The following is a 57,671-nucleotide window of genomic DNA, read 5'->3' as shown; positions in this document are numbered from 1 at the left end:
CTTTCGCCTTCATCAGATGCGCTTTAATCTGCGAATCAAGACTTGATTGCAGCAATTTAGCAAAAGTCGTTTTACCGGCCCCTTGCTCCGCCAAAACCGCTATCATGACGTTATTAAATAATACAAGGTGATTAATATAATCAATCTTGGTAAGCCAAGAATTGGGTTTAAAAACTTGCTTGGCAACCGGGTTATCCCGTTCCTTGATACTTGGCTCAATTGCCTCATTTTGCATGTTAATCTCCTTCAATTGCACTCTGCAATGATAAACGCAAACTGTCTTCTGACACATTGTCTTGAATGTGACAACATCCTATTGCTCTCATCAAAATAAAGCGCAAACGCTTATTCTTAATTTTTTTATCTTGTGACATTAATGCGCGTAACTCATTAAGGTCAATATCAGCAGGAATTCTGCGTGGTAATTTAGCCATCATCAACATTTTATCGACAAATTGCAAAGCTTTTTCATCTAATAGCCCTAAGTGATGAGAAAGCAGGGCAGCACAATAAAGTCCAATTGCCACAGCTTCTCCATGCAACCATCGCTCATAATGGGTATAAGCTTCGAGTGCATGAGCAAATGTATGGCCAAGATTTAATAAAGCGCGTTGTCCCGTTTCTCGCTCATCAGCCTGGACAATTTCAGCTTTTATTCGGCAACTCTGGCTAATAATTTCTGGTAATTGGCTTGAATTATTGGAATCTAAACCTGCTTCTAATGCATCGTAAACAAGATTGAAAAACTCACCTCCAGCTAATAAGGCATGCTTAATTATTTCAGCAAGGCCAGCACGGAACTCTCGTAAGGGCAGAGTCTTTAGCGTATTTAAATCAATAATAACCGCGTTTGGTTGGTGAAAACTACCAATCATATTTTTTGCTTGAGGGTGATTTATCGCCGTTTTTCCTCCAACGGATGCATCAACTTGAGCCAATAAAGTGGTAGGTATTTGCAGGAAAGGGACCCCACGTTGGTATGTCGCAGCTGCAAAGCCTGTAATGTCGCCAACTACCCCGCCACCTAGGGCGATTAAAGTTGTATCACGGTGGTGATGATTGGCTATCAATGTGTCATAAATTGCAAATAAACTTTGCTGATTTTTAAATGTCTCACCATCTTCAAGAATGACGATATCACATTGTCTATCTGCAAAAGCCAATTTTAAGAATCCTAAGTAAATTGGTGCAACCGTCGTGTTTGTCACGATTAGCACTTGCTTAGACAAAACATAACGATGAAGCAGATTTTTATCGGTTAAAGCATTATGGCCAATAAGAATAGGATATTCATGTCCTGGCAGGCGAATAATGAGTTCTTGATGTAACTTAAATTTCGCCATAGATATATTTAATAATGTTGTTAGCCACTGCTTTAACAGTTAATTTATCCGTTTCAAAACTAATATCGGCTAATTCATCATAGAATGGTTCTCTCTCGTCACGAAGCATTGCCAACCTACTCTCTAAGTCGTCTGTTTGGAGCAATGGTCGTTTCGTATCGCGTTTTGTTCGCTCGTACTGTTGCTGTATAGAAGTCTTAAGATAGATAACCGTACCGCGACCCGCAAGAGCATTCCTATTTTCAGGGGTCATGACTACACCGCCGCCAGTCGCTAAAACTATATTGGTTTTTTGAGTTAATTCATCAATCACTTTCTGCTCTCGGCGACGAAAGCCTTCTTCTCCTTCAATATCAAAAATCCAAGAAATGTCTGCTCCTGCACGTTCTTCAATCACTTCGTCAGAATCATAGAACTCAAGCTTGAGCTCCTTTGCCAAAGTACGGCCTATTGTACTCTTACCTGCTCCCATCGGCCCAATTAGAAAGATATTTCGTACTTTAACTATGCTCATTTTTAATTACATACCCCTTGACTGTAAACATGGGGGGAAAATCAACCCCAGATTTGATTAACACAGTAAACTTAAGGATCTTCGTAGGTTATTCAAATTTAAAACAGCCCATCCCATATAGAAAACGATCCTACTAGCGGATTTTTGCATAAAATGCGGGGCAAAAAGCTTATCTAAGTGGAGGCTGAGGTTTTCACAAACCGACACGCTGCACTTATCATCGCATTTTGTACGAAACCGCAACTAAATCTGAACGTTTTACATAATGAGTTACCCCAAAGGGGCTATTATACTCAAATAGCTAATGAATCGATCCTACTCGCTTACCAAACTTGCCCAACTTAACACCTCCTGCAATCGCTTGCCTTCGCCCTTCCATCGTTACTGCTGACAAGTTGTTTGTTATTATCCTAGGAGTAATGAAAATGAGCAACTCCTCATTTTTAACCGCAGTCGTTTTGTTTCGAAATAATCGTCCCACGACAGGCAATTCTCCTAGGAAAGGAACACGATTTAGTGCATTGTACTTATCTCTTTTATAAATACCCCCTAAAACAACCGTTTGTCCATCATTAATCAGGACACTTGTCTGAATTTCCTTTGTTAAAATAGAAGGAACTCCATTAAATACCTTCACAGACGGTATATTTTGATTAATCTGCAAATCCATCAAAATCTTACTATCTGGTGTAATTTGTGGTGTCACCTTTAAGCTTAGTACTGCTTTCTTGAATGCGACAGCAGTTGACCCACTCAAAGTCGCTTCTTGGTATGGTATTTCCTCTCCCGACTCAATCACAGCTGTCTGTTGATTGGTTGTTATTAATCTAGGATTAGCAATTATTTCTCCCTTTCCTTCACTTTCAAGTGCAGAAAGCTCTAAATCGAGAAGTATACCATTACCCAATTTCGCTAAAGCAACGCCAACTGATGCCGGCGACGCTGTAATTGGTAGCGCAGCCAGATCAAGATTTAGACGTTCAGCCAAAGGGACCTCTTCTTCCATTCCACTATATGGTACTGACTGCTTAATGCCTTTTAACCGGCCAACTAAATGGTTTGGCCTAGATACACCAAAACGGACACCCAAATCCCTTGCAAAATCTTTTGTCGCATTGACAATGCGTGCCTCGATGAGTACTTGTTTAACAGGGACATCAAGGCGCTTTACAAGCTCCCTTATTTTTTTAACATGAGTCCCAATATCCTGTAACCAAATGGTGTTGGTTCTTGCATCCACATTTACACTACCTCGAGGAGATAATAGTGTAGTTTTTGGGTCTGTTAGTAAATTAGCAATATCAGCTGCTTTTGCATAATTAACTTGTAGTAAGTCTGATCGCAGGGGTGCAAAATTTCTGCGATCATTCTCCATACTAAATTCTTTTTTTTCAAGCTCTATGATTTCATCAACAGGAGCTACAAACATTACATTGCCTATTTTTCGCTTACTCAAAGATCGAGTTGTAAGAATAATATCCAATGCTTGGTCCCAAAGTATGTCATCCAAACGCAAACTTAAGCTACCTGTTACTTTATCACTGACTACTATATTTATTCCAGTAAAATCAGCCAATAATTGCAGGACAGCGCTTACTTTAATCTCCTGAAAATTTAAAGAAATAAACTTGACCATATCCTTATTATTATAGGATTTCTGCTCCATAGGTAGCGTCTGGACTATTTCCTGTTTATTCTCCTGATTAACGCGACTCAATTTAGTCCCATTTACGTTACTATCCATTGCAAACAAACAATCATTTCCTATTATCAATATAAGAATTAGAATAATCCTACTCAAATCTGCTCCTGATATTTCATGCCAATTAAGTTTTAAACGGTCAATTCCTTCTCAGGAAATCCTGGTGTTAAATAAAGTTTAAAGACTTTGCTTTTCCAGTTTCCTGCAACAAAAATCTTTTCTTCTAGGAGAAGAAATTTTTTATTAATTTTAACAACAGCCCACTTAGTATCCTTCAATTGTTCACCTAGCTTAACAGCTGTTATTTTTCCATCGCTATGGCTAATTATTGCCCAGAAGATTGACTCTCTTCTTAACATTCCACTATAGCGTAGGGAATCGATCGTTGTTCTGTGTGAAATATCTCTTCTATTAGACGCTATTTGACCATTTTTTTTATTCTCAATTTTTCCAAAGAATGGATTATATCTAACGTTGTAACTAAAATGAGAAGATTTTGGGATTCTTGTTAACCTAGAAACAGTATTTTTATGCAAATTTGCATCCATTAGATCCCGTTTTAAATTAAGATCAGAAATGTTTTCTCCAGCGTTACTGGCTAATGGGCAAAGTAATAGCATAATTATAACGATCCAATTTTTCATTCATTTTACTTCTTGTTTATATTGATAAAATTTTGTCTTTATTTCCATGCGCAATTTTTCAAAATTGTTTTGATGGTTACTTGTTGAAAATTTTTTAACTTCAAAGGCATCAAAGCCTATGAGATGATTAAGCTGTAGTATTTTACTTATAAATACGGCTAATTGGTGATATTCACCAATGACGACTATGTCAATGATTTCTTCAACTAAAAATTGATGAGTTATTTTGGGCTGTGGACTAAAAAAACCCAAGGTAATTCCGGACTTAATACATATTTCATGAACCTCTGTTAATAAATCATTTCTCCATTCTTTATTAAAGTAAAATTTTATCATTTTTTGATAATTATCATTTAAGTATTTTGCCGACATCTCATCATCATTTTGCTTCATCACTTGCTGCTTATCTTTATACTCAATTTCTAATTTTTCCGCTTGATTAGATAATATTTTATACTGTTCAAAATCTGCCTTCACAATAAGCCAATAATTTATTAGCGTGAAAAATATTGTGAATGCAATTATTGAATGGTAACTCAATGAAATCGGCATTTTGCTAAAATTTACACAGCATGTCTGCTTGAAATTTATCTTTCTCATTTGCTTTAATTCTTTTTAAAATTAGGAATAACGATAATATGAAATAATGATCGATGTGAATTATCGACCTTTTTAATTTCGAGTAAATTTGGATTTTTCATCCATGGATTTTTCTCAATGTTTTTCATTAAAATAGGGATTAAATGATTAAATTCAGACTCTCCATTCAAAGCAATCTTCCTGTTTTTTAACTGTATATTATTCAAATAAATACCATTGGGTATTATTTTGGTAAGCTCATCAAATAGGCGAATGAAGAAATATCCTTCATTCCTTAATTTTTCCACGAATTCCACCATTTTAGTCATTTCTTTCTTTTTTTTCTTCATCTGGTTAATTTCAAGTATTTTTTCGGCAAAAATATCAATATTCTTTTTAATTTCTTGATTGCGTTTTGTCTGCTCATTATTAAGCCTTGCGAAGTGGTAGTGCATAAGCAAACACATAATCATAATCGATGCGGAAACGATTAATGTGCTGGCTAGAAATTTTCTTTGCTGTGTATTGCGCATTATTTGCCGCCAAGGCAATAAATTCACTTCAATTTGCATGGTACCCCCTTAATGCTAAACCGAACGCAACTAAAAACGATGGAGCTAATTGAGAAAATCGTTCTCTCTGTTGATGACTGACAATCTCAATGCAATTTATCGGATTGGCAACAACGGTTGAGGCTCCAAACCCTTCTCCGATGAATTGGGCTAGTTCATTCAGATTAACCCCCTCTCCAGCGACATAAATCAGATCAATCTCCCTATAATGACAATTAGCGAAAAAGAATTGGAAATTCCTTTTCAAATGCATCAAAGCTAAATCACAAATAGGTTTCAATACAGGGATTAATAACTGATCAGCATCGAAAATTTCATCACGAGCATAGACAACTTTGCCGCCGGTTATGATGCATAAGCGCATAGACCAAGGCCTGATATCAATCACCGCAATCACTGCTTCAGAATTACTTTCATTAATGTGATTAACTGCTCGCGCAATAGCATGAGATTCGATATCAACAATGATAACCTCTAATCCTGAACTCTTAAGCGCTTTAACACGTTTATCAATATTTTCACTCTTGGAAACCACCAGTAACACATCCAACATGCCGAATACTTCACTGGCTCCCAGCACAACAAAATCGACGCTAAGCTCTTCTGAGGAAAACGTAAGCAATTTCTTTGCTTCATGAATGGCCAACTCTTCAAGTTCAAGATCATTTAAGTTGTTAACAAGTTGGATTATTTTGCTAATCACCATCGAATCAGGAACAGCAATCGCTACTTGTCTAGAGGCTGGCTTAATTTCGGATAAAAGGGTTTTAATCGTTGAAGTGAGTACGTCAGTATGGATAATACCCTCTGCTTCAACTGTACTGGGTATCAAAGGCTTACAGCCGAAAGCTTCGATACAAGGCTTTTCATTCTGAGTGGAGATTTCAAGAATTCTGACTGATGTTGAACTAATATCAATACCAAGCATAGAACGAGTCTTGGATTTGAATCGTTTAAACACTATGACTCCATTTTTTTGACGAGTTGGACTGGGTTCTGTTCTTATCAGCTCGTATTTCGCGGAATGCATTAAAAACCAGCAAAAATGATCAGCAGAAACCCTCATTATTTAGCTGAACAAACTTTTCCATTTCTATTCTTCAGCGCGCTTATCATAACTGAGTTATTACAAAAAATAAATTTCTTGTAATCTTAAATTTACTAGAATGAGAGCATGAAAATTGTACTTACTAACCTTCAATAGTCTATCTGTCCAAGGGTTGCGCTTATCGGTTTAATTCAATATAGTGAATGTCGAGGATGTCCAGTTTGTACCAGTTCACAATTACAAGGGAGTTTTCTATGTCTGATCTAAAACGATTAATGCGCTCATTTGCTGCAGCAATCATCTACTATAACGAAACGCAAACTGAAAAAAGTCAATCAGCTGAAGTTTTGCTTGAGAAGCCTTACGTAGAATTGGTAGAAGATTTGAAGCAACTTATTAAAGAAGCCACAACCAACTATGAAACAAGAATTCCAGTCTTGAATTATCTTCTCCACTTAATCACGAAATTTAGACCGTTAATTGATCAGCCTACACCATTAGAAGACTCTGTTTATAAAGACATAGAAGATAATTTGGTTGAGTTCATACTGAATATGCAAAAATTGATGCTGATTTCCCATAGGGCAAAAGCTGAAATTCAATATAATGGAATGACCGTGGAGATGTATGGCTTTATACGCGGGGTTATACAATCTTCGCCATGCGTTTCTGCGCAAGCTATCGAAAGAAAAATTCTTATTCCCTTTGAACTTGCATTCAACACTCAGGAATCACAAGTAAGGGCGAGAATTAAAAATATAGTTGATGCACACAAAAAAGACATTAAGGAGACATGTGAATTACGTGCAGAGGTCACTAAACTTAGGGAGCAAGTAAATGACTTGAAAGAAGAAAAGCGCAAACTTTCTGAATCCGCCCAAGAGCATGAAAAGCAATTTAAAGAGCAATTAAAAATTGTACAGCAAGAGAATAAGGAACTAAAAGAAAAACTGCAAGCCGCGGAAAGTCAGGTTCGCACCGAAGAGGTATCAGCTCAGTCCGGCAATTTAGAGGAAAAAGAAGTAGATTTAGTCGACAGCATGGCACAAAGCAATCCTTTACGGAATAGAGGAAGATCAACACTCCCTCCTGGTTTTTATACTAATTACCAGCGTGGCTCGGCACCTTTATTCTTCCCCGGGCTACTTACTCAGTTTTCGTTTTCTCCTAACCCTACTGCAACTACATCGAATGGGGTGGGAACTATCAAGCCCAATAACACTTAATTGCCTCTCACTTTACCCTCTTTGATTTCAAAGAGGGTAATTAAAAATTATGCATAAGTACCTAATTGATAGCGATTAGATCGACCTCTATCCTGATATTTCACTTAATAATTCGCAAAATACTACTAAATAGCGCTATAATCAGCACATTCGATTTGATAATTTAAATTACTCCTCTCATGAAAAAAGCAGCATATTTCTGGCGCAAAGGCATTTGGGCATTGGTTAGCCTTTTTTTCCTTTTCATCGTTTGCGCTAGCGTGCTTTATCTTTATCTTGAAAGCCAACTTCCAAGTGTTGAATCACTTAAAACAGTCCATTTGCAAGTTCCTTTACGCATTTACACGCAAGATGGATTACTCATTCAAGAATACGGTGAAAAACGACGGATACCGGTTACTTACGAAGAAATCCCCCCCATGTTGATTCATGCGGTTTTAGCAACGGAAGATCAGCGCTTCTTTGAACATCCAGGAGTAGATATTTTTGGCTTAGGACGAGCGACTGTGCGGATGATAAAAACAGGCACAAAGTCTCAAGGCGGTAGTACTATTACCATGCAAGTAGCACGAAATTTCTTTTTAACACGTAAAAAGACCTTCCTACGTAAATTTAATGAAATCTTGCTGGCTATTAAAATTGATCGAGAATTAAGCAAAGAAAAGATTCTTGAGCTTTATCTGAATAAAATCTACCTAGGGAACCGTGCTTATGGTGTGGGCGCTGCGGCAATGGTCTATTATGGTAAAAGCTTAAAAGAACTAAATTTAGCTGAAATAGCGATGATTGCAGGTTTACCACAAGCACCTTCAACTCAAAACCCGATTACTAACCCACTAGCAGCTAAAAAGCGTCGCGACCATGTCCTTGAACGCTTGCTTGAGGAAAAATACATAACCGAAAAAGAATATCAAGAAGCTATACACCAACCTATCACAGCTCAGTACCATAGCACGAACGTACAAGTTAATGCGCCTTATGTCGCTGAAATGATTCGTCAATCCATGTTTGAACATTTTGGGCCTAAGGCCTATACGAAAGGCTATAAAGTATACACAACCATTAAAGGTCCACTTCAAATCGCAGCTAATCAAGTGGTTACCAATAATCTCCTCGCCTACGATCGCCGCCATGGTTATCGAGGCCCCGTTGCAAACATCAGCGGGATGGAAAATCAGTCAGCGGATTCGCTGCACAAAATCCTTGCTCAATATCCCGTGATCAATGATCTTGAACCGGCTGTTATTTTAACTGTGGGTGAAAAAGAAGCCACTGCAGCCACGCGACATGGCCTGAAATTTACTATTCCTTGGGAAGGGTTATCGTGGGCAAGACCCGCGCTGAAAAACGGATGGATGGGCAAAAGCCCTTCTAAAGCAAGCCAAGTGGTTGCCGTAGGTGACATTGTCTACGTCCGTAATCAAAATGATCAATGGCAACTCACGCAGATTCCTCAGGTTGAAGCAGCCTTAGTCGCCCTTAACCCTAATAATGGCGCACTGGAGGCCTTAGTTGGTGGATTTAATTTCCAAAAAAGTAAGTTTAATCGTGCAACTCAATCAGAAAGACAGCCCGGGTCAAGTTTTAAACCTTTCATTTACGCTGCTGCTTTAAATAAAGGCTATACACTTGCTACGCTTGTCAATGATGCGCCAGTGGTCGTTGATGACCCCAGCCAAGCCAACTTATGGCGTCCGCACAACGATAACCTTAAATTTAACGGCCCAACTCGGCTTAAAGAAGCTTTAGTGCGCTCACGTAATTTGGTTTCCATTCGTGTCTTAGATGATATCGGTTTTGATTACGCCATTGACTTTATTAGTCATTTCGGTTTCCGCAAATCAAGCCTTCCAAGAGCCCTTTCTTTAGCCTTAGGCAGCCTTTCAGTAAGTCCATTGGATCTAACAACTGCCTATGCGGTTTTTGCAAATGGCGGCTATAAAGTTGAACCCTTTTTAATTGATCATATTACCGACAACGATGGCAAAATTCTCTTGCAAGCAAAACCAACAGTTGTTTGTAAAAACAATTGTGATCCCTCCAAAATGGATCCTTCTACTTTAGCACCAAGAGTAATTCCAGAGGATGTTGCCTTTTTGATGAATACCGCTTTAAAAGACGTGATCCAACATGGTACAGCACGTGCTGCAAAAGTTTTAAACCGTCAAGACATTGCAGGAAAAACGGGAACAACCAATGACCAAGTGGATGCATGGTTCGCTGGCTTTAATTCAGAAATTGTTGTCACTGCTTGGGTTGGTTTTGATACGCCACAGTCTTTACATGAGTATGCTGCCAATTTAGCCCTGCCTTTATGGATAGATTTCATGAAAGTGGCTTTAGCAAATACCTCAGAAGAAGAACTGACTCAACCCCACAATGTCGTTGCCATGCGCATTGATCCAACCACGGGACTACTCGCCAAAAATAACCAATCCAATGCCATTATTGAGTATTTCCGCGAGCAAGACATTCCAGGTACTGAAGAATCGTCATCATCAACCTCAGTTTACAGTGATCCAAGGATGACCACCGAAAATCCAACAACTCAAGCAGCCGCAGATCCGCAAGAACAAGAAAATTTATTCTGACCGAGCGAAGTCTAAATATGGCAATTGGTTTTTTACCAATTGCCCATATAGCTCCGTTTTTGAATCCGATCCGTGAACGAGGGGATAACACAACCCGCTCTTTTATGCGCTCGATTACTTGAGCGGCTCAGATTGTACAGCCGAACACTTGCACTTCATCCTTGAAACTCAAAGAACCGTCAATTTATCGCTAACCATAATTAATACGATATTTTGGTTACTAATTTGACAAATTCAATTGACATCAATATAATTTGCTGTTTTTTTGATCAAATCAGGGACTGTCCCATGCCCAACACTCCAACTGATTTTTTTTCTCAATTACCTCAAGAAATTTTAGTACGCATCTATTCCAATCTTGGCCTTAAAGAACTTTTAAATGCTTGGTACACTGGTAGAAAAACACAGCAAAGAGCTGTAGAGCAGGTTTTATTTGCAAAAGATGCTCTCGAATTTTACCCAAGTCAAATCAAGATATTGACAATACTCTCCAGGGCGCGTTCGATTTTCAATGGCGATAATGACTACCTAAATGGGTTAGAAAAAAAATTTTCTACGAAGATGAGAAACCCGCAATTAAGCTTCTCCGATCGATTGCGAGGGTTTAAATTGATTAGCAGTATTCGGCTCGTTCCGTTAGACATCACTCTGATAATATCCAAACTTAATGAACAAGATCCGGTCACTTGCAAAGCAGCATTAATTTGTATAACTACCATGGTACCTGCTTTAGAGACAAATGCGCTATCAGCTCTTATTGACCCTGTTATCAATAAACTTCAAGATCCAAGTGTGTTTGTTCGCGAAGCAGCATTAAACTGCCTAACTGCCATGGCACCTGCTTTAGGGAAAAAGACGCTAGCTGCTTTTGTTGAACCTGTTAAATATAAACTCGATGACCAAGATAGGGACGTTCGTCAAGCAGCGTTAGTGTGTTTAGCCACTATGGTACCTGGTTTAGAGAAAGAGACGCTAATTACTCTTGTCGAACCCATTAGAAACAAACTCAATGACCTTTGGGGAGTATGCCAAGCATTAAATTGCTTAACCGCGATGGCACCTGCTTTAGAAAAAGAAACGGTTGCAACTCATATTGAAGCTGTTAAAAACAAACTTGATCACTTTGGATGGGAGGTGCGCAAAACAGCATTAAATTGCTTAGCCACTATGGCGCCTACTCTAGAGAAAGAAACTCTAGCAACTCTTGTTGAACTGATTAAGAATAAACTCAATGACCAGGATTGGAGAGTATGCCAAGCAGCATTACATTGCTTAATCGTCATAACACCCGCTTTAGGGAAAGAGACGCTAACTGCTTTTGTTGAATCTGTTAAGCATAAACTCGATGACCAAGATTGGGATGTTCGTCAAGCAGCATTAGATTGCTTAACCGCCATAACCCCCGCTTTAGACAAAGAGACGCTAGCAGCTTTTGTTGAACCTGTTAAAGATAAACTCGATGACCAAGATAGGGACGTTCGTCAGGCAGCATTAGAGTGCTTAGCCGCTATGGCACCTACTCTAAAGAAAGAAACTTTAGCAACGGTTGTTGAGCCTATTATAAATAAACTGAATGACGAATATGATTCTGTTTACCAAACAGCATTACATTGCTTAGCCGTCATAACACCTGCTTTAGAGAAAGAAACTCTAGCTGCTTTTGTTGAATCTTTAAAAGATAAGCTCGATGACCAAGATTGGGCTGTTGCGGCATTATATTGCTTAGCTACTATGGCACCTGCTTTAGCGAAAGAGACTCTTGCAACGCTTGTTGAACCTATTACACATAAACTCAATGACCAAAATTTTTATGTTCGACTAGCCGCATTACATTGCTTAGCTGCTATGGCACCTGCTTTAGCGAAAGAAACTCTGGAACCTCTTGTCGCGTCTGTTCAAAATAACCTCAAACCACATCTGAATGTTTCCGACGCTGCACTACATTGCTTAGCCACTATGGCAGCAACTTTAGAAAAAGAAACGCTAACAACGCTTGTTGAACCTGTTAAAAGCAAGCTCAATGACTCCAGTTCGCTGGTTCGCGAAACAGCATTACATTGCTTGGCAACCATGATACCTACTTTAGAGAAAAAAACGCTTGCAACGCTTATTGAACCTGTTATCAACAAACTCAATGACAATGTGCGGGATGTTCGCCAAGCAGCATGTCATTTTCTTGCCTTTTTACTAGCTGATACTGAGAGCGCTCCGAAAATAGAGATAGATAGTGCTTCTTTGAATACCAGCGAAGCATTGCTTATTTATGTTGTTTCTGACTGGATTAAACAAATTAACAACGTTTCAATTCAAGCGGAAGCTACGCCGCAATTAGAGCAAGCGAATCTTCACATGTTTTGAGATGTTAGGCTGTGAATGAAAATGTATTATAAAATCCCTTCCTCCCCGCGCTTAGCATGGGAGATGGTCAGCGGGATGGAGAAAACTCCCCCTCTCCCTAGCCCTCTCAGCGGGAGAGGGAATTTTAGAATCAGAACCTGCACTCGCGATAGATTTGATCATCCATTTTAATTGAGTTTAAAGAGGTACTGTTTTGTGGCAAACACTCCAACTGATTTTTTTTCTCCATTACCAATGGAACTTTTGGTATACATTTACTCCAATCTCAGCCCTAAAGCACTTTTAAACGCGTGGGGCGCTCGCAATAAAATACACCAAAGAGCGATAGAGCATGTTTTATTTGCAAAAAATGAGATCGAATTTTATTCAAGCCAAATCAAAGTGCTTACAGCGCTATCCAATTCGCGCACAATAATCAATAATGATGCCGAGTATTTGAAGCAGTTAACCATCAAATTTTCTACTAAGGTAAAAAACCCTAAATTAAGCTTGTCCGATCAATTACGAGGGATGAAACTGCTTAGCACTATTTGGCAAGTTTCGTTAGACACTACTCTAATCACTTCTAAACTAAATAATCCCGACACCTGTCGAAGAACATTAGATTGCTTAGGCGCTTTATCCCCTGCTTTAGGGAAAAAAACTTTAGCAGCTTTTGTTGAATCAGTTATAAGTAAACTCAATGACCCGGATTGGCTTATTCGTAAAGACGTATTGCATTGTTTAACCGCGATGGCATCTACTTTAGATAAAGAAATTCTTGCAACGCTTGTTAAGCCTGTTAATAACAAACTTTATGATGAGGATTTGGATGTTCGCCGAGCAGCAATGAATTGCTTAGCGGCAATTGTACCCGCTTTAGAAAAGGAAGCTCTAACCTCTCTTGTTGAATCTTTTAGGGATAAACTCAATGACCAAAATTTAACTGTTCGCCAAGCAGCATTAAATTGCTTAGCTGCCATGACTCCTACTTTAGAGCAAGAAAAGCTCGCAGCTCTTGTTGAACCTGTTACAAAAAAAATTTACGACCATGAGTGGGATATTCGCCAAGCAGCATTAAATTGTTTGGCAGCGATGGTACCTGCATTAGAGAAAAAAAACCTAGAAACCCTTATTGAGCCTGTTATAAATAAACTCAATGACTTAAGTTCAACCCAAGCAGCATCGAATTGCTTAGCAGCAATAAACTCTGCTTTAGAGAAAAACTCACGTGCAAAAATTGCTGAACTCCTTAAAAATCAACTGGATCACTCAAGTCAAACGGTCCGCCAAGCAGCATTAAACTGTTTAACAACCATTGTACCTACTTTGGAGAAAGAAACGCTCGCAACACTTGTTGAACCTGTTCTAAATAAACTCAATGACCAAAAGCCTGATATTGGACGAGCAGCATTAAATTGCTTAACAGCGATGGTGCCTTCTTTAGAGAATGAAACGCTCACAATGCTTGTTGAAACTGTTACAAGTAACCTTAATGATGAAGATCTAGATGTTCGCCAAGCAGCATTGCATTGCCTAAGAACAATTGCACCAGTATTAGAAGAAGCAACATCAGTCAATCTTGAGGCAATTAAATACAATCTAAACGACCAAGATTGGATGATTCGTCAAGCAGCATTAATTTGCTTAGAGGCGATTACACCTGGTTTAGAGAAAGAGGCGCTGGTTACTCTTGTTGAATCCGTTAAAAACAAACTCAATGACCCAAATCCGCTTATTTGCCAAACCGCATTATATTGTTTGACGGCGATGGTTCCTGATTTAGAAAAAGAAACTCTGATGACTCTTGTTGAATGTGTTGTAAACAAGCTCAATAACCGAGATTCAGAAATAATCAAAGCAGCATTAAATTGCTTAAAAACAATGGTACCGGCTTTAGAGCAAGAAACCCTAGCAACCCTTATTGGACCTGTGATAAATAAATTAAAAAACTTAAGTTGGTCTGTTTGCCAAGTATCATTAAATTGCTTAGAAACAATGACACCCTTTTTAGAGAGGGAAGCGCTAGCAACGCTTGTTGAACTTATTACGAATAACCTCCATGCCTCAAGTCTACTTATTCGCCAAGAAACATGTCATTTCCTCGTTTTTGTATTAGCAAATGCTGATCACGATGTAAAAATAATGATAAACAGTTCTTCACCGAATACAGGCGAAGCATTACTTATACAGACTGTCTCTGACTGGATTAAACAAATATATAATGTTCCGAATCAAGCAGAAGTTACATCACTATCAGAGAAAGAGGCTCTCCAAATGATTATGTTTTGAGATTTTGGGTGTGTGTTGAAATGCAGGTTTTTATAAAATCTCCTCTCCGTGCGACAGCACGGCTTAAGCTTAAAAGCGCCCTCTCCCTAGCCCTCTCCCGCAAGCGGGAGAGGGAATTTTATATGACCGGAACATAAAATCCCCTCTCCTTGCACGGCAGTCTTAAGCTTAAAAAGAACCCTCTCCCTAGCCCTCTCCCGCAAGCGGGAGAGGGAATTTTATATGACCGGAACATAAAATCCCCTCTCCTTGCACGGCAGTCTTAAGCTTAAAAAGAACCCTCTCCCTGGCCCTCTCCCGCAAGCGGGAGAGGGAATTTTATATGACCGGAACATAAAATCCCCTCTCCTTGCACGGCAGTCTTAAGCTTAAAAAGAACCCTCTCCCTGGCCCTCTCCCGCAAGCGGGAGAGGGAGTTTTATATGACCGGAACATCGGTAATAAAAGTAGCCAGTCACAAGAAAACGCACCTTTGAATGACAAAAATAAAACCTATTTCGGCGTAATTAGGTTACTGGATTTAACACTAGCTTGCCAAAGCATCAGTAGCCGCGACGTATTCATAACCAAGCTCGCGAGCCACTGCTTCGTAGGTGATCATACCTTTATGGACGTTGAGACCGTTAAGCAAATGGCCATCGCTCAATAAAGCCAATTTCACACCTTTAGTAACTAAACTCATTACAAATGGCAAAGTTGCATTATTAAGGGCAAACGTTGATGTGCGGGGAACAGCGCCAGGCATGTTCGCGACACAATAATGCACCACATTATCTATTACATAAGTCGGATCTTGGTGAGTAGTTGGCTTACTGGTTTCGAAACAACCGCCTTGATCAATCGCGACATCAACAACCACTGAACCAGGGCGCATGGTTTTTAACATTGACCGAGAGACCAGTTTAGGTGCTGCGGCTCCGGGCACGAGGACTGCTCCGATTACTAAATCAGCCTCTGCTACATATTTCTCCAAAGCTTCAACAGTCGCATATATGGTATTGAGTTTTGAGCCAAACTGAAAATCAAGTTCTCGTAACCGGGATAATGATTTATCCAGTACAATAACCCTTGCTTCCATGCCCATGGCCATACGCACAGCATTAGTACCCACTACGCCACCGCCTATAACAACCACATTAGCTGGAGCAACACCGGGTACACCACCTAGCAAAACACCTGATCCTCCTTGTGCCATCTCAAGACAATGGGCTCCAGCTTGTATCGACATTCGACCCGCCACTTGCGACATTGGCGTTAATAAAGGTAGACCACCGTCATTTTGCGTCACTGTTTCATAAGCAATCGCAGTAGCCCCAGACTCCTTCAGCAGACGGGTTTGTTGAGGATCTGGAGCCAAGTGTAAATAGGTAAACAACGTTTGTCCTTCACGTAAGCGGCGGCATTCAATAGGCTGAGGTTCTTTGACTTTAACAATAAGCTCAGAACGCTCAAAAATCTCATCTGCTGTAGCCACAATTTCTGCTCCGGCAGCACTGTATTCCGCATCGCTAATTCCGATGCCTAACCCTGCACCTTTTTCAACTAGAACAGTGCTTCCAACTCGCACAATCTCTCTTACACTTGCAGGGACAAGGCCCACACGATTCTCTTGTGATTTAATTTCTTTTGGAACACCAACCAACATAATTTATTCCTTCTATAATGTTATAAATTAGCCTTAACTTGCCTGTAATTGCCTAATCATTTGAGGAACCAATTCGAAAAGATCACCAACCAAACCATAATCAGCAATTTGAAAGATAGGCGCTTCTGCATCCTTGTTAATAGCAACAATGACTTTCGAATCCTTCATACCCGCCAAATGTTGTATTGCTCCTGAGATCCCTACAGCGATATATAAATTAGGGGCAACCACTTTTCCTGTTTGGCCAACTTGAAAGTCATTCGGTACAAACCCAGCATCGACCGCAGCTCTTGAAGCCCCTACTGCAGCACCCAGAGCGTCAGCAAGTTCTTCAATTAGTTTAAATTTTTCTGCGCTTTGTAAGCCACGACCACCGGAAACCACAATTTTAGCACTACTTAGATCCGGACGCTCTGAACGACTTAACTCTTGTTTAATGAATCGGGTGTTTTTTTCCTCAAACGATTTATCAATATGCTCGATAGAGCAAGGGCTTTGTTCATCGAGGATACAATCGAAAGCCGTTGTGCGAATAGTCAAGACTTTAATTTTATCTAAAACACGCACTGTCTCAATCGCATTACCTGCGTAAACGGGGTGTTCGAACGTATTTTCATCAATGATTTTACTCACGTCCGAGACTTGGGCGACATCTAATTTAGCCGCTATACGGGGTAATAAATTTTTTCCAAAAGTTGAAGCTGGGGCAAGAATTGCAGAAAAGGAAGCAGCCATTGATACGACTAGCTCACTCATATTTTCTGCCAGCTGATGAGCGAAACTGGGATTATCCACTAACCAAACTGAATGCGCACCGGCCATTTTTGCTGCTTGTTCTGCTACTGTTTTACAGTCATGGCCTGCAACAAGTAAAATTGGGTTGCTGTCCAATTGTAGAGCCGCAGCAAAAGTATTTCGTGTAGCAAGGTGCATTTGTTTGTTATCATGTTCAACGATGACTAAAGTGCTCATGATTTTCTCCCTTGATTAAAGCACTTTGGCTTCATATTTTAATTTTTTAAGTAGTTCCTCAACAGAATCTACTTTTATACCTCCAGTGCGAACGGGCGGCGCCTTCACATCAAGTATTTCAATATGATTTTTAAGGGTTAAGCCCAGCGTTTCTAATTCAATGACAGACAGCGGCTTCGATTTAGCCTTCATAATATTAGGCAAACTAGCATACCGTGGTTCGTTTAATCGAAGATCCACACTCAGCACTGCTGGTAACGTCATACCCAGTGTTTGTAAACCACCATCAATTTCTCGAGTAATTTCTATAAAGCGATCATTTACTTTAAGTTCAGAGATGAAAGTGCCTTGAGGCCAATTCAATAATGCTGCGAGCATTTGTGGGGTTTGATTATTATCGCCATCAATTGCTTGTTTTCCCATTAAGATTAATTCGGCTTGTTCATCGATAGCGATTTTCTGCAAAATTTTTGCAATGTTAAGACTACAGTAATTCGTTTCGGTCTTGATTAGAATTGCACGATTGGCACCCAATGCTAAAGCATTTCTAAGTGTTTCTTGGGTAGCCTCAGGTCCTATGGATACTGCTATGACTTCTGTTGCAACCTTTTGCTCAAGCAATCGAACGGCCTGTTCCATAGCAATTTCATCAAAAGGATTCATGGACATTTTGACGTTTTGTTTTTCCACACCTTTGCCATCCGCCCGAACCCGGACTTTGACATAAGGGTCTATCACCCGCTTCACTGCAACTAGAATTTTCATAGTTCCTCACTGGAAATACTAAGTCAGTCCAGCATATTGCCAGAGGTAATGGCTTGAATTCAATACTTGAGTCAGGGTCTAACAGCCTATTTTTAAAGTTTGTAAATACTCACTAAAAGGCTGACCTACCTCAGCATGGGACATACCGAACTCAACCGTTGCCTGCAAATAGCCTAGCTTCGATCCGCAATCATAACGCTTCCCAAGAAATTGAAAAGCTTGGACAGATTGTTCTTGTAATAACTGTCGAATACCATCAGTTAATTGAATTTCACCTCGCTGATCCGCAACAGTCCCTTTAAGACAGTCAAAAATATCCGGGGTAAAAATATAACGCCCCACAGCCGCAAGGTTAGAAGGTGCTAACTCTCTCTGTGGTTTTTCGACCATATCGATTATCCTGAAATAATTTTCAGCAGTATCAGCCGCTTGCACGACGCCGTAGTGGCTGACATCAAGCCAAGGAACAGGCTGGACAGCCACGATGGAATATCCATCGTTTTTGAAATGTTCAGCCATTAATGAAAGACAGGGTAACCTTGAATCATCAATTAAATCATCCGCTAGCAAAACAGCAAAAGGGTCTCGACCCACCACATGTTCGGCACAAAGAATTGCATGCCCTAAACCCAAAGGCTGATGCTGCCTCACGTAAGAAAAATGAATTCCGGGAGGGGAAACACCTCTGACCACTTCAAGCAACTCTTCTTTACCTTGCTCTTGTAACCGAGCTTCTAATTCAAAGTGATTATCAAAATGATCTTCTATGGCACGCTTGCTTGAACTGGTAATAAAAATCATATGAGTAATACCAGCACGAACTGCTTCTTCTACGGCATATTGGATCAATGGCTTATCAACAATTGGCAGCATCTCCTTCGGATTAGCTTTTGTTACGGGTAAAAAACGTGAACCCAACCCAGCAACTGGAAATACAGCTTTCTTCACTTGCATAATCAATACGCTCCTTCGATCAAGATGCGATGCACGTTTCTGTAGAGACACTCACAATGGGTGGGCGCCCTACCGAATAATAACCAGCTAATTTTGCGTTTTTCACTGCCGATAATTGATAACAATTACGACCATCAAATAGCGGTGCATCACCTAACTTAACTTTTAGTAAATCAAGAGGATAATTTTTAAATTGTGGCCATTCAGTAGCAATGACTAAGGCATCTAAATTTTTAGCAAAAACCGCTTCAGCTGACTCACACCAAATAATCGCGAAACTATCTCCTAGCAATCGTTGGGCTGCGGGCATTGCAACTGGATCAAAAACGCGGAGCTTAGCACCTGCCTGCAATAAGGCTTCAATAGCAACTAAACTGCTTGCTTCCCGCAAATCATCGGTTCCAGGTTTAAAAGATAAACCCCAAAAACCAATCGTTAATCCTTTTAAGTCCTGCTTAAAATGCTTAGCCAGCCGATCAAAAATCCAGTTTTTTTGTAGAGAGTTGATTGATTCAATCGCATCTAATAAATTGGTATCCACATCTACTCTTTTGGCTGTCTGAATCAATGCGCGGACATCTTTCGGAAAGCATGATCCGCCATAACCGATTCCTGCGTTAAGAAAATGAGGGCCAATGCGATAGTCCAGTCCAATTCCTTGCCGGATGTCATCAATGTTTGCTCCCAGTTCATCGGCGAGTCGGCTGATTTGATTAATAAAGCTGATTCGACAGGCCAGCATGGCATTGGCCGAATATTTAGTCAATTCTGCAGAACGCCGGCTCATACATAGAATAGACACCCCTTGCTCCGCCAGGGGTAGATACATCTGCTTTAAGACCGACAGTGGTTGCTCTTTCCCCCCTAATATCACACGATCCGCACATAAAAAATCCTGAACTGCAGTGCCCTCTCGCAAAAACTCAGGGTTGGAAACAACCTCTATTTTAATAGTCCTGTTACAACGCGCTAACTGCTCATTGATATGATTTTGAATTTCATCACCCGTTCCTACAGGTACGGTTGATTTAATCACTAAAATACAGTCCTCTTGGGCTTCTTGGGCTATTCTTGATGAAACAGAAAATACTTGCGATAAATCAGCGTTCCCGTCAGCAAGGCTCGGTGTGCCTGTTGCAATAATATGCACTTGTGCGTGCATTATTGCAGTGGATAAATCAACCGTAAATGCAAGCCGACCATGGGCAAGTTGCTCTTTCAATAGTTCTGGAAGCTGCTCTTCATAAATTGGGCATTGCCCTTGAGCAAGCATATTCACTCTCGATTCATTGATATCGGCACAAACCACATCATGACCCAATTTTGCTAGGCAAACAGAAGACACTAAACCGACGTACCCAGCTCCGTAAACTGCGATAATCATAGGGATCTCAAAAATAAAATATGCACTGTGGCAAATAGATGAAAGTAACAATTGTTGCCAATAATAGTTATTTTGTCGAGCTTTTGTATTGTATACTGACATCCCGACTTATTCACGGGAGCAATTATATCCCGCCAAATAAATATGTTTGACAATAATTCAATTGAACAACAGCCATGGCTCCATAAACCAGCACTCGTTTTATTCTTGTTTACCTCTCTTGTGTTTTTTATTCGTCTTTTTTTGCGAGGTTCAATTTTAGAGATTGACGAAGCGGAGCAAATTGTCATGGCTCAACACCTTCTACCTGGTTATCCCGATCAGCCCCCACTCTATTCTTGGCTTCAATATCTTTTTTTTAAGCTGCTAGGCCGAAATCTCATGAGTCTTGCTTTGTTAAAATCAATATTGCTCTTCGGATGCTTTTATAGTTTTCACCATATTTGTCGCCTCTATTGCCAATCCGCTTCATTAGCTTGGTGCGCGACAATGAGTTGGGTGTTCATTCCTGCGATTAGCCTTGATTTAATAAAGGACAATACGCATTCTGTCTTAGCTTTATTCGCTGCATCTGTCACTTGGTATTGGTTCGTTGCTCCCTCTAACTTAGCCAAAGCGGTGTGGTATGCCATTTTAGGATTCATTATTGGTATTGGGTTCTTATCTAAATTTAATTACGTTATTTTTCTCATATTGCTTATATCTAGCGCAATTTCGTTGTCAGATTATCGAAAAAAAATAGTCGATTGGCATATCATTATCACTTTACTCCTTGCTGGGTTGATTGCTAGCCCCTATTTTTTATTTGTAATTGACTCTCCCAATCTTGCCTTTCGAAGCGCATACAAATTAACTAGCGATAGAAACCTGCTGTTAGGCTTTATTCATTTGATAAGAGCATGTCTGATTTTCCTTGCACCAATGATCCTCATTACTTATCTATTTTTTCCGATAAAGAAATTTTCATCATCACCCTCCCCCTTACATTCCTTACTTGTTCGTTATCATGTTCTTTGCTTGCTGCTTTTAATTTCGCTGATTTTTTTCAGTGGTATGGGTAATTTTGCAACTCGCTGGTTAATACCTATCCTTTTTTTAGGCCCACTTTTGCTCTTTAGACAAGTTAAACTAACAGATGAATTAAAACCAAGAGTGAGGTATTTTTTGATTTTGGCTTTATCTATTCAATTGATTTTTCTTATGTTGTTAATACAGCGAGGCCACAACGAGCATAAAATGCAAGATGAATTTCTCATTAGAGAAATGAGGCATGCTATTAGCACAGAGCATCATCAAACAGAATACGTAGTCGCTGATTCCCTATGGCTGTTGGGAAATTTTATGTTACAGCTACCTCATCATAAAGGATGGCTACTGCATCCTGCTACTTATCCAAAATTGCCTCGTGGTAATTCATTACTGATTTGGCAAACTTCTGTACGACCAATCTGGATCGATTTTTTTACGGTGATGCAACCGGAAATCAGTGGCATAACCCAAATAGAAAACCCCAATAACCATCGTGTCATTGGAGGGTATGCGTATTCTGCGGTTAAATAAATTGCTGCCAATAGCGCTTCACGTACATGAGCCCACAATCAAATTAGCTGGGGATTTTACTCTCTTTTTGGGACAACCCAGATTGCCTTACTCTAAAACGAGTTGCCTGCTCACGATGGATCAAATATAAATTACGCGCATAAATAAAGACACCGGTGGATTGTCCTAGGATAAAGACTGGGTCTCGTTTGTAAATTGAATACAGCAAGAGCGTAATACCGCCAAATAAGCTGAGGTACCAAAAAGCAACCGGAATAACACTTTTTTTCACTTTTTCGCTGACCAGCCACTGGACGATAAAACGTGCGGAAAATATCCCCTGCCCAATAAAGCCTATGGCGAGCCAAAGATAATTACTGTTCATTTGTGGTCACCTCCGGTGCACAAGGACGTTTTAGCAACCAGCGAACACCCATTAAATCGTGTATACCAACAAATAAGCGATTCATTACCCCGTACTTGGATACGCCATGTCTGCGCGGCCGATGGTTCACAGGTAAATTTATTAACTTAAATCCTGCTCTTTTAAATAAAGCAGGCAAAAATCGGTGTAAATGATTGAAATGCGGGAGCGCTAAAAACGCGTCGCGTGGAAATAATTTTAAACTGCATCCTGTATCAGGACATTCATCATTCAATAGCCGGCGCCTAACACTATTACCAATCAGTGAAGAAAGTTTGCGTAAACTATTATCATCTCTTTTTTTACGATTACCTAAAACAACAGTATTTGAGTCTTGCAATTGTTCAAACAGGCGAGGGATATCAGCCGGATCATTCTGGCCATCACCATCTAAAGTAACGAGCATCGAATAGCGTGCGGCCCGGGCACCACTTAGTAAGGCAGCACTTTGACCATAATTACGCTTATGGTATACAACGTGCAAATTGATGTGTCTCTGTGATAACATTTTTAATTGTGCGATCGTGCCATCTGTGCTTCCATCGTCAACAAAAATCACTTCATAAACAAAACGGTCTGCGGGTAATGCTGCTACAATTTCCTGATACAATGCTTCAACGTTATCAACCTCATTGTAAACAGGAATAATGATAGACACTTCTCTTAGTTGATTTGAAGACATTTAACTTACCTAGGGTAGCAAAGTTTAAGCATTATACTCAAGTTGCCACGCCGGAGCTAGCCACGACTTGCGTTGCAAAATATTACGCAAAATCCCTACTTCGATCAAAGCTAGGTATGCAGCAAATAACACATCACTCAGATAATGGTGGCTTAGAAAAACCCTTGATAAAGCCACTGTTACACCCAACAAGACAAACCAATAAAAATATCGCGGAAACAAAATACATAAACCAAAGATAACGCTCATAATAGTCGTTGTGTGGCCTGAGGGAAGTGACCAAAAATTGGCGTTCCATTTGAGCCCATAGAAGCCATACAATTGGCTATCTAAAAACAACCGGGGGCGGGCACGCCCTAAAACCAGTTTAAGCAATATGCAGATTAATCCTGTGATGATTACACAGATCAATAAAAACCAAGCACGCGCTTCTCTCATCGGATTTTTCAAAATAAAACGAAAGCATAACGCTAAAACCAAAAACGTAGGGACATATACCCCTCCTAATCCCAAACGGGTTAGAAAATTTAAAATCGGGATATGATTCCTTAAATCAATGACATAGAAATAATAGGCGATAGGTTTATCGAGATAAAAAAACAACACCGCAATTAACCCAAAATACAGAGCCATAACCAGAGGCTTAGTCATGATTGTGTAGAGACGATCAAAGGGTGTCATAAGCAACTCCAGGGCTTTTGCTACTAACCAAAAAAAGCTCAACCCAACGTCCTTTACTGTAATTAAATCCTTTGTTTCGACCTAAAACAGCTAAATCCATCGGACTATTACTCCAATTGGCAAAAGTAGTTGCATCTATCAAGGCAAGGCGCGAAGGATCAGATTGCAAAATTGGCAAAGCGACTATGCCATTCACAAATTGGACTAATCGGGTGTTTAAATTAAACACCAAACTCGGTTCTTCAAAACCGACTACAAGTAAAGGCTTGTCATCAGAAACTGCTTTTCTATCAATAAGCTGTACAAGATTGCTAGTAAGCCATACTGGTTTGAGCTGAGGAAGAAGCGTAGTAAAAATAAGCGGGTAACTGATAAGGGCCACGAAAAGGATCGTGAGGCATGCCCGCTGATAAATTCCATTCCATGCAAAGAAAACTGCCATAATGCTGAAAGCTATCATTGTTACGCAGAGAATGAGGCTTGCCATCGTAAATTGCTGCATCACCAAATAAGGTAAGCTTGTTAAGCTTATTGCTAAACCTGCTGACAACACTACCCAGAGTACTTGAAGTAGATGTACCCACTTCCCTGGTTTTTTGCCAGCATCTCCCTGAATTGCCAAAGCACAAAGTAAAGCGATCGCAGGGAAGGTCGGAAGGATGTATTGAGGAAGCTTTGTCGGCATGAGCTCAAAAAAAACCCAAGTAGGAACAATCCAAGCCAATAAAAATTTAACTATTTTTTCTCGACGGTGTTTGACGGCATGAACCCCGGCTTGCCATAAAAACAGCGAAGCAGGCCAGAATGTTAACGGCAGAATTAACAGGTGAAAGAGAGGGGGTTTCCCATGGGACTCGTGCCCACCTTTTAACTTAGGAAGCAAATCTCTATGAATCATTTGCAAAAGGTAGTTTGAATTTTCTGCAGCATTGACCATGAGTATCCAGGCAAGGCTAAGCACCCCAAATAACAATAATCCTTTAATCACATGTAAACCGCCCAACCAATTGACTCGCTTTTCAAAAAGGCACAATGTGATTATCGATAAAACACCTATTAAAGGAGTAACCCCTTTCAACACAAGCCCGTAGGCCATTGCGAGCCAAAAACAAAGAGCCCAACCCCAGTGTGCCTGTTTGTTCTCTGTTCCTCTTTGATAAATCACCCAAAGAGCCCCTTGCATCAGCATCACTGAGGACAACAAAGAAGCATCTATCACGGCCATGTGGCTTTCCGCAGCTAACAGCAACGTTGAAGCAAGCATTGCTGCTGCCATTATTGCAACTTTTTGTCCAAGAAAACGACGAGAAAAAAAGTAAGTCAATAGGATTGAAAACAAAGCACCTAGTAATGAAGGGATACGATAAGGCCATATAGTACTTGCATCAGGATTGCTAAATAATTTTACTGAAGCAGCTTGTAACCAATTAATTCCTGGGGGTTTGCGAAAGCGCGTAGTCTCTTGAAAACGAATCTGGAAATAGTTACCTGTTTGTATCATCTGCCTGCTTGCTTGAGCAAAATGGGCTTCGTCCCTGTCTAAAACAGGCATTTTGGCAATACCTGGCAATAGGAGTAACAAGGAAAAGCACACTAGGAGCAAGTAATTATTTAATTTAGGCAATGTCATCGGGTTCGTAGAATGTATGATGTCTAACGAGTTAGCGAGTATATAGTAGCTCTTAATCAAAATAAATTGCTAACGATTAACAATCGCCAACTATTAAGCTATTCTTGACTCATGTTGCACCAAATAATATCAATAATATTTTATGTTAGTTTATTTGTTTTTTATATATTCATATTAGTCAATATGTGCATGAAATATGTCTTCTAATTATATGATTGTAACAAGCGCATTATCTTACCCTATCATATCGGTGAATACTCACAGGTGTTTTGAACTAAAACCAAAACTTGAGCAGAGGAGCAACTATCCGGTAGAATTAGCTTTCTCTTAAACAATGCGCGCCATTCATGCTTGAATTATCAACCGTCCAGCGAATTGTCATTTGGATACTGCCTGTACTTTTCGCAATCACGATCCATGAAGCTGCACACGCTTGGGTAGCCTCTCGTTTTGGTGATACCACAGCCAAAATGCTTGGACGATTGAGCTTTAACCCGTTAAAACATATTGACCTGATTGGCACTATACTCGTTCCAATCATAGTGCTCTTATTAAGCCAGTTCAGTTTCGTATTTGGTTGGGCAAAACCTGTCCCAATTAATGCTTCATTACTTCGTAATCCTCGTCGGGATTTAGCTCTTGCTACGGCGGCTGGTCCCTTATCTAACCTGATAATGGCTTTATTATGGGCTATTTGCCTTAAATTAGGGATAGCCTTGAATCCTCTCACCTCCAGTGCAGCTTTGTTTATGGTGCTAACAGGGCAAGCAGGTGTGATCATTAATTTTGTTTTAGCTTACCTGAATTTAGTTCCTATCCCGCCATTAGATGGAAGCCGCATTGTTGCAAGCCTTTTGCCCTTAAAGCAAGCAATTCAATACCAGAAAATTGAGCCTTATGGTTTCTTTATCCTTCTGGCACTTATTTTCACTGGCGCCCTAGGTTGGTTTATTCTTCCTCTTCTACGCTGGTCAATGGCTGGAATCTACGCATTATTTGGAATATGAAAATTCTCGCAGATGCTAGTTTACCCGAATTAGTTGAGGCATTCCCGAAGCCTTTTGAGCTCAGCACCTATCTGCATGCGAACGAGATCCCCAACCTTCTTAAAGACCAGCAAATTTTGCTTTGCCGTTCAACGCTCCAAGTTAATGAATCTCTTTTGAAAGGTCACTCCCTACGTTATGTTGCCACTGCAAGTTCTGGCACTGATCATATCGATTCGCTTTACCTGATAAATAACGCCATTGAATTAATCGATGCGAAAGGAAGTAATGCTGTAGCCGTGGCTGATTATGTGATTGCTTCACTTGCATTTTTACAAAAATATAAAGGATTTAGTGGATTAAAAGCAGGCGTCATTGGTGTCGGGGAAGTGGGTGAAAAAGTTGTGAAACGTCTGGCAGCTGCAGGGATGGAAGTACATAGCTATGATCCGCTTAGAAGTGAAAACGATCCTCATTTTTTTAGCTGTACCCTGGATACGATCACCCAATGCGATCTCGTTTGTATTCATGCGAATTTACACGATAACCCTCCCTATTCAAGCCGAAACCTTTTTGACAAGCGATTACTTAATCGGCTTAAGCCCAATGCGGTGATTATCAATGCATCACGTGGAGGAATAGTGAATGAGGAGGCATTATTACAGCAAAAAAAACCGATAATTTACTGTACCGATGTTTATTATAATGAACCTGACATCAATCCGGAAATTATTAGACTTGCAACACTTTGTACCCCTCATATTGCAGGACACAGCCTTGAAGCTAAGTGCGAGGCCGTTCGTATGGTAAGCAGGAAACTACATACCCGCCTTCACCTTAGCTCTCCTACCTTTAGCGAGCCTGCCATTGAGGCAACAAATTTATCCAACACATTTAAACACTGGCAAGATATTGCTCTACATCTCTATAATCCGTTTGAAGAAACCAATTTTATGAAATCTGCAAACAATCTTCAGCAAAGCTTTTTAAATTTGCGCAAGGCTCACCAAAAACGCCATGATTTTTGTAGGTACCCGTTGCCATTTATTGATGAGCAGATAAAGGAAATACTCGGCTTGTAATAGATTAGATTCCCTATGTTGAATTTAGCTAAAGGGTCAAATTTGAGCAGGTTGCTTATTCAATCGTCTGATTATCGCTTGATCCGAAAAAGCATGACGTACGTTGCCGATTTGCTGATAATTTTCATGGCCTTTACCCGCCACTAAAATAATATCCTCTTTTTCAGCCAGGTTAATTGCCTTGGCAATGGCTTGCTCGCGATCAGGAATTTTATAAAGATTGGTTTTGGAATCAATGCCCGATTCAATTGATTCGATGATGGCCAGAGGATCTTCGGTACGAGGATTATCGCTAGTGATAATGGTAATATCCGCGTACTGACTTGCGATTCTACCCATGATCGGGCGTTTTGTTTTATCTCGATCGCCACCGCAACCAAAAACTGCGATGATTCGCCCTTTTTTAACATTCTGCAATGTTGCTAATACGTTTTCCAAAGCATCAGGAGAATGCGCATAATCAACAATGGCATAAGGCTCTTTACTTACAATTTCCATCCTTCCTGGAGCAGCTTGTAATTTCGCCATGACCGCAACAACCTTGTCCACCGGATAGCCATAAGCCAATAAACTTGTAAACACTGCAAGTGCATTGTAAATATTAAAAAATCCCAATGCATTGATTATCAGTTCATGTTGCCCCCAAGGCGAAATGAGTTCAAGCTCTGTCCCTTTGAGACTTACATCCCAACTCAAGGCCTTTACCTCAGCATTTTCCCTAACTCCATAACTAATTAGTTGTTTAGCCTTGCTTTGCTGACGCATCAGCTGGCTGTATGGATCATCTTGATTAATTATTGCCCATTTAAGCATAGGCATAGCAAACAACAAGGCTTTTGCTTCAGCATAGGCTTGCATATTTAGATGGTAATCTAAATGCTCATGACTTAGATTGGTGAAAATCGCTTGCTGAAAATCAATCCCATCAACGCGTCCTTGACATAAAGCGTGTGAAGAAACCTCCATGCAAACCTGCTTTATTGCAGCTTGCTCGTACTGATGCATGAGCTCCTGTAGACAAAGGGCATCGGGTGTTGTGTTAATTAAAGGTTTTAATGCGGTGACCTCACCTTGCCCTATTGTTCCGACATAGGCAGCATGTTCACCTAGTAAGTTATGTGCTTGTGCAAGTTGGTAAGCTATTGTGGTTTTACCATTGGTTCCAGTCACTCCGGTGATAGCAAGCTTTTTTGTCGGCTCCCCATAAAATCGGCTAGCGATGGCGCCAAGCTTCGCCGCTAATCCTGGTAGAGGTATAGCTGGAAAATTACTGGATATGTGATCAGCAGGTGACCAATTTTCCGGATCATAAACTAATGCAGCTGCTCCAGCGTGGACTGCTTGTGGAATAAAAAGGCGTCCATCCGTAGCCAAACCAGGGTAGGCAAAAAATAAAAAACCTGGCTTAATTTGCCGGCTATCATTGTGCAACCCCAGAATCTCGCATTCAGGAATATCCCCTCTAACCCAGGGTTGCATCAGCTCAGCAAGTTTCATCATCACCTCATGTTGTCGTTGTTTGATCAGGCGGAACATCAAGAATACGCAAGGTTCCGGACATGACTTGTGCAAAAAGAGGAGCAGCCACTGAGGCAGCATAATAACCATTTTTAGTAGGCTCGTGAATCACCACTACCACAACTAAACGTGGATTAGAAACAGGGGCGATACCAACAAAGCTAGCAATATGGCGATCTTTTTCATAACCATTTTTTCCAGCAATTTGAGCGGTTCCAGTTTTTCCTGCCACACGATACCCAGGTACCCTTGCCGAACGGCCTGTCCCTCCATTCATCACTGCTTCCAACATCGCAAGGACTTGTTTCGCCGTTTTTTTATCTAAAACCTGTTCGCCTGTTGTTTCATTTTGCGTATTTTCCGTATGAAGGAGCGTTACGGGTTTTAGCCGCCCTTCGTTTGCGAAAATAAGATAGGCCTTAGCTAATTGAAGTGCAGTGACAGTCATTCCGTAACCAAAGCTCACAGTCCCGAGTACAAAAGGATTTGCATCTTTAACACTGACAATACCACCATCACTTTCTCCTGGGTAACCGCTCTCAGTACGTTGCCCAAACCCAACCCTCTGCAACAAACCAATTAATTGTTCCGGCGGGCTTGCCAAGACCATTTTTGCCACACCTACGTTACTCGAATGTTGTAGTACACCGGTAACATCCAAAACACCATAATTATGAATATCACGAATCGTGTGCCCATGAACAATCATCCAGCTTGGACGTGTATCGATGATGGTATCTGGTTTAAAAAGCCCGCTTCCTAAAGCACTTGCTATGCTAAATGCTTTGATAACTGACCCAGGTTCAAAAGTATCAGTCAATGCCCTGTTGCGATAACTATCAAGAGTGTATCGACCACGCGCGTTGGGATTAAAAGACGGAGCATTAGCGACTGCTAAAATTTCTCCGTTTCGTGCATCGACTACAACCACTGAACCCGATTTTGCCGCAAATTTGTCCATTGTGTTTTGCAATTCATGATAGGCCAAATACTGGATGCGCCGATCAATGCTTAAAACTAGATCTTGGCCGGGCCTTGGCGTTTTAATAACCCCAAGCTCTTCGATGATTTCTCCCATTCGATCTTTGACCACTCTTTTCTTACCATTAATCCCCATTAACCAATCTTGATAAGCAAGTTCAAGCCCTTCGATCCCAATATCGTCAATGTTAGTAAAACCAAGTAACTGGGCCATAGTCTCCCCTTCAGGGTAATATCGCTTAAACTCTTGCTGGAAATTAACACCGGGGATATTAAGCTCTTCAATTTTTTTAGCTAATGTTGGCGGCAACTGACGATGCAGGTAGAGGAACTCTCGATTGCCTGATTGCCTTAGGCTGCTGCGTAGATACCTGGGAGAGAGGTTTAATAGGCGACATAATTTAGTCAATTGGCTGATGGTTGGCGCAAATGTTTTAGGATTTACCCAGACACTCTGTACTGGCGTGCTTACCGCAAGGGGTATTCCTTGTCGGTCGGTGATCATGCCGCGATGTGCCGGAATATCGACTACGCGCAAACTGCGTGCGTCTCCTTGTCCTTGTAAAAATTGACGATGCAAAACCGTCAAATCCAGCATTCTCCATAAAAGTGCGCCTAATAATAAGAGGAAAAAACAAGATACAACGATTAATCGTGCCTGGTGGCCATTATTTTTCATTCTGTTCGTAATATATAAATTTCTTTATCCAATGGTAACCTCATTTGCAATTTCTCTACTGCCAACTGTTCTACTCGAGCAGGGGTAGCAAGACTAGCTTGCTCCAAGAGTAATTGACCCCACTGTAATTGTAATTGGTTAGCCTCTTGTTCTAAGCTTTGCAATTGACTGAAATAGATACGATGCTCGTTGGTAGTATAAACAATCGCCAATGCAGTGACTAGAACCGCAAGCAATAGGGTCAACAAAAAACAAAGTTGTTTTGAAAGCCGCATATCTGATAATTGTCCAGTAAAAAAATTACTTTGATTAATCGCTCTGGCCGCAGCATTCATGCTATTTTTTCTCCTATACGTAAAACTGCGCTACGGGCTCTGATATTCTGCTTTATTTCAGCATCAGACGCTTTTATAGCCTTACCTATTCTTTTAAAATTGCTTGAGATTTCTTCATTGCGAATGGGAACTCCTGGTGGAAGACGCTGGCCATACTCTTTATCGCGCATGAATTGCTTAACAATGCGATCTTCTAATGAATGGAAACTGATAATCACTAAACGCCCACCTACCGCTAAAGCATCCACAGCAGTGCTTAGGCAAGCCGTTAGATCATTGAGCTCCTGGTTTATATAAATCCGTATCGCTTGAAATACGCGAGTTGCCGGGTGTTTGTGTTTCTCCCACTTTGGATTTGCTTGTTTAATGATTTCAGCTAACTGCTCTGTCGTCTTAATGGGAGCTTGCTCACGCGCTGCAACAATGGCCCGCGCTATACGGCCGGCAAAACGTTCCTCGCCATATTCCCTGAAAATGGTGGCCATTTCTTCAGCTTCTGCTTGATTGATAAAGCCTGCTGCATCCAATTCTTGATTAAAATTCATGCGCATGTCTAAAGGCCCTTGCTGCATAAAACTGAAACCTCGCTCAGGGTTATCCAATTGCGGTGATGAGACACCGAGATCTAATAAAATACCGTCAATATGTCCGTAGACATTCTCTACTTTGGCTAATTCAGCGAGTTCAGCAAAAGAACCATGGTAAATTTGAAACCGTAGGTCGTTTGCAAAATGCTGTCTCGCGTAATCAATAGCTTCAGGATCTTTATCTATCGCAATCAATCGCCCAGTGGCCGATAACCGCTGCAAAATAGCCTTACTATGGCCGCCACGACCAAAGGTTCCATCAATATAGATACCCTCTGGTTTTATGGCTAAGCCATCAATTGCTTCTTGCAACAATACTGATTGATGCGTTGTCATAATTACTTCCGTTACAAAGAAAAAGTTTTCATTTCATCAGGCAGTCCATCTTCTTTAGAGGCTTCTTCGGCTAACCATTGTTCACGTCTGGTTTGCCATAAGCTTTCATCCCATACTTCAAATTTATTACCCTGGCCAATCATCACTACCTTTTTATCTAGCCGCGCATAATCCCTGAGTAGTTGAGGCAGCAGGATACGTCCATTGCTGTCTAACTCCACATCGGTTGCATGACCGATCAACAAACGCTGAATGCGTCGTGCTGCAGCATTAAAACTTGGCAAACTTTGTAATTTATCCTCAATGATTTGCCATTCCGATGCTGGATAAAGCAACAAACAGGTTTCTTCTGTATCAATAGTCACTACCAATGACGCCTTCTCTTGTGCAGACAAGGCATCTCGATAACGGGTTGGCACTGCAAGCCGGCCTTTCCCGTCGATGGTAATGGCATTAATTCCACGAAACATGATTTATCAATTTATGCAGTTAGGTTGAGTTAGCCGCTGTCTGGTTGGATTTATCCAACCAGGCAGTCCGCTTCCCCAACCCTCCCACAATTCTCCACTTTTTTGTTATTTTAAACCACTTTTATACACTATAGAAACACAATTTCCCAAGCGTCAACCCCTTAAGGGAAGATTTTTAAAAAAAGTACATACAAGATGGTTTACTTAATCAAAATTTGGCGATTTAATTTTCATTTTGAAATTTTTATGAACATACAAACGAAAGAAAAAATCTAGCCCTCGAGGTCACTCGCAAAAATTTCAACCAAATTAAAGGGGTACGCTGAATAAAAAACAGAAATACAACTGATTTACCAACTGTTAACTCGACATCTCAATGACGTAATCAGATAGCCCGGGTGCCGATGCAACTCCCAATTCTCCTGAAATGTTTCCCTTAGAGTAATTGCCTAACGATTTAACTCTGCTGCCAAACGAATTCCTTGTAACACTAAATCTGGAACTAAATGATCATAAATTTCTTGCTTATCGAATAAAGAAGCGAAGCCTCCTGTTGCCAGTACCAAAACTTCTTGCTTAAGGAAAACCTCTTCTTTTATGCGGTGAATTAATTCTCGGCAAGCACCCAAAGCCCCGTAGAAAACTCCCGATTGAATGCTTTCTATTGTCGAACGACCAACAACTTGCTCAGGTTTAATGATTTCGACCGCCGGCAATTTCGCCGTTTTTGAGGCCAGTCCATCCACCGACAAACGCACACCTGGAAGAATTGCTCCGCCTAAGTACCCTTTTTGCGCAGTAATGACACAAAAAGTGGTTGCGGTACCAAAATCAATAACCACGATATTTTTCCCAGGGAACAAGGAAGTAGCAGCAATGGCATTGGCGATGCGATCAGCACCAACTTCAACTGGATTGCGATATTTGATATTTAAACCGGTCTTTACGCCTGCCTGCAACAAAAAAGGCTCAACGGAAAAATACTTTAAACAAGCTGCACGCAAAGAATAATCGATTTGCGGTACAACTGAACAAATAGCAATTTGGTTGATTGCCTCCGGAGAGCATTGATTTTCTCGTAATACTGATTTAAGAAAAATACCTAACTCATCCGAAGTGCTGACTTTAGATGTATGGCGGAAGCGAAGACGGATTTCTTCCCCAGCAAAAACTCCCCCGTAAATATGGGAATTACCAACGTCGATACATAGCATCATAGTCAAGTCTCATCGCATTCCTAAATGCGCGATAGTAAGTCGAGTTATGACTAGAATCAAGAGGTACACATCAAGATGAAGTATGCTTAAGCGAAAAAAGTCGGTCGATAAGCCGGGTTCTGTCGTGGACAATCATTCATCTGGGACATGCGTCACCACATGCCTCAAGCAACCTACCCGAATCCCGTACGGGCCATACGCTCTTACTAAAAAGTAAGTGGGATTCCTATTTGGTCTTGCTCCGAGTGGGGTTTTCCCTGCCACGACTGTTACCAATCGCGCGGTGCGCTCTTACCGCACCATTTCACCCTTACCTGTTAAAAATAACAGGCGGTATATTTTCTGTGGCACTTTCCGTAGGCTTACGCCTCCCAGGTGTTACCTGGCACTCTGCCCTGCGGAGCCCGGACTTTCCTCCCTTTGTTTTGCACAAAGAGCGATTGCCTGACCGACTCTGTTACTAATACTAGCAGAGTGCCTAGCGAAAGACCAGGATTATCCTCGAGTACCAATGAACTCATCATCAAAATAGCGCTTTAACTTAGTGCGCAAAGTACCACGGCTGACACCAAGAACACGAGCGGCTTTAGATTGATTATATCGAGTTAACTCCATCACTGTACGAAATAAAGGGGCTTCAACCTCTTCAACAATCAATTGATAAAGGTTCAAATTAACTTCTTTATTGCCAACTGCATTTAGATATCCCTTCACAGCAGCAATAACTTGCTGGCTCAACCCTTCGCTGTGATTTTCAACTCGCTGCATAACTGCTGCACTCATTATCCTCTCCAACAATCAAAAAATAGTTATATAAGTCCATAAATGAACATCATGACGCATATGCTACCAAATGTAGCAAAGTATGTAAACATTGTTTCAATGATATTCATTTATTAAGGGAAGCTTAAGGAAAAATGATCTTTATTTCAAGTAATTTTGCGCGATCTGAAATAATTTAATTCATTTTATGGAAAAATAGCTCTATTATGCTAATAAAATAAACAAAAAGAATTCAATACATCTGCTGATGCAGAATAAATTCAAAAAGATTTATTTAATAACACTTAGATAGAATGGAATGCAAATTGGATCGTTCGCACAACCCAACATGGATTTGAATAAGATCCAAATGCTGGGCCGCGACCAATTGACTAGGTTACTCTACGGTAAAGCTTTCGCCACAGCCGCATTGTCCTGTTTGATTAGGATTATCGAAAATGAATTTATGGTTTAAGCCCTGCTTGACATAATCCACTCTCATACCCTTAAGATAAGGGTAACTCGCTTTATCGATATAAAGTTGGTACCCGCCAGTTAATTCGTGCACAATATCATTATCTTTTGGGGCAACAACATAATCAACCACATAAGACATCCCTGAACACCCAGTTTTTTTAACTGAAAAACGTACCCCTTTACTGTCTTTTTGTTTTTCAAGATAAGCGACAATGTGACGAATAGCTGATTCGCTCAAACTAACACCAAATCCTGTGCCGCTCGTATGATGCATCACTTCGCTCATGATTGTTTCCCCTCTAACTTTAGTTTCATTTTTTGAATTAGCTCTTGATAACTATCTTCAATGAGCAATGCTACTGGGTAGCGAGTCTTAGGTATAGCCAATTTTTCAACTAACACGACATAGGTCAATTGAGGATGCATATGGACTTGGCTTCCTTCCAATTGACGGCAAAGCCATTCAGCTGCAGCAACAAGATAGGGGCTACCGTAAGCTTTAAAGCGCGCTTTTAATACAAAACCCTCATCATTACATTGCAAATAAAAATCGCAAACATCTCCGCGCCCAACTACCCCAGAGCGATGATAAACGCTCAAGGGTAGTGCTAAATCCACTGTTCCTACGTGGCTGGGTGCAAAAAAGCAGGATTCTACAAGTTCATTATACATCATAGTGGTGATATTTCGTGCAATCGATTAATTTGATGGCATATTATAGCAATGACTTGCTTCACTTGCTCCTCGGTAGTGAAACGCCCGATTGATAAACGAATTGAACTATAAGCCAATTCGTCAGTTAAACCCAAAGCGCGCAACACATAGGAGGGTTGCATGCTCGCTGCTGAACAGGCTGAGGTGGTTGAGATGGCTATTTCACGCAGCGCCAATAACAATGAATCCCCTTCTACACCTGCGAATGTCAAGTTAAGGTTCCCAGCGAGACGCTTATGCTCATGGCCATTTAAACGGATGCCGGGCAGATGTTTAATGCCATCCCATAATTGTTGGCGAAGCCGCAAAATTGTTGCCTGCTCTTCTATTCGGCTTTCTTTTGCAAGAGTCAACGCTTCTCCCATACCCACAATTTGGTGGGTTGCCAATGTGCCTGAGCGTAACCCGCCTTCGTGCCCCCCCCCAAACGACAAGGGTTGGAGTCGAACCCTTGGTTTATGACGTACATAAAGTGCTCCAATTCCCTTAGGGCCATAAATTTTATGGGCTGAAAATGACATTAGATCCACAGATAACTTGGTCAGATCAATTTCAAGCTTTCCAGCACTTTGTGCTGCATCCACATGGAAAATAATTCCTTTATCGCGTAATAATTCGCCAATCCCAGCAATATCCTGTATTACGCCAATTTCATTATTGGCATGCATAATCGACACGAGAATCGTATCCTCACGTAAAGATTCAGCCAGAGTATTCAAATCGAGCAACCCATCTGGTTGTGGATTTAGATAACTCACCGTAAATCCTTCGCGCTCGAGTTGGTGAAAGGTATCGAGGACAGCCTTATGTTCAGTTCGCATGGTGATCACATGCCGTCCTTTGCGCTGATAAAAGCGTGCAGCACCCAAAATTGCCAGATTATCGGCTTCCGTAGCCCCTGAGGTAAATACGATTTCTTGGGGTGTGGTGTGAATCACTTCAGCAATCTGTGCACGGGCGCGTTCTACCGCTTCTGCCGCTACCTTGCCATAAACATGCGTTACCGATGCAGGGTTGCCAAAATGGCCCTCTGGACCCAAGTATTTCATCATTTTCTCTATTACACGGGGATCAACAGGCGTTGTTGCCATGTAGTCTAAGTAAATCGGTAGCTTACTCATACCTATCTCCGGTCATTTTTTATCCGCATGTTTCAAGGCATACTGCACTTGGCTTAAAATGCCGCGTAAAATACATATCTCCGTGTGTTCTAATTGTGACCGATTAAACAAACGGCGAATTCTTTGTTGTAACCGTTTTGTTGGATTGGTCGGTTTTAAAAATTCAATCGCAGTCATTACCTCGTTAAGATGAACATAAAATCCTTCTATCTCATCAGCTGTTGCCGGACGACTTCGATGCAACTCCACTTCAGCTATTGGTTTGAGGAGTTTCATCCGCAATTCGTAGGCAATGATTTGTACAGCCTGCGAAAGGTTCAACGAGCTGTACTCGGGATTGGAGGGAATATTGACATGATAATGACTGCGCAATAACTCTTCATTAGTTAGTCCGGCGTGCTCACGACCAAAGACTATCGCTATTTCAGTATTATCTGGCTTCTGGCTTATTAGTTCTGCACAACCCGCAGGGGTTAGCCCAGGTAAAGCAATTCCGCGTGGTCTAGCGCTTGTGGCAAAAACCAGTTGGCAATCTTTCAATGCTTCATCAAGGGACATAGTCACTTGCGCTTCATGCAAAACATCATCAGCGCCTGCCGCCATTTCATAGGCCTTTTGGTCAGGAAACGATTTAGGCGTTACTAAATAAAGCTTACGCAATCCCATGGTCTTCATGGCTCTTGCAGTCGAACCAATATTTCCAGGATGAGAGGTTGCAACTAAAACTATTCGAATTGAAGCAAAATTCATAAAACAACCTTAGGCAATAATCCCACTGCAGCCTTTGCTGCCTAGGTTTTTGGGCAAAAACCTCGAAAACCATGGATGTTTTCGCGAGAAACAGGGATACTTTTGTGCATTTTTTACCCAAAAATCCAGGTCATTTAGGTAGCTCGTGGGAGCTCTAAATTTAATGATAGCAACTATACCAGCAATGACTCCTCTCTGTACAAAAAAAATGTGGTAAGATCGCTGGTTTTGTAGAAAACGAGTGAACTCATGCAGCCATTACTAAACATTGCTATTACTGCCGCCCGCTCAGCCGGGGACATTATTATCCGTTATATTGAACAAATCGATCGAATAAAAATAACTGCCAAAAGCAGTGAAGAATATTTCAGTGAAGTAGATGTCAAAGCTGAACAAGCCATTATTGCCACAATTCGCAAAGCCTACCCTGACCATGGCATTATTGCTGAAGAAAGTGGTGTTCATAACGACGATGCAGACTCGGTATGGATCATTGATCCTTTAGACGGCACGACAAATTATCTGCATGGCTTCCCCTCATTCTCGGTCTCTATAGCACATAAAGTTAAAAATCGCTTAGAGCACGCAGTAGTTTATGACCCCCTCCGCCACGAGTGCTTTTCGGCGAGCCGTGGATGTGGTGCGCGACTTAATGACCGTCGTGTACGGGTCTCCAAACAAACGCAACTGAATGGTGCCTTGTTAGGAACAGGTTTTCCTTTTCGCAATACAACGCTAGCCCATCGCTATATGCCCACGTTCGAAGCGCTGATTGGTAAATGTGCCGGTGTTAGGAGAACAGGATCGGCAGCACTTGATCTAGCTTATGTCGCTTGTGGCAGACTCGATGGGTTATGGGAATTTGGCTTACGCCCTTGGGACATTTCTGCAGGCAGCCTACTCATAAAAGAAGCTGGCGGCTTAGTCAGTGATATGCAAGGCGGCGAAGATTTCCTGAAGTCGGGGGACATTGTTGCAGGCACACCTAAAGTGTTTAAATCCTTGTTGCAAACGTTAATGCCAGTCACAAAAGGCTAGTCGGTCGGGTTGCGACTCTTAGCCATTTTTATTGCATTAAATTATTCCGAGATTGATATCCACAAACCCTTTTCATCCGTTCGTGCCGAGTGTCTCGAAACCAACAAGGCTTCGAGAAATCGGCCAAACGGCCCGGTTCGGTTAAAAAACCTCTTGCTGTACTTTTGGGGCAAATAAACGTCCACCGAATAGGTTGATAAATAAACCGCTAATCACTAACAAGCCAGAAACCAACTTCCATAAGTAGAAAGGTTCATCGAGTAATAATACCGAACTCAATACACCGACAACTGGGACTAATAAAGTAAAAGGCACTACCACACCTACTGGATAACGACTTATTAACCAATTCCATACCCCATACCCAATCCAGGTTGAAGCATAGACAATATAGAATAACGAACCTACACTTTGCCAAGATAAATGTTGGAAAGAATGCACAATCGTACGTGGCCCCTCAACCCATAAGGATAGAAGCAGCAAGGGCACCCATGCAACAAAACTCCCCCAAACCACCAACGCCATCATATTAACATGGTGGTTTTTCTTCGTAATAAGATTGCCAAATCCCCAGACCGCTGATGCAGTAAGAATACAGACAAACCCTAATAATGAGACGTTTTTATCAAAATGCATGGCAACAATGCCGATCCCTGAAAACGAGATCACTGCACCAAAAATCTGCCAAACCGATGTTTTTTCCCCTAGCAAAATTGCCGCAAAAAACATACTAAAAAAGACTTGGGTTTGCATGATTATCGACCCCATTCCAGGCGTCATCCCTACATGCATTCCTATGAACAAAAAGGAAAATTGCAAGGCAAACATAATAAGCCCATAGGAAAGAATCTCTCGAAAAGGCACAGCAGGTAATTTAATGAAAAAAATGGCTGGGATGCTTGCTAAAATAAAGCGAAGAACACAAAGAAGTATGGGTGGAATATCATGAAGGGCTAATTTAACAAAAAGGAAATTTAATCCCCAGATTACGACAACTAAAAGAGCAAGAAAAAGGTGAGAAATAGGCATTATTAGTAATTCTTATTAATAATAGCCTCTATCTTACCATAAAAAATACGCAATGAATTCAGTTAAAATTTATGACTGCAAAATAGAAATGTATTCAGCCTTTAATAAATAGGTTAAATTCTTATAAGCCCCTCGTTCTCATAGCAGTATCAGTAACAGCTTTTAAATCTTTTGCAGCCTCTTCACTTTCTTTCTTAATATCGTGAGAAAAAAGAGTATAAATACTATTTGAATGTATTTTTTGCGCTTTCGTAGCTGTTTTTTGTAAAGCTTTATTAAGCTCGTCATCCAATTGATCTTGCTTATAAGAAGGGGTTTTATCGAGTTTTTCCTTCAAAGCCTCCAACTCTTGCTCTAGTTTTTCTGCCTCTCTAATCAGCAATATTTTATCATGCATGACTCTGCGAAAAGGCGTTTCAGTTAACCAATTTATAATTGGTTTAAGGATGCCAACCTGAGTTATTCTCGCAACTCCGGTAGCAGCTTGTTTTTGTTCATACAATGCCAAGCATTTTTGAATATGGACTATGTACCTGATTGCCCCAATTTTATCAGCCATTTCGCTTACTTGTGCTGAAGACAATTTCTCAAAATCCTTTCCACTCACTTTTAATTTACGATCTTCACCAAAATTCAATCCATCAGCCAGCACACCTATTTGCTTCTGCGCCTTTGCAATCAACGCTTGTTTTTTACTCTCCGTATTAGAAACCGGTTTTACTGCCTCCTTAATACCCCCTATCGTGCTAACTATGGTTGCTCCAAGATCATTAAGTCTTTGAGGGGCGATTCTGCCCAATGTATTCCCTATTAAATAGCTTGCCCATTCGCCAGTCTTTTCTCCTACAGCAATCAACCCACGTGCTGTACTTATCCCAATTTTCGCCCCCATACCTCGTTCGGTGTCGGGCGTATCTAAGCTTTTTAACTCGCCCGCAATGCGAGGAAATTTTTGCTCCAGCTGGTTTGTATCATCTTTTAAAACAGCAAGTAATGAATCACCTTCGGTCAGTTCCTCGATAAATTTTTTATATTCGGCAATTTTTCTGAGAATTTTTTCTTTCTCTTTGAGTACAGAATCCAATGCTGTAAAAAGCCCTGCAATGTTGGTCTGATTGTACTCCACGTTGCGCTGATCATATTCATCAATTTTCTTTTTGGCTTCTTCTTCAAATTGGCCTACCAGTTTATCCACAAGAGGTAGTTCAGAAAGAAAATTTTGGACTTTCTCAAATAGGTCTGCCCCTTCTTGTTGAGCAATATCGGGAAAGGCGCCAATGACTGCATCGGCTTCTTTGCGGCAATAATCTTCGATTCTTCTTTTTAATTCAGGCATATTCGCCTGTACAACAGAATCGTTGTCCCTCACACCTGTTAAGACTAAGGAATTGCCCTCATTAATTTGAACATAGCGACTAAGATGCTGATAATAAACCATGGCAAAGAGCAATTCATCAGGATTATTCACATCAGGAAGATATTGAGGAACTCGTGTTGCACCACTGTTAAATTCAGATCCCAATTTTTTGGATTCATTTTTAATTGCGGTTTCTCTACCCCGGGCAGCTAATAAATTTGATTCAATTTCTTTTCCTTGAGTCGCCATTTCCATTGCCGCCTTCCATGGTTCTGAATTAGCCGTTTCTGGTTTAACTAAAGACTTCAATCGATCTAAATCAGTGATTAGAGCATTCCACCAATCAGTAAGTTTCATATTGCGAATCCGTAATTAACTATATATGATTAATAATTGTACATAAAGATAATTAACGGAGCATTATGTGTTTATTATGCAAACATTATGGCTTTCTTATAAAACAATTAACAGGGGTTTAAGACAGACGGCAGGTTGGGGCCATTTTTTTGTCCCAACCTACTCATCTACTACCCAATCAATTTGTCAGTGTGAAGGTTATGATTTGAATCCCTGCTGAAGCCCAAGAGCAATAGGCAGTTGATCCACCATTGCGGTTCCAAGGTTTTTGGCGACACGCTCAAATACGTTTTGCTTGTAGGTATAATCAATAATTTTTTCAACCTTGACGATTTCTCGAGCCACTTGACCGCTGCTGGCAAAACCATCGATTAGACCACGCTCTTTAGCCTGCCCTCCTGTCCAAAAAAGGCCTGAAAAGGTTAAATTATCAATTTTAAGGCGATCACCACGGCCTTCCTTAACTTTATCGATAAAGACATTATGGATATCGTCCAGCATAGTTTGTAAAAGCTTTGTTTGTTCGGGCAAAACTGGAGAGAACGGATCAAGGAAACCCTTATTTTTTCCAGCAGTTGCGAGCCGCCTTGAAACACCTAGCTTTTGCATGGTATCAACAAAACCAAACCCATTGTATAAGACGCCAATAGAACCCACTATACTGGAAGGATTTGCATAAATTTCATCTGCAGCAGCCGCAACATAATAAGCCGCAGAAGCACACATGTCCGCACAAACAGCATAAACTTTAATGTCAGGATATTTATCACGGTAATGTTTAATTGTGTTGTACATGTAGTCAGCTTGCACTGGACTACCCCCTGGGCTATTTATGCGTAAAACGATCGCTTTAAGGCCAGTACTGTTATAAGCGTCATCCAAACCTTTGACAAAATTCTCTGAGCTAGCACTTTGGCTGTCAAATATGCTTCCTTTAATATCGATTAAACCCACATGGGGCTTGGTTTTTGAGCCCTTTTCTTCTTCACTCATACTAAATAGGCTATAAGCAATAACTAAGAAGATTAATAGATAGACGATACGCATAAACCAACGCCATCGTCTTTTTCGTTTTTGTTCGCGCATAAACTCGAGAACGATTTGATTTAATAACGCTTGAGAATCAGGATTTTCGCCCGTGGGAGTATTATTCATCGGTAACTACTTGATTTTAAAAAATAGACCCATATTTTACGGCAGATAGCGTGCAATTTAAACAATATCATGTGATTTCGGCATGAGAAATGAATAATTTTGAATTAATCCAACTCTAAGAGAGGCCTTCTATGCGCAGTGATAAGCTTACCTCAAAGTTCCAAATGGCTCTGGCTGATGCCCAATCCCTTGCCCTAGGTCGAGATAATGGATTTATCGAGCCTGAACATGTTATGAAAGCGCTTCTTGATCAGCAAGGAGGTAGCAGCAGGCCGCTGCTAACTAAAGCAGGGGTTAATTTATCCCAGCTTCGCAACTTACTGGATCAAGCTTTAGATAGACTTCCTAAAGTTGAAGGTACCGGTGGTGAAATTCATATATCAAATGGGCTAAACCGTCTTTTAAATTTAACCGATAAACTCTCACAGCAGCGTAAGGACAGTTACATTTCTAGCGAGATGTTCATTTTAGCAGCCTTAAGTGAAGAAGGAAGCCTGGGTAAACTACTCAAACAAGCTGGTGCTGATAAAAAAACAATCGAAAAAGCCATCGATGAAATTCGTGGTGGCGGAACAGTGAATGATCCTAACGCCGAAGAGCAAAGGCAGGCTCTGGAAAAATACACTTTAGACTTAACAGAACGTGCGGAGCAAGGAAAGCTTGATCCCGTTATCGGGCGTGATGATGAAATACGCCGCACTATTCAGGTATTACAACGTCGTACAAAAAATAATCCTGTCCTGATCGGTGAACCAGGTGTGGGTAAGACAGCCATCGTCGAAGGCCTGGCCCAACGAATTGTGAATGGTGAAGTCCCGGAAGGCTTAAAAGATAAACGCTTACTTGTATTGGATCTAGGAGCACTGATTGCTGGGGCAAAATTCCGTGGTGAATTCGAAGAGCGCTTAAAGGCAGTACTCAATGATCTGGTGAAACAAGAAGGACAGATTATTTTATTTATCGATGAATTGCACACAATGGTGGGTGCTGGAAAGGCTGAGGGGGCCATGGATGCCGGAAATATGCTAAAACCTGCACTAGCCCGCGGTGAATTGCATTGTATTGGTGCAACTACTTTGGATGAGTACCGTCAATACATTGAAAAAGATGCGGCATTGGAGCGTCGTTTCCAAAAAGTCTTGGTTAATGAACCTAATGTGGAAGACACGATTGCTATCCTTAGAGGCTTGCAAGAACGCTACGAAGTCCATCATGGCGTGGAAATTACCGATCCCGCGCTTGTTGCTGCTGCCACGCTGTCGCAACGTTACATCACCGATAGACAATTGCCCGATAAAGCAATCGACTTAATTGACGAAGCAGCAAGTAAAATTCGCATGGAAATTGATTCCAAACCTGAAGCCATGGATAAACTTGAAAGGCGTTTAATTCAGCTAAAAATTGAACGCGAGGCATTAAAAAAAGAACATGACGAGGCGTCAAAAAAACGCTTAAGCGACTTGCAACAGACAATTGATGAACTTGAGAAAAATTACGCGGATCTGGAAGAAATTTGGAAAGCAGAAAAAGCTACATTACAGGGTGCTAATCAAATTAAGGAATCATTAGAGCAAGCGAAACTCGAGTTAGAAACAGCACGGCGTGCTGGCGATTTGACACGCATGTCAGAATTGCAATACGGTCGAATTCCAGAACTGGAAAAACAACTAGCTCAAGTTCTTGCTTCAGAAAAAACCGGCTCCGAAAATAAATTAGTCCGCAATAAAGTCACAGAGGAAGAAATTGCTGAAGTGGTTTCTAAATGGACTGGCATCCCTGTCGCAAAAATGTTGGAAGGAGAAAAAGAAAAACTTTTACATATGGAAGACGCCTTACATAAACGGCTGATTGGCCAAAATGAAGCAGTGGATGCTGTGGCCAATGCAATTCGCCGTTCAAGGGCAGGTTTATCTGACCCTAATCGACCGATTGGCTCATTCCTCTTTCTTGGCCCCACTGGTGTCGGAAAAACAGAACTGTGTAAAGCCCTTGCAGCTTTTCTTTTTGATACAGAAGAGGCTATGGTGCGCATTGACATGTCTGAATTTATGGAAAAACATTCTGTGGCAAGACTCATTGGCGCACCCCCAGGCTATGTAGGATATGAAGAAGGTGGTTATTTAACAGAGGCCATACGACGTCGTCCTTACTCTGTTATCCTGTTGGATGAGGTGGAAAAAGCCCATAGCGATGTTTTTAATATCTTGTTACAAGTCCTTGACGATGGCCGCCTAACCGACGGCCAAGGTAGAACCGTTGACTTTCGCAATACTGTTATTGTGATGACCTCCAATTTAGGGTCGCACCTCATTCAAGACATGGCATCTAAGTTAAATTATGAGCAAATTAAAACAGCCGTCTTAGAAATTGTAAGTCAGCATTTCCGCCCTGAATTTATTAACCGTATCGATGACACCGTCGTCTTCCATCCTTTATCCAAAGAGCAAATCGCCAATATTGCCGAGATTCAGATTAGCCATTTGCAACAACGGCTATCTCAACAAAACATTGAATTAGCTGTTAAGCATGATGCATTAAAGCATCTGGCTGAAGCAGGATATGATCCCGTTTATGGTGCTCGCCCCTTGAAAAGGGTCATTCAACAAAAACTTGAAAACCCATTAGCTCAAGCCTTGTTGACCGGGCAATTTCAATCGGGTGATACGATTAATGTGATTTGGAAGGATGGTAAATTTGAGTTTGAAACGACCGCCTAAGATGATCTCGTTTAAGCTGGGAAAGTAGGCACGCTTGATCTGAAAGATAGTCACTTTATAAAGTAAGGTAATGGCAACCCAGAAAATTTGAAGCAAAGAACTCTGGGTTGCTTCTTCGTTCGCAATGATGTCCCAGGTTGGAATTGAAATTTTTGCAAGCGTATATTTATTTTTTTATATTACCACGCGAGCAATCGCTTCACTCTCGTAGGAAGTCCTTAATTGGACCAATAACCGATTCATTTCTCTATCACCATCCCAAACATCGAACCTCACTTCTTGAATTGCCCCTCTTCGCATAAATTTTTCAAGGTAATCCAATGCTTTAACAATCGTCTCTTTATCTTCAGCGTCTTGTTTATTTAATTTGTTTGAGATTGTTACACCAATTGCAGTGCAAAGTGCCGCACGTAGATCAGGAGTATCTTCATTACATTGATTTAAACAAAGAAAATAAGCCCCCAGCAAGGTGTATTTGCTTTGTATCTTTAGATGCTTTGACAGTACATTTTCAAATTGACCATCGCTTGACCAATCACCTTTATTATCGGGGGTATGCATTTCACCATTTGCCATAATGGCTAATTCTTGGGGGATGAACTCTTCGAAAACCTGTCTAATAACAGGACTCGGGCTTAATGTATCCAAAGACTCCAAGATCTCCTTACGCGATAAGCTTTGACTGTCCTCTAATGTCTCGATTTTCTCACCTATTAAGTGCGTGAGCTGTTCTAGGTAAGTGGCGACTTCACAGTCCGATTTGTTTAGAGACATCCCCATTGATTCAATAAAACTAATGTACTCCATTTGCTTTTTCATCGAGATTTTGGTGGATTCCACGTTGGCCGTCGCTTCTTTTATGATATTGGAAAGTTTTGTATCAAACTCGAGGTCTGCTTTTACGTAAGCATACCTTGTTGGATCTTCTTGTGAATCCAAATATTTTTTAAAAGAAGAGCAACAAACAGAGACAGTATATGGATCTAGTTTTTCAAACTTAAATAATTCCATGAGGGTATTATATAATTCACAACTCGATACGTCCTTATAACCATAGCTAGCAAAAAAGCGCGCCACCCCTTTGAGGCTTGCTTCAAACTTAGGACTATAATTTTCCTTAAGCCTTAAAAAACGATAGACGACAGCACCCATAAGGATACGCTCTGCCTCCAAACGCTCTTCATTCTTTTCAGAGGATAAATCCTCGCTCAAATCATTGCGCACGTGTTTAATAAAAGAGATTTGATCTAATCGTACAGGATCAGGCTTTCTTCCCCCCATCTTGACCTTTTTACGGTAAGTTTCTTCAATTTTTAAATCAACATACTCCAAGAGCTGAGCAGTAGGTGGAAAAAGATAAGTATTTGTAAGGTCGCTAAATTTCCTGCGTAATTCGTTTGTCTCTAGCTGAATATCCTGATATAACGGTGGCTTATAACCCATAATTTCTCCCTTACAATACCTTCTTTTTTCCTTCGTAGGCCACCGTCATCATCTCTGGCAGGACGTTAATCCACGATGCAATCTTTGAAGGAGGATTATGACGCAATGTATAGATATTTCCCTGCATTTCGGGGGGAAAAGCCTCAAACAGGAGTTTCATCTCGTGATAGTGTCGATTTCTAAATACCCAATAAGAAAAATCACTTAGCTTATCCAGACTCTCCTCATAGATACTGAGCTCCATATCAGACAAAGAATTAATACCTAAGTTCCTTTTCATTAAATTAAACAAAGGCTTATGCAAAAACCACTGCAATGTAGTATTGTATTGGCTCCAAAAATAAATATAAATCCCGTTAAGTACTGATTTTTTAGTTTGGATACTTGAGGGATAAAACCTTAAATTTTCGGCAATCCTTTGGATTAGCTGAGCATCGGCAAGAAGATAGCCAGGGACGACAGGGGCTAAGCAGGGAAAGAAAAAAAGCGAATTCTTTTTTTTATAAGCTTTAACCAATTCGCTTGGAAAAGCTTTGGCATTCTGTTCTAGTTCGGCAAACTCTAGCATGGTTCCCTCCATAGGCCGTTGTCCCTAACAACTTTTAAGGTAACAACTCGCTTTTTTTATATAACGAGTTACCCCCACGCGAATTTATTCTCTTCTGGGTAATCTTTCTATTTTTATAACAATCTGCCAAAGAATTTGCAATATTTGTTTTGGGTTGGCTTTGCAAGTGATCCAGGTAGCGCGGCAAAGGCGCATTGTCATTAAGGTACAACCTTGACAAGACGCGCCAGGGGATTCAAGAGTCTTTGCTTCTTATCCATCCCCTCTCTTTAGTCGCGGTTCGGGGTCATTTGACTTGTATTGACGGTGAGGCAATGCTTGCATCCCCGCTATCCGATCGCCAATTATCCGTTTTCGCGGGATGACAAAAAGCTAATTTATGTGTGTTAACCGCCAAAACGAGCATCGACAGCAGTAACTAGTTGTTGATGAATATTATCAAAACCCCGGTTTGACATCACCAACACAGCATCTCCAGGTTGAACCTTAGCAACAACCGCGTTAACAATGCCAGCGACACTAGGAAACACCTCATTAGGACAAATCCAATCTTTTGCTACTTTCGCCAAATCAAATTGGGGCTGTAGGACATAAGCACCATCAACAGGGGCTAATGCTTCAGCCATCGCTGTGGCATGAACACCAGTCTTCATTGTGTAAGAAGCAAATTCTAATACAGCAAATATACGCTTATGTCGACCACTGTCTTTCAAAGCTGCCACAGTTTTGGTTATTGCAGTTGGGTGATGGGCGAAATCGTCATAAATAGTAATACCATGCCGATTTGATTTGACCTCCAGACGCCTTTTAACTGGTTTAAATTCCGCTAAAGCGCCCGCAGCAACTTCGATATCCACACCTGCATGCGAGCTCGCTGCTATTGCCGCAAGTCCGTTTTCGACATTGAATCGTCCAATTAATGGCCAATTTACTTCAGCAACAGCTTGTCCTTTATGCCAAACACGAAACGCTTGGCCATTTTCGTGAAGTAATTCGGCTCGCCAAACAGCCTCACCAGTAAAAGCAAGGTCTTCAACTGTGGAGAATACCCCTCGCTGCAAAACGTTATTTAACGCAGCGTCATCGCGGGGTTTGATTACGACCCCTTTGTTGGGGATAGTCCTTAAATAATAATGGAATTGTTGTTGGATTGCGGTAAGATCAGTATAAATATCAGCGTGGTCAAATTCCAAGTTATTTAAAATAGCCACCTCTGGCCGATAATGCATGAGTTTCGGACGCTTATCAAAAAACGCGGAATCATACTCATCTGCCTCAATAACAAACCAATCCCCCTGTCCTAAATATGCGCTAGTATTAAAATTGGGTGCCACACCGCCAATTAGGAATCCTGGTTGCTTACCTGCTTGTTGCAAGATAAAAGCAAGCATTGAAGTTGTCGTGGTTTTACCATGAGTCCCTGAAACAGCCAAGACACGATAGCGAGATAATATATTTTCAGCTAACCATTGTGGACCAGAAGTGTAGTTTTTACCGGCATTAAGAACTGCTTCGATAACCGGCAGCCCTCTTTTGATTGCATTTCCTACAATGACACAATCCGCTTTTAAAGCTTGAGCAGTATCTTCATAGCCTTCTGTCCATTCAATCTGTTTAGCGCGAAGTAAATCACTCACAGGAGGATAACAATTTGCATCACATCCCGTTACCTTAAAACCTGCCTCTCTTGCTAAAATCGCTAGAGCGCTCATGAATGTTCCGCCAATACCTAAAATGTGTAAATGCATAATGTACTCTCATTGCCAAAATGAAACTGTTAAAATATTACAAGCTAATAGTCCAAAACTTGCTAACACACCGCCTACATAATCCACCTCTAAGGCTTGTTTGTAAATATGGATTGTCACCAGAAATTGCCAAATAGTTAGCAACAAAGTGATAACTAAATACACAATACCTAAAAAAAGACCAAGTACTTGACTCATATCACCACTTATCAATAACGGGGTCATAATCAGCAAAGGGAATGCAAAAAAATGCACAATTGCGTGGCAAAATAAAAGTGCTGTCAAAGTCTGTAAGGAACGATTTGTTTTACGGTAAATTTTTAATATCGCATAGGTGTAACCGAAATAGGAGCAAAGCAAACTCAAGCCTGCTAAAATCGAAATAAACGGATTAAATGCTTGCTTAAAATCGGCGAGATACCATTGCAAGATGATCAACAAAAAAAATAAAACGGCGATGAGGCCTAACAAAAATGGAGAGTAAGGGGTATTCTCCGGACTCTTTCTTAAGATTGCTACTTGCCAATAACATTTAAAGAGCGCCTCCCACATATAAATATCCTATTCAAAATTACGGCCAAACCCAACATAGGGACTTGATCGATTCTATTCTTGCTTAAGCCGTGCGATAACGGTTTCTATAAGCCGCTAATCGCTTTTTAATGATACTGATCTCTTCCACTGTGGGTTGTTTCCATGGACCCGAAACTTTGTAAGAGTAGCCACTAATCTTTTGCATACTTTGATTAATTATTTTACTTGCTACCCAAGTCGCAAAACCGGCTACGGGACCCCCAGCTATGGTCGCTACCACTGGCAAACTTGCAGTGATGTGGGGAGAAATTTTTAAATCCACATTATACAACTGATTAGCAATATCTAAATTTCCTTTCATCGACGCATGGGCTACAGGGCCATCAATAAAGCTATCTTGTGTAGTCATAACCCCATTGGTAATGTTAAAACTCCCTTGGAACTGATCAAAGCTGTAACCGCCTTTGGCTAGATCGCTGAAGTCTAATTTCAGGCGCCGCGGTATGGTTTGCAAACTAAGGATACTTAATAGCTTGCCTAAACCAAGTTTTTCTTCTGTTTCGGGGCTTAAATTAGTAATTCGTCCATCTTTAAAATTAATAGCTATCTCACCATTTATTTTTGCCAATGAAAACTCAGACAAGCTGCCAGGCCATCCACCGCGAAACCGCAATTCACCCTTTTGTGCTTCAATTGCTGGGCTAACTTTCCAACGTTGCAAGCTTGATGCTAAATCATTGATGTGCAAATCGGCTTGCAATCGAGTCGAGTTTGCTTTGCCATCTTGCTTCCATTCCCCTTTCGCAGTGAGCCAATAAGAAGGCGATTTTATTTCACAATGGTCAAGTTGCCAACGGTTAGGTTTTGATTTGGCTTTTAAACTCACATCGCCTAAATCTAAAGCACCCAGCTGTAAAGATGCGATACGTAAATTAAGGTTTGGCAAATCGGTGGGCTTTAAAGTTGATTTCACTTCAGCCGTTACTGGATTAGGCTGAGAAGGTTTGCTTTCAAGTTTTAATTTATCAAATTGACCTGTCAATGTGTTGGAGGAAGGTTGGTAACGTAACCGAGCAGCTAAAGCGGCTTGATCCAATTGAATAATCCAATCACCACTGTTGAGTTTTGAAGCTTTAAAAGCTAAATCGTCGTATTTTTCCTTCCATATTTTAGTTTTATGCAGTTTGACATCGATTAAATTTAATGAATCAACTAATGTACTTTTACCTGTGAGTTCCGGTAATTTCGCTTTCGTCTTGATCCATTGATCTAATTCAAAATAAGGCAATGCTCCTACCAACTGTAAACCATGTTGCTTACTCTCTTTGGCAGCCCCCCCTCCTAAACGTATTTCTCCTTTTTGTAATTTAAATGCATCATTAGGCCGGGAAAACCATAAATCGCTACTTAATTGATTATCGTAGTTAAAACGCAATCTCACCGCCTTTTGCGGATTGAAATCTATGTTTACGGTAAGCGGCATTTTCGTTTCAACTGCTTTGCCAAAAGGAGGTGGCAAATCAATACTTAAGCCAACTAATGAAGTTTTAACTTGAAGGTGATCTAAATCGTTGGGATCATCCGTTAACTTAAGTTCTCCATCCATCCACACAGCCCCGCGCATCAAAGAGAGGATAGGGAGATTAAATTTTTTGTTGAGCACATCAACGGTCGTTTCCCCAGAAATGTTGACCTGAGTATAGGGTATAGGCTCATGGATTGACTGAATCATTAAGTTTGCCGGATTATTCAAAATTAACGCCTTCAAACCACTGCCTATAACGCCTTTCTGGTTGAATTGTAAATTCCCAGTTAAATTTTGTAACTCCACATCATCCATACTGTGGTGAACATGGACGGTGTTATTCTTGAAATTAATATCGCCTAGCACCAAAATAGTGTCATTCCCGGGATATAGCGCAGCTTCCAATCTAAAATCCAAATCAAGCAAACCATGTATCTTTAGCATGGTAAGTGCCGATAATTTTTTCTTCAGGGGTGAAGACATGACATAAGTTAAGGCTTTTTCGCCCGATGCACGTAATTTGCTATGAATGAGTAATACTTCTTTATCTAAACCTAAATCAGTAACTCGCAAATTTCCTTCAGTCACCCTCATCTCTTTCAAATCGGCATTGATAATATTCGCCTCTAAAGTTCGCTTATCGACCTGCAAATAAGCTTCGATATTTTTGGTTACGGGCCAATGGGGAGCAAAAATTAAATCGACACCGGTTAAATGGCTCTTAATCGAAAATTCACCCGGTTGCTTATCAAAAGGAAAATCAGCGAGAGGGCCATTGATACTAATTTTCCCTTGAGCCTTATTGATTCGCTTAATATCGTGTTTGAGCCAAGCATCCAATTTTGCTTTGAGATATTTAGAAGGTAAATAAGGCAATAATCCCTGTGCATTTTTCATAGAAAATTCACCTTTAAGATTTAGCTGCCCAGAAGAATTTGCATTAACCTTATCCAAAACACCTGTTAAATTTAGCAACAGGTTTGGATGGTTAAGTATAAAATGCTCCATGCTCACACGCAGGCCATCTCCTAATGTTTGCCAATTAAAAGAAGCACTCAGCACTGAAAAGGTTATCGCGGGTTGTTTTTTTTGGGTCAGTACGGCTTCCTCGCCTGCTAATTTTAAATTCCCTTCATTCGGCTGCCAATGTATAGTTCCGGAAAGATTGTCTACCCCAGGCGACTTCGCCTTGGCAGGCCATCCTAAATTAGAAAAACGAGTAAGCACGGAACTCAATTTGCCTTGATTAACGTGAATTTGAGTATCCTGAAATTGACCGTGAGGCTTCATGGCTAATATTGGCATGAGTGATTGAGGCCAAGTGATTGAAGAAGAGAGGAGTGATTCGAGTAAAATATTCTGGACATAGACAAAATAAGCGTCCTTATTTTTTTCATAACGGAGCAACAAACTGTTCTGAGGCCAATGAGTATCTGCTAAGTGTAAGCGAATTTTATCCCCAGTGAATTCCCAGCCTGCTCTCGTGGGTTTCCAGGCTAAGTTTCCTTTCAAGAGTTGTATGACTTGATTTTTTTGCGTCTCTTTATCAGTCCAAGCTAAATTCCGGACTCGAAGCCTTGATTGGATATTCTGTATTTGTCCTCGAGCTAGATCCACCCATAATTGGGCATCGCCTTTTCCGCCTAATAACTGAAACCGTGAAGGATTAACAAACCCCTGCCATTGTGCAGGTAACAAGTGCTGGATGGAGAAAAAAACATGCCCTGATGTCTTATCCAATGCATAGGGATCCAAATTCAAATCGGCAAGCAATTGAAAATTCGTAGCAGCGGTTTGCGCTAAACTTCCCCTACCTCGGATATTGTAGTGACCAGCATGGTTAGCGATATTAAGATTTAGCTCACTAAGCGGAATAACAGTTCCATCCTGCATATAAAGCTGGGCTGAAAGATTTTTAATAATGATTTTTTGTTGAGCTAATATCCATGCAAGGATTGGTTTGGCTGAATCCCAGCCCATCTTAGGTTCATCATAACCATCGATACCCTCGATATCCCAGCCGTTATTGATTTGACGCAGACTTAAATGCAAGTCATCGATGAAAAGCACCCCTGGTTGGATTTGCCAATGCCAAAGTGAACTGAATAAATTAATGCCAACAAGCAACCGATTTAATTTAACGACTTCCTGCCTACCATCTGAAATGCTTACTTTGTTTAATTTAATTACCGGCTCAAACCAGTACCATCCCGTTTCCATTGCGTTAATGGTAACTTTTTCACCCAGTATGGCTGATAACTGGTGTTCGACTTCTGCCTTGTATTGCTTAGCCCAGGGGGTTAAGGCACGAAAAAGGCTTGACATGATCGCCGCGGTAATAATTAAAAAAGCCAGAAACATCCAGCAACGTTTTAAAATTTTACTCACTGTGCTTCGTCGAATTGGTAGCAGAGTTTTTACTATACCACTGCTTTTGCGCATACTCATCACTTTCCTTTTGTTCTGCGCGTTCTTTCTTGGTATTTTCTTGTTCTTCAACACGCTCGATTAGACGTTTTACAGCATCTTGTTCGGATTTTGCCCGCAAATAAATCGCTTCACAGTGTGAGCGATATTTCGCAAGTTGCGCCAACTGTTGATTTAGCTGTGAGAGTGCGGCATCAAGTTGAGCAATAAAATTTATTCGATTGCGCATATCGCCCAGAGTACACCCACTGCCACCAATATCACTGAGTTGTTGCATGTAGTCTTGCCTATAACCAACTAACTGATCGTGCCGTGCCTTACCTTTAAGGAATTGTTCACGAGCACGAAATAAACTCTCTGCAGCTGAACGAGTCGTTTTCTCCTTCAATGCAAGTAACTGCAGTAAGCGAGGAATCCGCGGGTTCATGGCTTAAACTCTTTGAACTTATCCCTGATCAGGTTCAAAACTTGACAAAAGGGGACAATTTTAATACTGTTCAACAGTCTTTGCAAGTTGATTAAGTAAGGTAATGCTGGTCTCATAATCCACCTTTTCATTCATATCCTGGATGATATATTCCCTGATCTTTTCCCTACAAGCGATTGCTTTATCCAGCTGTTTATCATTGCCCTTCGTATAGGCACCAAGTAATATCAGATCTTTGTTTTTTTCATAAATAGAAAGATATTTTTTTAACAATAGCATTTCTTTCATCTGTGATTCGGGAACAATTGCAGGCATGACTCGACTTATGGATGACTCAATATCAATGGCCGGAAATTGACCCGACTCAGCCAACTCTCTGCTCAACACAATATGCCCATCAAGAATAGCCCGCGCCGCATCCGCAATCGGATCTTGCTGATCATCCCCTTCAGTAAGAACCGTGTAAAAAGCTGTTATCGAGCCAGTTCCCGGTTTACCATTTCCTGCTCGTTCTACCAGTTGAGGCAACTTGGCAAAAACGGATGGAGGATAGCCTTTTGTTGCTGGTGGTTCGCCTATGGATAACCCAATTTCACGTTGTGCTTGAGCAAATCGCGTTAAGGAATCCATAAGCAGGAGCACATGTTTCCCTCGGTCACGAAAATATTCAGCTATGCTAGTTGCCACCATTGCACCATGTAAACGCATCAAGGGACTCTCATCAGCGGGTGCGGCTATGACGACTGCCCTCTTTAAACCTTCCTTTCCTAAATTGCTTTCAATAAATTCTTTGACTTCTCTCCCACGCTCACCGATTAAACCGACAACAACTAAATCCGCGGCAGTAAATCGTGTCATCATGCTAAGCAATACTGATTTCCCTACACCTGAACCCGCAAATAAACCTATCCGTTGTCCACGCCCAACCGTTAACAGTCCATTAATCGCCCTGATCCCTACATCCATAGGTGTACTAATTGTTGCCCGTTTGAGCGGGTTGAAGGGGTGGCTAGTTAAGGGATATGTTTCTTCAGTTTTTAACGACCCGCCGTCGTCGATCACTTGACCAGCACCATTCAGCACCCGGCCAAGTAAGGCATTACCTACATTCACTTGGGCAATACGACCACTAGGTATAATCAGCATCCCTGGAGCGATCCCTTGTGTATGCCCTATTGACATGAGGTAGGCATTTTCATCATCAAACCCTACTACTTCGGCTTCGACGTGTTTTTTGTTATTGATTTTTACCCAACAACGTGCCCCGACGGGCTGATGAAAACCGCGTGCTTCCAGTGTTAAACCAATAGCACGACTCACTCGGCCACAACTGATTAACCCCAAATCCGGTTTACTGCGTATTGTTTTTAGTGTCGCATACAATTGCGATGGATAGGCCTTCATTCTGAGTCCATATCATCGTGGTTATCGTTTTGTAGATACGATTTAAGTAAATTCTTAAGACGCGTCTTTACCCTACCGTCTAAATCGCTAAAGTCGCTTTTTAAATAAAAATCACCGCGGGCCAGAGAGGGATCGGGAATAATAAATTGGATTAACTCGGAATCACCGGAAGGCTTAAGCTCATTCATGAGGTAATCCGCATCTTCTGGATTCAGAAGAAGTTGTTTCTTACCTTGCAACAAGGGCAACTCTGGTTTGATGACATCAATTAGAGTCAATAATTTTTCCGGGTGTATAGAGAGCTCAACACCGATGCAAACCTCGCAAATCCATAAAATGGTTTGAACGATTTCTTGGTTTAATTCATTATCAAGCAATTTAGCAGGATGCTGGAGAAGATCAAGCCAATGTGCCAACTCTTGTTGTTTCTTTTGAACATGCGAAGCTGCTTGCTGCAAACCTTCCTGGTAGCCAGCTTTCTTGGCCTCTTCCCGGATAAATTCGCACTCTTTAGCGAGTTCTTCTTCGGAATCAATCGATTCAGTTATTTCAGGTTCAGGACTTTTAATATCCCAGATACTAAAAGATTCTTTATCTTTTTCTTCATACAGCGGTTGAAAATCAGGATTATCCACTTTGAGCTCCCACTTCCCATCAAATCATTTCGTCTCCACCTTTAGTACCCAAAGCAATCTTGCCTTCTTCAGCAAGGCTTCGCGCGATTGCCAAAATATCACGTTGGGCCTTCTCAACTTCACTGACTTTGACAGGGCCTTGCATTTCTAAATCATCTCGCAACAAATCTGCGGCTCGTTTAGACATATTCCCGAAAATTTTTTCTTTTACCGGCTCAGTGGTGCCTTTTAAAGCCAGCATCAACTGTTCCGTAGAAACATCACGCAACAGAATTTGGACGCTGCGGTTATCCATATCCACCAAATTCTCAAATACAAACATTTTGTCTTTAATTTTATTACAGAGCTCTTCATCCCATTGATTAATTTTATCCAATACTTCCGTTTCAATAGACCCTTCAAGAAAGTTAATCACATCAGCCACGCTTTTAATTCCGCCGACAGAAGCAATTTTTCCCACCTTTTGGCCGCTTAGTTGTTTTTCAATAACATGCCCGAGCTCGGAAATGGCTTCTGGCTTAACGGTGTCAATTGTACACATGCGTAATAAGACCTCTGCTCGCTTCTCAGAGGAAAAATAGCTGACTACCTCGGCCGATTGCTCACTGTCGAGATGAATCAATATTGTTGCAATAATTTGTGGGTGTTCATTCCGGATGACATCTGCAATCAAACGGGCATCTAGCCACTTAAGACGATTTAAGCCACTGTCCTTATCGGATACTAAAATCCGATCAATGAAAGGAATCGCATTTTCCTCTCCCAGCGCATTGATCAAAATGGTGCGTAGATAATTTTCGGCATCAACGGTAAGGCTGGTTTGATCTTCAATGGCGTTTAAAAACTCCCCGAGTACACCTTGCATTTTTGCCTTACTGACACTACTCATCGTGGAGATAGCCATCCCCACTTTTTGTACTTGCCGAGGCTCAAGGTGTTTGAGTACTTCGGCAGCATTTTTTTCCCCCATCCCTAATAACAAAATAGCGGCACGTTCGATTCCATCCATAAATTATCCCCGCTCAACCCAAGTTTTAACAACTTGCGCAACCCGTTTCGGCTCCTTATCAACCACTTGGCGCAGTAATGCCAATTGGGATTCATAGTCGCTGGCGTGGGGCAGCATGTCCTGAGCTTTGTAAGTTAGCTCACCTATCTGCTCTTCTTCCTTAACTTCATTCACACCAGCTAAATTTCTAAATAAAGGCCTAAAGAGACCAAAAATAAGTCCCAGTATAAATAATGCAGCACCAGTTTGTTTAATTATCGACCAGAACGAGTCCTTTTGCCAAAAGTGAAGTTCCGGTAATGCGGGAATAGGATCAGGCTTCACAAAATGACTATTCACCACATTGATGCTATCGCCGCGATTTGGATTGAGTCCAATGGCATCCGCGACGAGTAATTTAACTTGTTGCAGTTCGGGAGGCGTGAGGGGTTTAGCAATCATTTTTTTTGTTTTAGGATCAATCACCTGCTTATCATCCACTAATACAGCAACGGTGAGGCGCTTTATCGTACCAGGTTGATTTTTGGTATGACTTATCGTTTTATCCAACTCAAAATTACGCGTACTCTGCGTGCGATAATCACTTGATTCCGTATTGCTTTTAGCGGCGTTCGCTTGCTGATTTCTTGCTTGATTTCCTTGATTCGCACCTTGTGCTCCACGTGCAGGGGCATTATTTTTAGATTGCTGCAAAGCCGCATTGGCAGGCGGTGTATTTGATAACGAACCTGGAACACCCGAAGCCGAACTTCCAGAAGT

Annotated in this window: 49 protein-coding genes, 1 other RNA gene and 1 pseudogene (2 of these 51 only partly in view); 9 read left to right on the top strand and 42 right to left on the bottom strand. The window is 41.0% G+C overall.

The features are described from left to right. The 8 genes and pseudogenes from LMI_RS05505 to pilM all read right to left on the bottom strand — a co-directional run. On the bottom strand, positions 1–235 hold the start of the coding sequence (locus tag LMI_RS05505; protein WP_045098901.1) for an AAA family ATPase. It extends 1,229 nt beyond the left edge of the window; 235 of the gene's 1,464 nt are visible here — the first part of the coding sequence; the start codon lies at positions 233–235; its stop codon lies off the left edge, out of view. 1 nt (position 236) lies between these two features. Next, positions 237–1,343 carry a 3-dehydroquinate synthase gene (gene aroB, locus LMI_RS05500; RefSeq protein ID WP_045098900.1) on the bottom strand — a complete coding sequence of 369 codons (1,107 nt, stop codon included), beginning with the start codon at positions 1,341–1,343 and terminating at the stop codon, positions 237–239. Beyond that, positions 1,330–1,857 (bottom strand): shikimate kinase AroK, encoded by a 528-nt coding sequence (gene aroK / locus LMI_RS05495; RefSeq protein WP_045098899.1) that lies wholly within the window; start codon positions 1,855–1,857, stop codon positions 1,330–1,332. The genes aroB and aroK overlap by 14 nt, the downstream gene beginning before the upstream one ends. Before the next feature lie 301 nt (positions 1,858–2,158). Beyond that, positions 2,159–3,487 (bottom strand): annotated as a pseudogene (locus LMI_RS05490) (type IV pilus secretin PilQ); the annotation flags it as partial. A 203-nt stretch (positions 3,488–3,690) separates the two neighbouring features. After that, a complete protein-coding gene (locus LMI_RS05485) occupies positions 3,691–4,203 on the bottom strand; it encodes a pilus assembly protein PilP (protein WP_045098898.1) in 513 nt (170 codons plus the stop codon). Beyond that, positions 4,204–4,680 (bottom strand): type IV pilus inner membrane component PilO, encoded by a 477-nt coding sequence (locus LMI_RS05480; protein ID WP_161939853.1) that lies wholly within the window; start codon positions 4,678–4,680, stop codon positions 4,204–4,206. A 128-nt stretch (positions 4,681–4,808) separates the two neighbouring features. Beyond that, positions 4,809–5,354: a PilN domain-containing protein gene (locus LMI_RS05475; RefSeq protein WP_045098896.1), complete on the bottom strand. Its 546-nt coding sequence runs from the start codon at positions 5,352–5,354 to the stop codon at positions 4,809–4,811. After that, complete coding sequence (gene pilM, locus LMI_RS05470; RefSeq protein ID WP_161939854.1) at positions 5,344–6,315, bottom strand: type IV pilus biogenesis protein PilM; 972 nt, start codon at positions 6,313–6,315, stop codon at positions 5,344–5,346. Before pilM ends, LMI_RS05475 begins: the two co-directional genes overlap by 11 nt. 341 nt (positions 6,316–6,656) lie before the next feature. Here pilM and LMI_RS05465 point away from each other — a divergent pair, with 341 nt between their 5' ends. From LMI_RS05465 to LMI_RS05450, 4 genes are all read left to right on the top strand, one after another. Next, positions 6,657–7,628 carry a hypothetical protein gene (locus tag LMI_RS05465; RefSeq protein ID WP_045098894.1) on the top strand — a complete coding sequence of 324 codons (972 nt, stop codon included), beginning with the start codon at positions 6,657–6,659 and terminating at the stop codon, positions 7,626–7,628. 179 nt (positions 7,629–7,807) lie between these two features. Beyond that, complete coding sequence (locus LMI_RS05460; protein WP_074454204.1) at positions 7,808–10,219, top strand: penicillin-binding protein 1A; 2,412 nt, start codon at positions 7,808–7,810, stop codon at positions 10,217–10,219. Positions 10,220–10,507: 288 nt separating this feature from the next. Beyond that, positions 10,508–12,577 (top strand): HEAT repeat domain-containing protein, encoded by a 2,070-nt coding sequence (locus LMI_RS05455; protein WP_045098893.1) that lies wholly within the window; start codon positions 10,508–10,510, stop codon positions 12,575–12,577. Positions 12,578–12,772: 195 nt separating this feature from the next. Beyond that, a complete protein-coding gene (locus LMI_RS05450; RefSeq protein ID WP_045098892.1) occupies positions 12,773–14,848 on the top strand; it encodes a HEAT repeat domain-containing protein in 2,076 nt (691 codons plus the stop codon). A 526-nt stretch (positions 14,849–15,374) separates the two neighbouring features. Here LMI_RS05450 and ald read toward each other — a convergent pair. The 5 genes from ald to LMI_RS05425 all read right to left on the bottom strand — a co-directional run bounded on the left by ald (position 15,375) and on the right by LMI_RS05425 (position 20,568). Beyond that, positions 15,375–16,493 (bottom strand): alanine dehydrogenase, encoded by a 1,119-nt coding sequence (gene ald / locus LMI_RS05445; RefSeq protein WP_045098891.1) that lies wholly within the window; start codon positions 16,491–16,493, stop codon positions 15,375–15,377. A gap of 33 nt (positions 16,494–16,526) precedes the next feature. Further along, entirely contained in the window at positions 16,527–17,465 is a 939-nt protein-coding gene (locus tag LMI_RS05440) for an electron transfer flavoprotein subunit alpha/FixB family protein (RefSeq protein WP_045098890.1), read from the bottom strand. 15 nt (positions 17,466–17,480) lie between these two features. Next, positions 17,481–18,230, bottom strand: a complete 750-nt coding sequence (locus LMI_RS05435; protein WP_045098889.1) for an electron transfer flavoprotein subunit beta/FixA family protein — start codon at positions 18,228–18,230, stop codon at positions 17,481–17,483. A gap of 78 nt (positions 18,231–18,308) precedes the next feature. Beyond that, positions 18,309–19,187, bottom strand: coding sequence for a UTP--glucose-1-phosphate uridylyltransferase GalU (gene galU / locus LMI_RS05430; protein ID WP_416419542.1), 879 nt, complete (start codon positions 19,185–19,187; stop codon positions 18,309–18,311). Between the two features lie 16 nt (positions 19,188–19,203). Further along, positions 19,204–20,568 (bottom strand): UDP-glucose dehydrogenase family protein, encoded by a 1,365-nt coding sequence (locus LMI_RS05425; protein WP_045100587.1) that lies wholly within the window; start codon positions 20,566–20,568, stop codon positions 19,204–19,206. Between the two features lie 144 nt (positions 20,569–20,712). Between LMI_RS05425 and LMI_RS05420 the strand changes: the two genes are divergently transcribed. Then, positions 20,713–22,128, top strand: coding sequence for an ArnT family glycosyltransferase (locus tag LMI_RS05420; protein ID WP_045098887.1), 1,416 nt, complete (start codon positions 20,713–20,715; stop codon positions 22,126–22,128). Positions 22,129–22,171: 43 nt separating this feature from the next. On the opposite strand, the gene LMI_RS05415 is transcribed toward LMI_RS05420, so the two are convergent. Genes LMI_RS05415 through LMI_RS05400 form a run of 4 tightly spaced genes read right to left on the bottom strand, consistent with a single transcriptional unit; the run spans position 22,172 to position 25,524 of the window. Continuing rightward, complete coding sequence (locus tag LMI_RS05415) at positions 22,172–22,492, bottom strand: lipid-A-disaccharide synthase N-terminal domain-containing protein (RefSeq protein WP_045098886.1); 321 nt, start codon at positions 22,490–22,492, stop codon at positions 22,172–22,174. Then, positions 22,482–23,213 carry a glycosyltransferase family 2 protein gene (locus LMI_RS05410; RefSeq protein WP_045098885.1) on the bottom strand — a complete coding sequence of 244 codons (732 nt, stop codon included), beginning with the start codon at positions 23,211–23,213 and terminating at the stop codon, positions 22,482–22,484. The genes LMI_RS05415 and LMI_RS05410 overlap by 11 nt, the downstream gene beginning before the upstream one ends. 24 nt (positions 23,214–23,237) lie before the next feature. Beyond that, entirely contained in the window at positions 23,238–23,894 is a 657-nt protein-coding gene (locus LMI_RS05405) for a phosphatase PAP2 family protein (protein WP_045098884.1), read from the bottom strand. Continuing rightward, positions 23,881–25,524: an ArnT family glycosyltransferase gene (locus LMI_RS05400; protein WP_058393252.1), complete on the bottom strand. Its 1,644-nt coding sequence runs from the start codon at positions 25,522–25,524 to the stop codon at positions 23,881–23,883. The genes LMI_RS05405 and LMI_RS05400 overlap by 14 nt, the downstream gene beginning before the upstream one ends. A 347-nt stretch (positions 25,525–25,871) precedes the next feature. On the opposite strand from LMI_RS05400, the gene LMI_RS05395 reads away from it, so the two are divergent. Together LMI_RS05395 and LMI_RS05390 are read left to right on the top strand one after the other, a co-directional pair. Next, positions 25,872–26,531, top strand: coding sequence for a site-2 protease family protein (locus tag LMI_RS05395; RefSeq protein ID WP_045098882.1), 660 nt, complete (start codon positions 25,872–25,874; stop codon positions 26,529–26,531). Beyond that, positions 26,528–27,592 carry a 4-phosphoerythronate dehydrogenase gene (locus LMI_RS05390; RefSeq protein ID WP_045098881.1) on the top strand — a complete coding sequence of 355 codons (1,065 nt, stop codon included), beginning with the start codon at positions 26,528–26,530 and terminating at the stop codon, positions 27,590–27,592. Before LMI_RS05395 ends, LMI_RS05390 begins: the two co-directional genes overlap by 4 nt. Positions 27,593–27,628: 36 nt before the next feature. Here the strand turns inward: LMI_RS05390 and LMI_RS05385 are convergent, their stop codons facing one another. The 12 genes from LMI_RS05385 to LMI_RS05335 form a co-directional block, all read right to left on the bottom strand. Next, positions 27,629–29,089 (bottom strand): UDP-N-acetylmuramoyl-L-alanyl-D-glutamate--2,6-diaminopimelate ligase, encoded by a 1,461-nt coding sequence (locus LMI_RS05385; protein ID WP_045098880.1) that lies wholly within the window; start codon positions 29,087–29,089, stop codon positions 27,629–27,631. Between the two features lie 7 nt (positions 29,090–29,096). Beyond that, complete coding sequence (locus tag LMI_RS05380; protein WP_045098879.1) at positions 29,097–30,770, bottom strand: peptidoglycan D,D-transpeptidase FtsI family protein; 1,674 nt, start codon at positions 30,768–30,770, stop codon at positions 29,097–29,099. Beyond that, positions 30,767–31,105, bottom strand: a complete 339-nt coding sequence (gene ftsL / locus LMI_RS05375) for a cell division protein FtsL (protein ID WP_045098878.1) — start codon at positions 31,103–31,105, stop codon at positions 30,767–30,769. Before ftsL ends, LMI_RS05380 begins: the two co-directional genes overlap by 4 nt. Beyond that, a complete protein-coding gene (gene rsmH / locus LMI_RS05370) occupies positions 31,102–32,028 on the bottom strand; it encodes a 16S rRNA (cytosine(1402)-N(4))-methyltransferase RsmH (protein ID WP_045098877.1) in 927 nt (308 codons plus the stop codon). Before rsmH ends, ftsL begins: the two co-directional genes overlap by 4 nt. A gap of 11 nt (positions 32,029–32,039) precedes the next feature. Then, positions 32,040–32,498, bottom strand: coding sequence for a division/cell wall cluster transcriptional repressor MraZ (gene mraZ, locus LMI_RS05365; RefSeq protein ID WP_045098876.1), 459 nt, complete (start codon positions 32,496–32,498; stop codon positions 32,040–32,042). Between the two features lie 449 nt (positions 32,499–32,947). Further along, entirely contained in the window at positions 32,948–33,715 is a 768-nt protein-coding gene (locus LMI_RS05360; protein ID WP_045098875.1) for a type III pantothenate kinase, read from the bottom strand. Positions 33,716–33,807: 92 nt separating this feature from the next. Continuing rightward, an RNA gene (gene rnpB, locus LMI_RS14995) (RNase P RNA component class A) lies at positions 33,808–34,171 on the bottom strand. Positions 34,172–34,210: 39 nt separating this feature from the next. Beyond that, positions 34,211–34,498, bottom strand: coding sequence for a helix-turn-helix domain-containing protein (locus LMI_RS05355; RefSeq protein ID WP_045098874.1), 288 nt, complete (start codon positions 34,496–34,498; stop codon positions 34,211–34,213). 376 nt (positions 34,499–34,874) lie between these two features. Then, the gene (locus LMI_RS05350) at positions 34,875–35,240 is read right to left on the bottom strand and encodes a HesB/IscA family protein (protein WP_045098873.1); all 366 of its coding nucleotides are present in this window, start codon (positions 35,238–35,240) and stop codon (positions 34,875–34,877) included. Continuing rightward, positions 35,237–35,629: an iron-sulfur cluster assembly scaffold protein gene (locus LMI_RS05345; RefSeq protein WP_052679462.1), complete on the bottom strand. Its 393-nt coding sequence runs from the start codon at positions 35,627–35,629 to the stop codon at positions 35,237–35,239. The genes LMI_RS05350 and LMI_RS05345 overlap by 4 nt, the downstream gene beginning before the upstream one ends. Further along, positions 35,626–36,789: an IscS subfamily cysteine desulfurase gene (locus LMI_RS05340; protein ID WP_045098872.1), complete on the bottom strand. Its 1,164-nt coding sequence runs from the start codon at positions 36,787–36,789 to the stop codon at positions 35,626–35,628. Before LMI_RS05340 ends, LMI_RS05345 begins: the two co-directional genes overlap by 4 nt. 12 nt (positions 36,790–36,801) lie before the next feature. After that, positions 36,802–37,539, bottom strand: a complete 738-nt coding sequence (locus tag LMI_RS05335) for an RNA methyltransferase (protein WP_045098871.1) — start codon at positions 37,537–37,539, stop codon at positions 36,802–36,804. 249 nt (positions 37,540–37,788) lie between these two features. Between LMI_RS05335 and LMI_RS05330 the strand changes: the two genes are divergently transcribed. Further along, positions 37,789–38,577 (top strand): inositol monophosphatase family protein, encoded by a 789-nt coding sequence (locus tag LMI_RS05330; protein ID WP_045098870.1) that lies wholly within the window; start codon positions 37,789–37,791, stop codon positions 38,575–38,577. Between the two features lie 141 nt (positions 38,578–38,718). On the opposite strand, the gene LMI_RS05325 is transcribed toward LMI_RS05330, so the two are convergent. From LMI_RS05325 to LMI_RS05315, 3 genes are all read right to left on the bottom strand, one after another. After that, positions 38,719–39,606 carry an EamA family transporter gene (locus LMI_RS05325; protein ID WP_045098869.1) on the bottom strand — a complete coding sequence of 296 codons (888 nt, stop codon included), beginning with the start codon at positions 39,604–39,606 and terminating at the stop codon, positions 38,719–38,721. Between the two features lie 121 nt (positions 39,607–39,727). After that, a complete protein-coding gene (locus LMI_RS05320; protein ID WP_045098868.1) occupies positions 39,728–41,320 on the bottom strand; it encodes a hypothetical protein in 1,593 nt (530 codons plus the stop codon). 198 nt (positions 41,321–41,518) lie between these two features. Further along, positions 41,519–42,475: a S49 family peptidase gene (locus LMI_RS05315; protein ID WP_045098867.1), complete on the bottom strand. Its 957-nt coding sequence runs from the start codon at positions 42,473–42,475 to the stop codon at positions 41,519–41,521. A 131-nt stretch (positions 42,476–42,606) separates the two neighbouring features. Between LMI_RS05315 and clpB the strand changes: the two genes are divergently transcribed. Then, positions 42,607–45,192, top strand: a complete 2,586-nt coding sequence (gene clpB, locus LMI_RS05310) for an ATP-dependent chaperone ClpB (RefSeq protein ID WP_045098866.1) — start codon at positions 42,607–42,609, stop codon at positions 45,190–45,192. A gap of 174 nt (positions 45,193–45,366) precedes the next feature. Here clpB and LMI_RS05305 read toward each other — a convergent pair whose 3' ends face one another. The 10 genes from LMI_RS05305 to fliF form a co-directional block, all read right to left on the bottom strand. Further along, a complete protein-coding gene (locus LMI_RS05305) occupies positions 45,367–46,635 on the bottom strand; it encodes a hypothetical protein (protein ID WP_045098865.1) in 1,269 nt (422 codons plus the stop codon). Between the two features lie 10 nt (positions 46,636–46,645). Then, positions 46,646–47,203, bottom strand: coding sequence for a hypothetical protein (locus tag LMI_RS05300; protein ID WP_045098864.1), 558 nt, complete (start codon positions 47,201–47,203; stop codon positions 46,646–46,648). A 386-nt stretch (positions 47,204–47,589) separates the two neighbouring features. Then, the gene (gene mpl, locus LMI_RS05295; RefSeq protein WP_045098863.1) at positions 47,590–48,951 is read right to left on the bottom strand and encodes a UDP-N-acetylmuramate:L-alanyl-gamma-D-glutamyl-meso-diaminopimelate ligase; all 1,362 of its coding nucleotides are present in this window, start codon (positions 48,949–48,951) and stop codon (positions 47,590–47,592) included. 9 nt (positions 48,952–48,960) lie between these two features. After that, positions 48,961–49,503 carry a hypothetical protein gene (locus LMI_RS05290; RefSeq protein WP_045098862.1) on the bottom strand — a complete coding sequence of 181 codons (543 nt, stop codon included), beginning with the start codon at positions 49,501–49,503 and terminating at the stop codon, positions 48,961–48,963. Positions 49,504–49,567: 64 nt separating this feature from the next. After that, the gene (locus LMI_RS05285; RefSeq protein WP_082050709.1) at positions 49,568–53,458 is read right to left on the bottom strand and encodes a YhdP family protein; all 3,891 of its coding nucleotides are present in this window, start codon (positions 53,456–53,458) and stop codon (positions 49,568–49,570) included. After that, a complete protein-coding gene (fliJ, locus tag LMI_RS05280; protein WP_045098860.1) occupies positions 53,391–53,864 on the bottom strand; it encodes a flagellar export protein FliJ in 474 nt (157 codons plus the stop codon). The genes LMI_RS05285 and fliJ overlap by 68 nt, the downstream gene beginning before the upstream one ends. A gap of 60 nt (positions 53,865–53,924) precedes the next feature. Beyond that, entirely contained in the window at positions 53,925–55,268 is a 1,344-nt protein-coding gene (gene fliI, locus LMI_RS05275) for a flagellar protein export ATPase FliI (protein WP_045098859.1), read from the bottom strand. Then, positions 55,265–55,903 (bottom strand): FliH/SctL family protein, encoded by a 639-nt coding sequence (locus LMI_RS05270; protein WP_045098858.1) that lies wholly within the window; start codon positions 55,901–55,903, stop codon positions 55,265–55,267. The genes fliI and LMI_RS05270 overlap by 4 nt, the downstream gene beginning before the upstream one ends. Before the next feature lie 19 nt (positions 55,904–55,922). Continuing rightward, positions 55,923–56,912: a flagellar motor switch protein FliG gene (gene fliG / locus LMI_RS05265; protein ID WP_045098857.1), complete on the bottom strand. Its 990-nt coding sequence runs from the start codon at positions 56,910–56,912 to the stop codon at positions 55,923–55,925. A 3-nt stretch (positions 56,913–56,915) separates the two neighbouring features. After that, on the bottom strand, positions 56,916–57,671 hold the end of the coding sequence (gene fliF, locus LMI_RS05260) for a flagellar basal-body MS-ring/collar protein FliF (RefSeq protein WP_045098856.1). The gene runs 894 nt beyond the window's last position; 756 of the gene's 1,650 nt are visible here — the last part of the coding sequence; its start codon lies beyond the right edge, outside the window; the stop codon is at positions 56,916–56,918.

The sequence above is a fragment of the Legionella micdadei genome (assembly GCF_000953635.1).
Taxonomy (GTDB): Bacteria; Pseudomonadota; Gammaproteobacteria; order Legionellales; family Legionellaceae; genus Tatlockia; species Tatlockia micdadei.
Note: the sequence above shows the minus strand (reverse complement) of the source record. Positions and strands in the feature narration are given on the sequence as shown.

What these genes read in the sequence shown, in the direction of transcription:
- LMI_RS05440 (WP_045098890.1), bottom strand. Translation starts at nt 17,465, where the DNA reads ATGAGCACTTTAGTCATCGTTGAACATGATAACAAACAAATGCACCTT.
- clpB (WP_045098866.1), top strand. Translation starts at nt 42,607, where the DNA reads ATGCGCAGTGATAAGCTTACCTCAAAGTTCCAAATGGCTCTGGCTGAT.
- rsmH (WP_045098877.1), bottom strand. Translation starts at nt 32,028, where the DNA reads ATGACAACGCATCAATCAGTATTGTTGCAAGAAGCAATTGATGGCTTA.
- LMI_RS05405 (WP_045098884.1), bottom strand. Translation starts at nt 23,894, where the DNA reads ATGACACCCTTTGATCGTCTCTACACAATCATGACTAAGCCTCTGGTT.
- LMI_RS05385 (WP_045098880.1), bottom strand. Translation starts at nt 29,089, where the DNA reads ATGAAACTTGCTGAGCTGATGCAACCCTGGGTTAGAGGGGATATTCCT.
- LMI_RS05335 (WP_045098871.1), bottom strand. Translation starts at nt 37,539, where the DNA reads ATGAATTTTGCTTCAATTCGAATAGTTTTAGTTGCAACCTCTCATCCT.
- LMI_RS05485 (WP_045098898.1), bottom strand. Translation starts at nt 4,203, where the DNA reads ATGAAAAATTGGATCGTTATAATTATGCTATTACTTTGCCCATTAGCC.
- LMI_RS05350 (WP_045098873.1), bottom strand. Translation starts at nt 35,240, where the DNA reads ATGAGCGAAGTGATGCATCATACGAGCGGCACAGGATTTGGTGTTAGT.
- LMI_RS05340 (WP_045098872.1), bottom strand. Translation starts at nt 36,789, where the DNA reads ATGAGTAAGCTACCGATTTACTTAGACTACATGGCAACAACGCCTGTT.
- fliG (WP_045098857.1), bottom strand. Translation starts at nt 56,912, where the DNA reads ATGGATGGAATCGAACGTGCCGCTATTTTGTTATTAGGGATGGGGGAA.
- LMI_RS05315 (WP_045098867.1), bottom strand. Translation starts at nt 42,475, where the DNA reads ATGAATAATACTCCCACGGGCGAAAATCCTGATTCTCAAGCGTTATTA.
- LMI_RS05425 (WP_045100587.1), bottom strand. Translation starts at nt 20,568, where the DNA reads ATGATTATCGCAGTTTACGGAGCTGGGTACGTCGGTTTAGTGTCTTCT.
- LMI_RS05475 (WP_045098896.1), bottom strand. Translation starts at nt 5,354, where the DNA reads ATGCAAATTGAAGTGAATTTATTGCCTTGGCGGCAAATAATGCGCAAT.
- LMI_RS05400 (WP_058393252.1), bottom strand. Translation starts at nt 25,524, where the DNA reads ATGACATTGCCTAAATTAAATAATTACTTGCTCCTAGTGTGCTTTTCC.
- LMI_RS05395 (WP_045098882.1), top strand. Translation starts at nt 25,872, where the DNA reads ATGCTTGAATTATCAACCGTCCAGCGAATTGTCATTTGGATACTGCCT.
- LMI_RS05420 (WP_045098887.1), top strand. Translation starts at nt 20,713, where the DNA reads ATGTTTGACAATAATTCAATTGAACAACAGCCATGGCTCCATAAACCA.
- LMI_RS05455 (WP_045098893.1), top strand. Translation starts at nt 10,508, where the DNA reads ATGCCCAACACTCCAACTGATTTTTTTTCTCAATTACCTCAAGAAATT.
- LMI_RS05435 (WP_045098889.1), bottom strand. Translation starts at nt 18,230, where the DNA reads ATGAAAATTCTAGTTGCAGTGAAGCGGGTGATAGACCCTTATGTCAAA.
- LMI_RS05300 (WP_045098864.1), bottom strand. Translation starts at nt 47,203, where the DNA reads ATGCTAGAGTTTGCCGAACTAGAACAGAATGCCAAAGCTTTTCCAAGC.
- LMI_RS05325 (WP_045098869.1), bottom strand. Translation starts at nt 39,606, where the DNA reads ATGCCTATTTCTCACCTTTTTCTTGCTCTTTTAGTTGTCGTAATCTGG.
- LMI_RS05330 (WP_045098870.1), top strand. Translation starts at nt 37,789, where the DNA reads ATGCAGCCATTACTAAACATTGCTATTACTGCCGCCCGCTCAGCCGGG.
- ftsL (WP_045098878.1), bottom strand. Translation starts at nt 31,105, where the DNA reads ATGAATGCTGCGGCCAGAGCGATTAATCAAAGTAATTTTTTTACTGGA.
- mraZ (WP_045098876.1), bottom strand. Translation starts at nt 32,498, where the DNA reads ATGTTTCGTGGAATTAATGCCATTACCATCGACGGGAAAGGCCGGCTT.
- LMI_RS05390 (WP_045098881.1), top strand. Translation starts at nt 26,528, where the DNA reads ATGAAAATTCTCGCAGATGCTAGTTTACCCGAATTAGTTGAGGCATTC.
- LMI_RS05360 (WP_045098875.1), bottom strand. Translation starts at nt 33,715, where the DNA reads ATGATGCTATGTATCGACGTTGGTAATTCCCATATTTACGGGGGAGTT.
- aroB (WP_045098900.1), bottom strand. Translation starts at nt 1,343, where the DNA reads ATGGCGAAATTTAAGTTACATCAAGAACTCATTATTCGCCTGCCAGGA.
- mpl (WP_045098863.1), bottom strand. Translation starts at nt 48,951, where the DNA reads ATGCATTTACACATTTTAGGTATTGGCGGAACATTCATGAGCGCTCTA.
- LMI_RS05380 (WP_045098879.1), bottom strand. Translation starts at nt 30,770, where the DNA reads ATGAAAAATAATGGCCACCAGGCACGATTAATCGTTGTATCTTGTTTT.
- fliJ (WP_045098860.1), bottom strand. Translation starts at nt 53,864, where the DNA reads ATGAACCCGCGGATTCCTCGCTTACTGCAGTTACTTGCATTGAAGGAG.
- LMI_RS05415 (WP_045098886.1), bottom strand. Translation starts at nt 22,492, where the DNA reads ATGAACAGTAATTATCTTTGGCTCGCCATAGGCTTTATTGGGCAGGGG.
- LMI_RS05465 (WP_045098894.1), top strand. Translation starts at nt 6,657, where the DNA reads ATGTCTGATCTAAAACGATTAATGCGCTCATTTGCTGCAGCAATCATC.
- LMI_RS05290 (WP_045098862.1), bottom strand. Translation starts at nt 49,503, where the DNA reads ATGTGGGAGGCGCTCTTTAAATGTTATTGGCAAGTAGCAATCTTAAGA.
- LMI_RS05355 (WP_045098874.1), bottom strand. Translation starts at nt 34,498, where the DNA reads ATGAGTGCAGCAGTTATGCAGCGAGTTGAAAATCACAGCGAAGGGTTG.
- LMI_RS05460 (WP_074454204.1), top strand. Translation starts at nt 7,808, where the DNA reads ATGAAAAAAGCAGCATATTTCTGGCGCAAAGGCATTTGGGCATTGGTT.
- fliI (WP_045098859.1), bottom strand. Translation starts at nt 55,268, where the DNA reads ATGAAGGCCTATCCATCGCAATTGTATGCGACACTAAAAACAATACGC.
- LMI_RS05305 (WP_045098865.1), bottom strand. Translation starts at nt 46,635, where the DNA reads ATGGGTTATAAGCCACCGTTATATCAGGATATTCAGCTAGAGACAAAC.
- ald (WP_045098891.1), bottom strand. Translation starts at nt 16,493, where the DNA reads ATGTTGGTTGGTGTTCCAAAAGAAATTAAATCACAAGAGAATCGTGTG.
- LMI_RS05285 (WP_082050709.1), bottom strand. Translation starts at nt 53,458, where the DNA reads ATGAGTATGCGCAAAAGCAGTGGTATAGTAAAAACTCTGCTACCAATT.
- aroK (WP_045098899.1), bottom strand. Translation starts at nt 1,857, where the DNA reads ATGAGCATAGTTAAAGTACGAAATATCTTTCTAATTGGGCCGATGGGA.
- LMI_RS05345 (WP_052679462.1), bottom strand. Translation starts at nt 35,629, where the DNA reads ATGATGTATAATGAACTTGTAGAATCCTGCTTTTTTGCACCCAGCCAC.
- LMI_RS05410 (WP_045098885.1), bottom strand. Translation starts at nt 23,213, where the DNA reads ATGTCTTCAAATCAACTAAGAGAAGTGTCTATCATTATTCCTGTTTAC.
- LMI_RS05320 (WP_045098868.1), bottom strand. Translation starts at nt 41,320, where the DNA reads ATGAAACTTACTGATTGGTGGAATGCTCTAATCACTGATTTAGATCGA.